The organism is Vibrio sp. MMH1-50, assembly GCF_022347645.1.
In the GTDB taxonomy this organism is placed as follows: Bacteria; Pseudomonadota; Gammaproteobacteria; order Enterobacterales; family Vibrionaceae; genus Vibrio; species Vibrio harveyi.
This window is the reverse complement of the sequence record NZ_JAKRGG010000024.1, coordinates 1-57,671: the sequence shown is the minus strand read 5'-3', so window position 1 is coordinate 57,671 and position 57,671 is coordinate 1. Positions and strand designations below refer to the sequence as shown.

Here is a 57,671-nt window from a genome sequence, read left to right as displayed (position 1 = left end):
CCAACTTGAAGAAAGAAGAAATGGTGAAAGATGGTCTATCTGCGCCGCTTCATCCAGGTGCTGAGAAGTACTACAAAGAAGTGGGTTTGATTAAGTAATTTCCACTTAGAACTAATAAAAACGCCATCGTAGTTTGCGATGGCGTTTTTGTTTGTGAGCAATGAGCGCTTGGCTTTGGTTATATCGTGGTATTGAGTTAGGCATAGACATCTACGAAAAAGTAAATGGTAATCGCGATAGAAGAGAGGGCAACGAAGCCTTTTACATGACTAGGATTCAACCGGCGAGATACACGCGCTGCCAAGTAGCCGCCAACCAATGTGCCAACCATTACAACGCTGCCTTTGGTCCAATCGATCGAACCGTTAGCAACAAAGATCACGATGGCAATCAGAGAAACACAGGTCGAAACCAGCAGCTTAAGCCCGTTCATTAAGTTGATGTCTTGGTGTCCTGCAACCACTAAATAACTCAAGACGATCACGCCTAGCCCCGCGTTAAAGAAACCACCGTAAGCAGAAACTCCAACTAAAAGCAGGCTCAAAGCGATTACGCCTAAAATGCCAGCGTGTTTGGTTTCTTTGGTCAGAGACTTAATCAACGCAGTCATGCGAGAGCCAGTTAAAAAGAGTACGGTTGCGAATAACAGTAGCCATGGAATCGCTTCAAGAAAAACAGATTCTGGCGTATTCAGCAGAAGATAAGCACCGACAGCGCCACCAATCAAACTGAAAGAGATAGTGAAAGCCAGCTCTTGCTTGTTCTTCATGATTTCTTCGCGAAAGCCGATTGCACCACTGATGTAACCTGCGCAAGAAGCATAAGTATTCGTCGCGTTCGCCATGATGGGAGGCACGCCAACCGCCATTAATGCAGGGAAGGTAATGAAGCTACCACCACCGGCGACGGAGTTCATGATCCCACCAACGACGCCCGCAGCAAACAAGAGAGCAAATTCCAGCAGCATAAAAAGTCCTTTTTTGTTCTTATAGTTTTTGTTTCTGAACGATTAACACTACGCAACTCACCCAAAGAAATAAAGTAGCGATTAGTCCAAGAAAAAAGCCACCGCAGAGGGTGGCTTGGTTTCAAAGGTCTATCTTGAGGGATAGATAGAATGCTTATTGCTCAACTTTCACTGGTTGCGCTTTAAGCTTTTGAAAGAGTTTTACAAACAGTGGGCTGCCAAGTACCAATACTGCAAGCACTGTGAATGTCAGTGTGATTGGGCGTTCCCATAAGAAGCTCAGTTCACCGTCGGAAATCATCAATGCACGACGCAGGTTCTCTTCCATTAATCCACCAAGGATAAAGCCAAGCAACAGCGGTGCGAGAGGGAAGTTTGCTAACCTTAGTGCGATGGCAGCCATTGCCACAAGTAGCATCACAAACACGTCCATGGTGTTGAAAGAAACCAGATACACACCCGTAATGGAGAAGAACAGAATCATCGGCAACAACACGGTTCTTGGTACTGCTAACAACTTCGAGATGTATGGGATCAGCGGTAGGTTAAGAATCACCAACACAATGTTGCCGAAGTACATGGAGATAATTACCGACCAGAACACATCTGGATGTTCAACAAACAGACGAGGACCTGGTTGAATACCGTAAGCGATTAACGCTCCTAGCATGATTGCGGTTGTACCAGAGCCCGGAATACCAAGGGTCAAAAGAGGAACGAAAGAACCACTTGATGCTGCGTTGTTCGCTGACTCCGGAGCCACCAAACCTCGAATGCTGCCTTTACCAAACTGCTCTTTTTTATCCTTTGGAGCAAGGTTACGTTCCATGCCGTAGCTTAAGAAGGCGGCGATGGTTGCACCTGCGCCCGGAAGAACACCAGTAAAGAATCCAAGGATTGAAGAGCGAATAGAAACAGGCGCTACTTCTTTGATTTCTTCCTTGGTGACTTTCATCGAGCCAATGTTGCTCAGCTTATCTTGTTCCTCATCACGCGTATCTTCAGAAGGCTTCAAAATACCCATCAACGTTTCACCAAGCGCAAAGGTCGCCATCGCCAACAATAGGAAGCTAAAGCCATCCATCAAATCCGTTAGACCAAAGGTGAAGCGTTCGACACCGACGCCTTTATCAATGCCGACTGTAGACAACATCAAGCCTAGAATGGTCATCATCCATGCTTTTATTACTTGTCCTTTGCCAGCGAACGCAGCCACTGCGGATAAGCCAAGAAGCATTAGCGCAAAGTAGTCAGAAGATTGGAAGCTTAACGAGACGTTGGCCAATGCTGGTGCCGCCACAAGTAGCATTATTGCTGAAAGCGTGCCACCAGTGAAAGAAGAGTAAGCCGCCAGTGCAAGTGCTTTACCTGCTTGTCCTTTCTGCGCCATTGGGTAGCCATCAAACGCGGTAACTACGGTTGAAGAACAACCCGGTGCGTTGATAAGAATAGAGGAAGTTGAACCACCAAATACCGCACCATAGTAAACACCTGCCATCAGAATCAGACCCGAAGATGGATCCAAACCATAGGTGATAGGAATCATCAGAGCGATGGCAGAAATAGGACCAAGCCCCGGTAGCATGCCGATAAACGTACCAACAAAACAGCCAACAATCACCATCATGATGTTCATTGGCATCACGGCGGTCGATAAACCTTGTAGAATTCCATCTAACATAATTCAGTCCTTTCTTTTGACTACCAGATGGTGAAAATCAGACCAGGCTCAAGGTAGATATCCAGACCTTGAGTGAGCAACAAGTAAAACGCGATAACGAACGGGAATGAGGCTCCAAACAACACCGATTTACGTCGTTCGCCAAGAAGGTAAAAGCCCGCAAGCAGGAAGAATCCTGTCGCTAATACAAAGCCGATGTAAGTCAAACCCAGACCATAAAGCGCCATCAAAACTAAAAAGGCGATAAGCAATTTCCAGTTGAATGACATCACAGCGCCGCTTTGTTTATCGGGCTGACCACTGACCAATAGCATTAGCGCTAAACCAATCCCGACGTAGGTCAGAATGGTCGGTAAAGTGCGAGCCGTGAAGGGTTCGTATTCATCCCCGGGAAAGAGAGGGATTTGCGTAGTTTGGTAGCCATAGCATAGGCAAAACAACAAAAAGATCATCGCGCCAACACGATCGCGGCACAGCAAATTCTCTTTGGTAAAAATATTGGTTGAATGAGACATATCCAACTCCTAGAACAACAGGAAAAGACCGTATATGGGCGTTAATGAAGAAGGACCAAGTCATTAACAATTAAGCGCATCGCTGCTAGTCGAGTTACTTAGTGTTTACCAATCAATAAACAAAGGAGTTTTTACTTGTCGAATATCGACAATGCCCATATACGGTGAAATTAGAGTGCAAATACAACGGGGCTAGGGATAGCTAACCCCACAAACTCGGATGGGGGTTATTACTTTTTAAGGAAACCTAATTCGCGCATTAGATCGCCCATTTGCTGCTCTTGCTCTTCTAGGAACGCGAAGAACTCTTTATCCGCTTTGTAGTTGTCAATCCAACCATTGCGGTCACGAACAACTTGCCATTCGTCCGTTTTGTACATTTTGGTCAGAGCTGCGTTCCATTCGTCGAGCTTGGCTTGGCTTGTGCCAGGAGCGGCAAAGAAGCCACGCCAGTTCGCGAACACAGTCTCATTGCCATATTCTTTCAGGGTAGGGATGTTTGGTGCAGCGTCTAGACGTTTTGGTGCCGTAATCGCCAGTACTTTTACCTGACCAGATTTCGACATCTCTAATACTTCGCCAAGACCGGTTGAAAGCAATTGTGTTTCGCCAGACAGAAGCGCTGCCATTGCTTTGCCGCCAGCGTCATACGCGATGTAGCGAACTTTACGCGCGTCAAAACCTTCGCCTTTAAATGCAGCTGCGACGACAAGGTGATCCATCGAGCCACGAGCAGAACCGCCGGCGATTTTTACTTTACGTGGGTTAGATTCGAAATCTTTGACCACATCTTCCCATGTGTTGTACTTCGAATCCGCGGAAGTCACGATAGCGCCGTAATCAGCAATCGTCGCAGCTACTGGCGTGAGATCTCGAAAAGATTGCGGGAAGATACCCGTCAGTGAACGAACAACGATTGGGGTTGAGTTCACCATCAACGTATCAGGTTGGCGCTCAGCGGTTTCGATGAGGTGTGCAATGGCTTTACCACCACCGCCACCAGAGAGGTTTTGGAAAGAGACATTTTCAACGATGTCGGATTTAACCAGTACATCACCTGTACCACGAGCCGTCATATCCCAGCCACCACCAGCACCACCAGGGATTAGAAAGTGGATTTTTTCAACATCAGCAGCAAAAGCGTGGAAAGAAAATGAGGCTGCAATGATGGATGCGGCGAGCGTTGGTTTGAGTACCTTTAACATGTTTCACGTTCCTTATGTTGGTGACTCTCTTGTTTTGAAGAGTCTTATTATTTGTTCTCCTAGCAAGGTAGGGTGACTCGCTAGTGATGAGTTAAAGGTTAATAAGGTGTTAACGTGATGTCTCTAATGCGTAGATAAAGAGAATATTGAGCATAAACGACGTTTTGTTCATAAAGTTCACGCAAATATACTCATCAAAGAATGTGGTGAAAGACTAGGTTGGTCACATCAATGGAGTGTCTAAAACCGCCATAATGATGGAGGTTGAATAGGGAGGAATAGAGATGAAAGGAACATGTTTATGTGGCGCTATTGAAGTGACCGCACCTCAACACAATGAAGTGAGCTTTTGTCATTGCGATATGTGTCGAAAGTGGTCAAGTGGACCTCTGCATGCGGTGCATTGTGGTCCCGGTGTGACATTTAACGGTGCTGAGCCTAAACGCTATCAATCATCCCAATGGGCAGTACGAGGTTTTTGTGGTGAATGCGGCACGAATATCTATTACCACTTGTTGGCAACAGATGAATATATTCTTTCTGCGGGATTATTTAATGAGCCAGATTTCAAATTAAGCTTAGAGATCTTCACTGATGAGAAGCCCGCATACTATGATCTGCAACCACACAGCAAGAAAATGACAGCTCAAGAAGTTTTTGACCAATACGCGCCAGAAGAGTAGATAAAATGAAGTTTCTCTGGTTAAAGGTTTTACTGACAGTAGCGGTATTTGCAGGTTTATTTTTGATTGTCTATCAGCAAGTACAAAGTGGTGTAAGTTGATCATTAAAAGCCGAGTATTAACTCGGCTTTTCGCTCTTTGCTCATGTGCTCGTTTGATTACTTAAGCATGTGAACATAGTTATAAAACTCGACATCTCGTACGTAACCGTGTTTCTCATACACGGATTGTGCGGTTTTATTATCAATACCAGTGCTTAACATAACAAAGGCAGAGTCGGTCTCTTTTGCCAGTTGGTCCGCTTGTTCCAATAAGCGTTCACCAATCCCTCGTTTTCTCTGTGATGAATCCACATACAAATCGTACAGAAGCCAAATCTTACGCATTTCTAGCGAACAGAAGAGTGGATAAAGCTGCGCAAAACCGAGCGTCCGCCCACTTTCATCCGTTGCGTAGTACACGACTGATTCTTCATTCTCAATACGAGCTTTGATAAAAGACTCTGGGTCTTTACCTGAAACATCGACTTGATAAAACTCAAGATATTTTAGGTAAAGAGGAGAGACCTTTTTGACATCAGAGACACCTGCTTTTTTCACGACGATCATAATAAAACCTTAAGGGTATATAAGACATTAGCTAGCATACGCCGATTGAAGAATAAGATTTCGTAGTAATCTAATCTCTCTAAAATGGAGCTCTAGCAATAGTCGTAAAACTTTGTGATGGTTAACTTATTCGTAGTTGCAGTTAGACTCGTAGCGCCGTGAGATGGGCGGCTGATACTGAGGAAACAACCTGACTCTTTTATCTGTTCAGGTGACTTTTCCTTGCCTAAGTAAATAAGTAATGACGGTTTCTCGGTCGGTCCGATATTGGCAAGGTTCAACCCTTGCACGCCCATCGCTTTCTCTACATTGAAATCATCCAACGCTAGCGTTCCCAATCTGACATAAATGTTCAGTTCTGACAGTTTTGCTAACGGCATTTCTGCGACACCTTGACTCTTAGCGTGTGTCATCATCTCCTGGTTGATGTCATGAAATTTGTCGATAAAAGATTCCAAGCTGTTGAGTCGATCTTGACGTTGCTTCTGCATGATTTGTGGTGCTGAAAACAAACTTATTATGGCTAAGAGAATAAGCGCTACAGTCACTTCGGTTAAGGAGAATCCTTTTTGCTTCATAGATATTTCTTACAGATAGAGGGGGCATACAAAAGAAGCGTAATGTTAGCGAGCTAGGTGCTTAGGATAAATTTGAGATGACCGATTATTTCAACAGTCGAAACCTATGAAAGAACTGAGACTGTGGTTGCGATAGTGGTACTTGCCGATTAATAACCTTTTGGTCGCTCCTTGTGCAAGTCTATGAAAAATATGTACTAGACTTGATATTAATATGCCTCAAGTTGCCAACATAGGTAGCGAATTTTCTTGTCGTCAATGCCATTGGAGGGCGTTATCGCATGAAAACTAAATCAGGTTCTCCTCGTAAGTTTTCGATTAAGTTCACCGTCGGAAGTCTCTTCATATTTGCTACTGCAGTGACTGCGTTACTCGGGGTTGGTATGCAATACTACTTTGGTAAGCAGATGTCAGAGGAACATATTTTGACGCGCTTAACCATGACGGCTAAAGACGTCAGTAACCATATCCATCAAATTGATGCGAGTGCAACAAGTAGTGCGGGGATACTGCGGAGTGTAGCTGATTACAGTGATACACAATTTAGTGAAGATGAAATTCAGCACGTATTTACCCAAACCTTGATTGATAACCCTGTCTTTTACAGTATTTACTTTGCGAATCAGGAAGAGTTCTTCTTTCAAGTAGTTAACTTGGAATCTTCTTCAATTGTTAGAGGAAAAATAGGAGCGGCACCTGATGAACGTTGGGCGGTTATCAAAATTGTAGGAGAAGGCGAAGAGCGAACAAGATATTCCTTATTTTATTCAGAGTCGCTTGAGCTGGTTCGTACTACAAAACAAAGTAGTAACTTCTATCCATCTCGGAGACCTTGGTTCGACAATGCCTCAAAAAACAGTGTCTACAAGACCGATCCCTACTTATTTCAGCATTTAAAAATCACCGGTCAATCCTATTCTGTTCGCAGTAATAAAGGCGCAGTGATCGGTGTCGATACCGTGCTCTCGTCTCTGAGTGAGAAAATCACAGCGACTGAACTCGGAATGAAAAAAGATGATGGCGTAGAGTCGTTCATTTTTAACAATCGAGGTGAAGTGATCGCTTCAAGCATCAACGTATTTCAAGAGGTTGAAATTCCGACATCGCCACCGTTAACTTTAACAAAAGAACAGCAAGCATTATTGAATGATAAAGAGTTTGTTGTGTCCAACCAGAATGATTGGGGACCATACGATTATACCGAGAGTGGTGAGCCTGGTGGCTATGCTATCGATGTTTTAAAACTCATCGCTGAGAAAACGGGCATGGCAGTGGAGTTCGTAAATGGCTTCAGTTCTGCAGAATTGGTGAAGAAGTATCGCAATGCCGAAATAGATATACTTCAGCCAGTGCTTGGTGCTCCCTCTGAATTTGGTCTCAAGAGCCATCCGATATTTTACGGACAACTGGCTATCGCAGCCAAAATCGATATTCCGATGCCCGTTTCTCTAACTGAACTCACGAACCAAAAAGTGGGCGTCGTCGCTGGCTTTGGAATGAAGGAGTGGTTACTCGAACGTTATCCGACACTCAATATTGTTGAACAACCTAATCTCGATTTAGCAAAACGAGCGCTGCACATGGGGGATATTGAATACCTTGTAGACAGTTACCTAACCATGGTCGAGATGAAGCGACTAGTGAAAATTACCAATATCCATGTGACAAAATTGACGGAATCACCTCTGGAATTTTCTGTGTTCATGCAAGATGAAAACAGTGGATTGATGCAAGTTGTCAATCAGGCAATCGACAGTATTACACCAGAACAACAATCCGCGTTGGAAGAGAAGTGGTTTAAACCCCATCAATGGCGAGGCAGTTTTGCGCCTTATCCAGAAGTCTATGAGCTAGCAACCCAAAAAGACAAACACGACACGATGAACAAAGTGACCATTGAGGGAGAGCATCGATTTCTCTATATCACTAAGTTGCAATCTACTCGTGGAACAAGTGACTACTTTGCGGTGTTAGTTTCCGAGCAAGTCGTTACTGATGCTGTCACCAGTCGATTATCCAAGGCTATTGCGTTTACCTCTATCGTGATGGTTATCTTGTTTCCATTAGCATGGAAGGTTGGATCACCTATTGTGCATCCGATTCTGGCGCTTCGAAAAGAAACCATCAAAATCAAAAATCGTGAATTTGACCAATTAGCTCCGGTAGAAACGCGTATCAAAGAAGTTTCTGACTTGTCTGACTCAGTTACCGAAATGACGCAAGAGATTCAGCATCACGAGCAACAGCAAGAAGAGTTTGTTGAAGCCTTTATTCGCCTTATCGCGCAAGCGATCGATGATAAGTCTCCTTATACTGCGGGGCACTGTAATCGTGTTCCGGAAATTGGCTTGATGTTGGCAGAGGCTGTAGAGAAGTGCGACACCGGTAAGTTCAAAGACTTTAAGTTCAACAATGACGATGAACGACGTGAATTCCGTATCGCGGCTTGGTTACATGACTGTGGCAAGATCACCACGCCAGAACATATCGTTGATAAAGGCACTAAGTTAGAAGCCAACTATAACCGCATCAATGAAATTCGCACTCGTTTCGAAGTACTAAGGCGAGACGCTGAAGTGGAAATGTGGAAGTCGATATCTACTGGTGAGCTTTCAAAAGAAGAGGCGCAAGCCAAGTTCGACCAACGAGTTGCTCAGTTGGACGAAGACTTCCGGTTTGTTGCCAACGCCAACGTGGGTGGCGAGTTTATGAGCGACGATAAGATTGAGCGCATTAAACAAATCGCCAAACAAACTTGGTTGCGTCACTATGATGATCATCTTGGTCTTTCTCCGTTTGAAGAAATGATTAAGCCAAAATCCGACGTGACGCTACCCGTGGTTGAAAACCTTTTAGCGGATAAGCCTGACCATATTATTGAACGTGTTCGCCCGTTAGAATTTGATCCTGAGTATGGCATTAAAGTGCAAGTACCAGAGCATCAATACAACTTGGGTGAAGTGTACAACCTGACCATTTCCCGCGGGACGTTAACACCAGAAGACCGCTTCAAAATTAACGAGCACATGATCAGTGGCATCAAAATGCTGGGGGCACTGCCATTCCCTCCGGAGTTAAGTAACGTGCCGCGTTACGCTTCGACTCACCATGAGACCTTGAAAGGCACAGGCTATCCGCGTCGGTTGAGTGCAGAAGATTTATCAACCCCAGAACGCATCTTGGTGATTGCGGATATCTTTGAGGCGCTAACCGCAGGTGATCGACCTTACAAGAAAGCCAAGCCAGTGAGTGTTGCGGTCGACATCATGTACAAGATGGCACTTGATGAGCATTTGGATATGGACTTGTTCTTATTGTTCTTAGAAAGCGGGGTTTACCGTGACTATGCCAACAAGTTTATGCCAGCCGAACAGGTTGATGAGGTGGATATTGAGAAGTATCTGAAGTCGAAATCATCAGACGCGTAAGCCAGAGAGCTTAGAGCGTTTAAACCCTACAACTTCAGAGAGTGGCGCATTCGTTGCCACTCTTTTTGTATCAGAACTTGGTAGCGCGTTGGTAGCTCAACGTTATTAGGAGGAGGTAGCAGTTCTGCCGCTTCTTGTAACGAGAGACCTGCAAAGGGATGTTGATCTCGACAGCTGAGTATGGTCATTGCCAAGGCATAGAAATCATCGTTCTTGCTTGCCTGACCGATACGAAGAGAAGGGCGTGTCGAACTATAGGCTCGGCTAACGGTTGTATGTGAATGCTCTCGGTATTTAGCATCAACTCGAATCACACTGCCAAAGTCGATAAGCCGAACTTGGTTCTTTGGCGTCACGATGACGTTATGTGGCTTGATATCGCCATGCAGATAACCCGTTTTGTGCAGGTTTAGCAAAGCGAACTCAAGCTTGGATATTAAATCTTGAGGTAATAAATCAGGTTCTATTGCGTTAAGTGTTTTACCTTCCAGGTATTGGCTCATTAACCAGTCGGCGTGGTTTTGCGAGCCGTAACCATGAAAGTTCGCCCAGTAATCCGACGCGTATTTGGATAGAAAGTCCGCTTCCGCCATCAAAGCCCGTTTCTCAGCCAAGCTGCGCGCTACTTTGATGACCACAGTGCCATAAAGCTTGTGCTCGCACTGAAACACGTTTTCGCTCAAAGGCGCTACATAAGTAACGCCACAGGCTCTAAACAGGGTTTGATTGGCGAACGTATTCATCACTAAATGCTCGCAGGTAACACAAAGCCCGCAAAGAAATTTGGCACGAACGGATTGTTCTGACCTTGAGTTTTAATCGTTAAGCGAACCTTGTCGCCATTGTAATCAAACTCAAGTTGAGTACTTTGCGAAGAAGTTGAAGTGACGCGCGGCTCAATCAAGCGGAACCATGCCCAACTGCCTTTAAATTGCTCATTGGCAATCGGCGTTGCTTGTTTTTGTAGACGCACTGTAAGTGCATCTTGCGCGACAGAATCACCTTTCCAGCTTTGTTGTGTCCACAGCATCGGACCGTGTTGATAGGTGAAAATCGGTTTTTCAGCCCGAATGGAAAACTCAGTCAGTGCCGAGCTCATCTCTGTTGGTTTCATCTGGAATTGAATCGCGACGTTTTTCGGGTCAGCTAAAAACAGGGCAGAGCGAATGTCTTTGGCTTTATCAAACATCAGCCAAATCGCAGGATCTAACGCAAAGCCGGTATTTGGCAGTAAGCCGGACATAAACGGCGCACGTTGCTCTGTCGAGAAGCCTTTCAACATCGTTTGATAGAAGGTGTCCAATGTGCCATCAGTTTTAAAGAAGGCAGCAACATCCGCGGTGCTAGCATCGCTGTTGGCACTTTTCTTAAATGGGTAGAAAGCCGCGATGGTGTTTTCATAAGGCTGGTAGACTTCGCTGTTCCACATACTATTAAGATATTGGTGAGCTAAGTTCATCACCAACTCATTGGTTTGCACTGTCACGTAGTCAATCACTTCACCGGATAGTGGTGGCTGGGAATCGGTCAATGACGCCAACTGTGCGACCGGATTTTGCGCTTTTAAACCTGCAGATAACGTTTCGTAAGCCACTTTGTCTGGCGTGTTGGATTTGTAAAACTGATCGAGCCATTTGGCCGTGTTCGCAAAACCTTCCAGAACGGAATCTATTGGTTTCTTACCCTGATCGTCTGGCGTCACTTGTTTGTGGAAATCATTAAACGTCAGCGTGATTTGTCGAGCGGACTCTTTCTTCTCGTTGTCTTGCGCAGCATCGGCAATCTCCTCATCGGTTTTCTTCTTCGCATCTTTTGGCTCAGGTAGAAGAACCGAAGTGTAGTTGCTGATGGTGGTAAACAGCTTAGACATTGGATTGTTTGAGGCATTGTTGAGCACGTTCAAGCTGGCATTCAATTGCTCAGAACCGGAAATAGTTTTCACCTCGATGCTGTTAATAAAATCTCGCCAGTAATTGATGTAATCGTTCTGATACATGCGCTTCAAGTCGTGGCTGATTCGGTGCATTTCTAGTGCACTTGGGGCTTGTCCTGCGATGCCTTCATAAGCGGATAACGCTTCGATAAGAAGAGGAGATTCCACCGAAAGATCCAGCTCGTTAAAGCCAGTCGGTGTGTACAAGTAAGGCACGAAGTAACCCACGTAACCAGGTTTGAATTGGTATATTTGGCTGAAGTTGGAGCCAAGTTCTTTACGCACGTCGATGCGTTTCTCGTACGCATGATCGTTCAAAATGTGTTGGTAGAGTAGCGTCTCGATATTGGATTGATTGATGACTTGCTTCGCCAACCCCTCAAGCTCTTGATTGGCAGTTGTCGCCACTAAGTGCTGGTTAAACACATCGTCGAGCAGCACTTTAAGCTGAGCAACGTTGGTTTTGTCCGCTTCGCCTTGGTGCTCCAAGTTTGCTAGGAAGTAGCTTTTGAGCTCTTCAATGTTGGTACGATTTTTATCAAACAACAGTCGATAGTCATTCAACAATTCGAGCGTTCTGGCTTGATCTTCCAAGTTCACATACACATAAAGGTCATTCTCAATGGTGTGTGCCATAGAAGGGAGCAAAACTTGTTGTAGCTCTTTGGTATAAGCCGCTTCAACTTCTGGTTTGATGGTCGCATTCGGTAGGAATGGCAATGTATACCAAGGTTCGGGGTCTTGATACAGCGCGTAAATGCGATGCATGGTGTACAAGTTTGGAATGTTGCCCACCAAATCTTCTTTGCTGTATGGCTGTGCTGCGATCGCTTCTTTGTAACGTTCTAACATGCCATCGGCTTTGGCTTCACGATTGGTTTGATAATCGAAGTCGAGCTTGAGAATCGTCAGTGTACCAATCAATAAACCGAGCCAAACTAGGGTGTAGGCGGTTTGGCTGAACCACAACCAATTCTCTTTGTGGCGGTTAACCCCAACTAAAGTGTTTTCATTTAACACAACATGAGACATCAAATGCTGAGCAAACAAGGTTTGTTGAACGGGCATTTGTTGGTGTTGCTGATATTGCTCATTGCCGAGGGATTGATTGACCACGTTCGCCAGTAAATCATGCTGTGCGAAATCACTGCCACTGTGGGTAAAGTAGAAGCCGCGGAAGTTGAGCCCATCTGTGTATTGGTCACCTCGATGTAAACGCTGTAAGAAGTGCCACAAATTCTGTTTGAGCAGACCAAATTGGTAAGGAGCACCACAAATGGCATTGCGGAAATCTTGGTTAAGCTGTGCTCCCAACGCGTTACTCATGTTCGAAATCAACTGACCGATGAGATGGTCGTATTCGTCATTGAACCAATCGGCATCAATGCCACCATGTTTTTGCACTGGGCTGGTGGCGCCGAACACTTCATTGCGTCTCGCTTCATCAAACGCAGAAAAGAACTGACAGAAATCGCTCACTTGACCCATGTTGGTTAGGACATTGTAGACAGGTAAGTTCAAACCAAATGAACGATTGAATGCTTTGATTTGCGATTTCAATTGGTCGGCTTTTTGTGAAAGGGTTTCACTATTACCTACTAACTGTTCAATTTCTGTGGTGAGCAACAAGCCGTTAATCGCTTGTCTCGGACGCAATTTATTGAGGCACTGGCACAGTGTTTTTAAGTAAAGCGGTTGTTGATCGTCGCCCATGCTGACGGAAATGAGAATTGAGTGTTCACTAAGCCAAAATAGAATTGGAAACTCAATGTCGTTGCCAAAATCATCCACCTTATAAGCTTCGTAACCCATCTGCGTGATGATGCTTTTGTCTTTGCCTGGGTTATCACTGAGTAACAGGTAAATCGGCTGATCGTAACGGCTGGTTAAGCGCTTTTTACGTTTTTGTACGCCGAGCATTTTCTTGAAGTGGAAGGCGAGTAACTTGGAACGTTTGATGATTAGTGCACGTTCTTGGTCTTGCTCAAGACTCTTTTTCACCTTGCGGTTGATTAACCAAAAGCACAGCCCAGCAGAGAGCAGCGCCACAATGGTCGTCGTGATGACGCCTGCCCATAAGAAATCAGGATACGCAACAAACCAAGTCAGTAAGCCGCCTAAGATTGCCAGAAGCAGAAGGGTAACAAGGCTCCAAATGATTGCCTTTTTTCTTGTTGGTGTGTTTGGGTTGTCTTGCGTCATCGTGACTCAACCTCGCTTTGTTTGTTTTTGTTATGCACCACTAAGCCGTTGACGTTGGCATTCTCTCGATACCAGTTATTGATGGTTTTCGCTTGTTCTGAGTTGTCACATCGAACAATGACGCGAACGTATGAATTGATATTATCCGCGACAGGTTGATAGTTGGATGTCGGCAGTTGGGCGATAAACTTCTCGGCGTTTTTAAGGTTAGAGAAGGTCGCAAGTTGCACCAACCAATGAGTGTCCGCTGCAGGGGGCGTCGTTGGATTGCTCGTCGTTTCTGGCGCCGAAGTTATCGCTTGTGGCGTCACGGCTTTTGGTTGGCTCGGCACTGGACGAGGTGGTTGAGTGGTATTTACCGCGACTTTATTGCCTTTTAAATCGTCGTCAGTGCTGACATAAACGATGTCTTCTGCACGACCAGATTCAATATAGCGTTGGCTGTACTCACCAAGCTGGACAAAATCTCGTGCCCGCTGTGGTTTGGTTTTGTTGTACCAGAAATAGGTCAGAGCAACGCTCAAACCAATGATAGTTAGGAAAAATAATGTGGTGACAAGGTAACGTTTCTTGCGCGTTGGTTTACGTGTTTTAGGCACCGAAACCTTAGTATGACAATAGATTCCACTGGCTTGTCGGTACTGACTTAAAATCTGCTCTAAGCGGTAGGTAAAACTCTTTAGCTGTTCGCTGCCCGTTTCGCGGTACTGACCTTTAAACCCGATATTGAGAAACAGATACACCACTTCTAATAAGTCGATCAGCTTGTGCGGTTGGCGCGCTGCTTTCTCTGCCACAGTAAAGAAAAGCTCACCACCGTTGCGCATACCAAACAGTTCACTGAGTAAGGTTTTGTTCTCCCATCCGCGTTTTTCACCCCAATCGGTGTAGACAATCAACTCATCCAAAACCACGGCATACAGGAAGCACAGCTTGTCGATCACGGCGACTGGGTAGGTCAGCTCTGCGCCTTTGGTTTTGATTTCATTGATGGAAGCCACCAGTTGATGCCTGAGCGTGGTGATGTCTTCGGGCTCCGGCAAGGTGTTGATCTTGAGCGTGACAGCCAGTAACTCAGAACTGATGTTGATCAGCTGATTCTCGGCTTTATCGAAATGATGTAAGAACCCAATATTGGCTTGCGCAGCGTTGACCGGATGCCATTTGACGTCAGGCATGTCGGTATCTTTACTCACAAAGTCATTTTCGCTGCTATCCCAAACTAAGGTATCTTCATCCAAATAGTTCATAACTTACTACCTCAGTGCGTACAGCATCACTTCTAGGTCGCCAACACGTGTATCGACGTGCAGCGCCAGTGCATCGCGGTTTTCAATCATTTCTAACCAATTGCGGTCTGACGTATTCACTTCAAAATACGCTGTGCCTTGCATCGGTTTGAGTTCGCTTGGTGCAACAGGAAGCGGCGTCAGTTGAACGCCAGAAAGGGCATTACGCACGATCTCGACAATCTTGTTATTGCTGCTGAGTTTGGCTGCTGCAGGGAACAACTCGTTGAGCTCGGTGCTGCTGATATTAGAACGGACACTGAGAACGAATCGGCGATCGGACAGGTTGTGACCATCTTTTACCAAGGTGCGCAGCAAGCGGCGTCGCTCAAACAATGAAGTGTCGAAGGCGAACTCAATCACAGAGTCTTGCTGAACCAGCGTGAGCATATTGCGCAGATTCGAAAAAAGCGGATTAAAGCAATCGTACAGACGATGGAAATCCAACGGTTGACATGGTTCTGGAATTGCGGGTGTAGATGCCATGACTTGCGCTTCAAACTTGCGTAGCTCCAAATAAAGCTGATGGGTTTGAAACTTTGGATTCGACAAAGACAAATCAAACCACGGAAGCCAAGTGTTGAGTGTTTGCAGCCACAGGTAATCCTGCATCATCGACTGCGGACTCTTTTGTCCTTGTCCCGCTTGAATACGTTTGAGCAAGCTGGTGGCACGGTTGGACGTGAGGGCATGAATCTCTTTCAAACGTTCAACCAATAGCTGTGATGCACCATAGTGCAAACACGCTGGAATAAAGGAACGGTCTAGTATCACTTCGCCCGTTTCGCTGCATTCCAACACCTTGGCGAAAGGTATGAGGGTAAAGCCTGAAGTGTCTTCGCCTTCTAGTTTAATCGCTATATTGAGCTGCGCGACGTCCACCTCAACGCTGGCGTTTTCAGAGGTTGAAGTATCAAACACATTGATGGTGCGTGTAAGATAGCGGCTTTGTTCCGATTCATCGTTGGCGTAATCATTATTGCCTTGTAGAGAGACCGGCAGTGCTAAGTAAGCCATTCTCTCAATCGTACCGTGCGGCACATCTCTGGCGACTTCGCGTTTCAGCTCAAAATGCGTGCCATCTGGGAACAACCCTGCGCTAGAAGAGACGGAAAGCTTGCCAATTTTAAGAAGATCATGATTGATTACCAAGTCGGTCACGCCATAGTAAGGGGCATAACCAGCAAGCGTTTCGACGTTTTGTCTGACGTAGTTTTGTGTGTATCTGTCTTGTTGTTGAAAGTGTTGTGGGGCAATGAACATGCCTTCTTGCCAAACGACTTTTTTATATGCGTCCACGAGATTTCCCTATCTACTGAATCGAGTTAAAAAACATCCCACCAAGGCGAATCTGGTGTCACGGTTTGCAATGCTGCTTTGTTACCGCTGATCTTTAACTGGATATATTGTTCTTCTTCCTGAGGCGTGGTTGTTACTACCGTCGCCGTGCTTGCATCATATTCGGCAAATTCCACCAATACGCCGATGTATTGAGTGGTCTTGTTGATGTCTAAGGTTTGTTTGCTATTGCTGTCTGGCATTACCACAGGCAAAACTTGTTTCGACACCAAGTTTGCGCCCAAAAGGCTCACGTCATCGTTGTACAAATCGATAAACGGCAATTGCTTAAACTGTTGGGCATCGGTCAGTTGATACAAGCGCACTACCACGGGATTGGTACTGTTGTTGGAACTTGGGTTAATCGTCTTCTCTGCGCTTACCGCCAATTGATATTGCGTCACAACCGGTGTTGGGTCGGATGAACACCCCACCAAAGCGAAAGCGAGTAAACTTAGCCAAATCTTCATCAGCTTTCCTCGCTTTGCTTTTGCATGTTTTCCATAAACATCGCTTTGAACTGGCGACGAAAATCACCGTTGTCTTGTCGATGTTGGAAATGTTTGCGGTAAATTTTCCAATACTTCTTGTCTTTGCTGCTGAACAGTCCGCCAGACACAAATTCACTAAATTGATTCTCTAGTTGGTTCGGTGCGAACTCATTGAGGAACTGATCGAGCGTTTTGTCTAACGCATCAAACAAAGCATCATGTGCAAGCGGTGGGTTACGAAGGTATTGTTGATTCTTTTCGGAAATCGTAATTAGCTTTTCGATGGAGGCTTCCAGCTCTGATGTTGGATGATGATCGCCCGGAAGATACTCAATCTCCGTAGAACGCTCCATTGCTTGCTGCTGTTTCGACACTTCATCCACTTCAAAGTGGTCCACCAGTTCGTCATCGTCGATGTCTTCAAACGGGTCGGAGGAGAAGGGGTCATCGCTCATTACATTCTGGTGGGAGTAATGAACTTCCGATTTCACGGGTTCGACGATGTCTCCTTCATCGAGAAAATCGACATTGTCTTCCAGTTGCAGGTCGAACTTGGTCGCAAAGAGGTCATCGGATTGCTCTTCGACAGGCGCTTTGCTCGACGTGAGTGTTGATACCAACATTGAATAGCTTTCGATCTTTAAAATGTCGCCATCGTTGAGTGGGTAATCTTTATCTCTCACCATGGCTTTATCGTTAAGGCGAGCCGGGTTCTTGCCGGTACTCTTCACCAAATAACCTGTGTCAGTGAGACGAATTTGTCCGTGGATACGCGAGATGCGTTTTGATTGATCGGGCAATGCCACTTCACAAGAAGCAGAACGCCCAAACTGCCCGCCAGACTCGGGCAGATAGATGACTCTTGAAGTCACCACCTCTTCAGAGGGTACAGAAATCAAATGTATGCTGATCGCCACTTGTTATCCCTCGCATTTAGCCAACGCTGTGTTGAAAGCGGTTAAGAAACCAGAATATTTGTCCAAAAAGCGGTTAGAGAAATACACGCCCATGGGCTTGGTTTCGAATACTTGAGAATAGAAGTAATCGCTTGGAAGAGAGGCTTGGCTTATTTCCGTGTGGAACACTCTTTCATCTTCCAGTGCGACGTCAATTTCTCTTTGTTTTAAAAGCCTTAGTAAAACCTTAGCATCTCGTGGCTGCTTAACGACGTTGTATCCATTACGTTTCAGCCAAAACCATGTGCTTGAGCCAAATTCTGCCGAGAACTTAAGGTTCAACTTTGACAAATCATCAAGCTTAGGCTCTACACCGGGACCAAAATACCAACGCAACTTTTGCTCGGTAATAGGAGCAGACAACGTTGCGTAGCTATCGTGTTCTCTGGTTTTCGGCGAGACGAAAAAACCATGTTGTTGACCACTGTGCACGTGGAGCTGTGCGTCAGACCATTCCGTCATGGTCAGTTGGTAAGGTTGTCCCATTTCGCCTAGCGCGCATTTGACGCGATTGAGCGCAAACCCATCCATGTTTTGATTCTGGTGAGTTTGGTACGGTGCCCATTTGTGAGTCGCAAGTAGCAATCGGTCGGGACCAATCCAAACTTGCGCCCAAGCTTCAAACGAGAATAGGGCACAAAGCAAAATAAACAGCGATGAAACCAGCTTGGTTATTTTGCGGAAAAAGCTCACCCCACAGCTGACCGCCGCCTCTTGAACAAGTATCGAGGTGGTGACGAGATGGGGTGAATGTACGCTTCTAAACATCATGATTCGTTACTACTGAATATCCAGTTCAAAGCCCTGTGGCGTAGACGCTGCGGTGACCGTCACTTGGCTAATCGGTTGCTGTGTACTTAGGCGCGCGATGCATTCTTCTGCGAGCTTCGGCATCAAAGAGCGGTTAATGATTTGCTCAACCGCGCGACCACCTGTCGTAGGGTCGGTGTTTTTGCTGACAACCAAATCCACAAAACCTGCATCCCACGTAAAGCTCGCTTGATACTGTTCTGCCAGCTTTTTGCGAATGCGATTTAGCGCGATTTCGGTGATCTTCGCCAACTCATCATCGTTGAGTGGGTAATAAGGCACGATGGTAGTACGTCCAAGGAACGCAGGTTTGAAGTAGCGTTGTAGATCGGGACGAATCGCTTCAAGCAGTTCATCGTTGCTGATCCGTTCGGCGTTTTCATCACACACATCGCAAATCGCTTGGTCAGCGGCGTTAGAAGTCATGATGATTAAGGTGTTTTTGAAATCTACCGTGCGACCTTCACTGTCTTTGATGTGTCCTTTATCGAAGATTTGATAGAAGAGGTCATGGACGCCCGGATGCGCTTTTTCCATCTCATCCAAAAGCAAGACAGAGTAGGGATTGCGGCGAATCGCCTCGGTTAACACGCCACCTTCACCAAAGCCAACATAGCCGGCAGGCGAGCCAAGTAACATTGAGATTTTGTGTTCTTCTTTAAACTCGGTCATGTTGATAACCGTGAGATCATTGCTGCCTCCGTAAAGTTGCTCGGCGAGCGCCATGGCGGTTTCCGTTTTACCGACACCACTTGGACCGCACATCAAGAACACACCGATGGGCTTGCGATTATCTGTTAAGCCAGCGCGTGAGATTCGAATCGCTTTTGCCAGTTCTTGCTTCGCCACGTTTTGACCGATAACGCGTTTATCCAGCTCTGATTCTAGTGACAATAGGCGAGCTATTTCATCACTCATCATGCTGCCGACAGGAATGCCTGTCCAACCGGAAATGACTTGAGCGATGGTCGCGTCATCCACCATCGCATTAACTAACGGTTCTTCACCTTGAAGCTCGTGCAATTGGTCGAGAAGGGCATTCAACTGGCTTTGCTGAGTATCGTCCGGCGTTTCACTTTCTGTGATGCTTTGTTGAAGCGCTTTAATCTCATCAACCAATGTAATCTCTTGTTCCCAACGCGTTTGGTAGTCCGCTAATTGAGATTGATTGGTGGTGATTTCTTGCTTCAATTCGGCGATCTCTTCTGCGCCTGTGCCAAACAAATCAAACTCTTTCTCTAAGGCAGATTGCTCGTTCTGTTGATAACGAATGGTTTGCTCCAATGCTTCAATCACTTCTGGTTTTGCACCTTGGGTTAATGCAATACGCGCACTAGCGGTATCGAGCAAGCTGATCGCTTTATCTGGCAATTGGCGAGAAGGTAAGTAGCGAATAGATAGGTTAACCGCGGCATCAATCGCGGATTCTGTAATAAACGCGCCGTGGTGCTTTTGCAATGAAGCTGCAATGCCTCGCAGCATTTGTTTGGCATCTTCTGCATTTGGCTCTTCTACCGTGACGACTTGGAAACGGCGGGTCAAAGCAGGATCTTTCTCGAAGTACTTTTTGTATTCTGCCCATGTTGTTGCGGCAATGGTTTTGAACTCACCACGTGCAAGGGCGGGTTTCAATAAGTTGGCAGCATCATTTTGTCCTGCTGCACCGCCAGCGCCGATCAGCGTATGTGCTTCATCAATAAATACAATGATTGGCACATCGCTGTTTTTAACTTCATTGATGACGTCTTTAAGGCGGTTTTCAAATTCGCCTTTGACGCTTGCGCCTGCTTGTAAAAGCCCCAAATCAAGCGAATGGAGTTGAACACCTTGCAGAGCACTTGGCACTTCATCTGCTGCGATTCTCAGCGCTAAGCCTTCAACGACAGCGGTTTTACCCACGCCTGGCTCACCAACGAAAATAGGGTTGTTTTGGCGTTTACGACAAAGAATGTCGATGGCTTTTCTCACTTCAGAATTACGCCCAGAAATCGGGTCGATATTGCCTTCAATTGCTTGTTGAGTCAGGTTGATGGTGTACTTGCTTAATGCGTCGTTCGCGCTTGCGGTGTTTGCGGCTGAACTTGCTTCACCTGTGCTTTGTTGCGTTGCTCGCTTCACTGGCGTTTTGTTGATTAAACCTTGCAGGGACTCGGTCGACACGTTCTGTAGTGATTCGAGATTGTTGCTCGATACGCCCATGATGTTCTGCTGCAACAGCGCTTGAACGAGATGCAAGCTGATGATTTCACCATGTCCATAGTTAACGGAGGCAATCATCCAAGCGTCTTTTAGAAGTTCAGTCAGTGCATGGCTGAGCGTTGGTTGGCTGTCTTGCACTTTTGGTAAGCGCTCGATGCGATTCGCCAGTTCACTCGCAAGTTGATCTTGGTTGATCTTCTGAGTTTCAATCAGAGTTTTTAAGTGCGTGTCTTGCTGATTCAAGAGCGTGAGCAGCCAATGTTCCGGCTCAATGGCTGCAACGCCTTGGTTCATAGCTGCACCCGCAGAAGCTTCCAATGCGCGTTTTAGCTCTGGCGATAACTTGGCGACTAAATTTGTCAGCGTTACTTGTGTCATAACCTTATCCTTGTCTTTTGCGCGATAACCTTCTTTGTCGTCGCGGTGTCTACCTAGCTATTTCAGAAGAATTCGAATCCGTTCTGTAGGTTTACGTTCTGGGGCGAGGCAGTCCACTTCACCCAATTTCGCGGCTTGATCTGGTTGAGCAGACAGCCTTGGTTTTTCGAGATACGCACGCTTAACGTTGAGATAAATAGAAATCGGCGTGGCGTCTCGTAAATAATGTTGAATGAGTTGGCGCATGTGGCTCGCCAACTGAGTATCTCTATGAATTTGATGCAGCTCTTTGCGGTTGGCAGGCTGGATACTAACCACCAAATGTTGGTTGTAAGTCATGCATGTTTTGCCAATGAGGAAGCCTTGCCCGATCCCGCTGTTATAGTCATCTCTCTGTCCTAAACGGGTAAGAGAACTCGCGGGTAACTGACGACGTTCATGGCTTTTAGTCGACACATCGATTTGGTAAGGGAAGTAGTCGTTAAGGATGTGCTCCAACGTTTCTAAGTTACGATGCCCTTGAGCGAACAACAGCGAATACTGGAACAGCGCGCCGTGTTCGTGTTTCAGGTTCGCCAGTTGTTTGAGTAGGTCGGTTTTTTCTTTTGCTAGCTCTTTCTGCACCAAGAGGTGAGGAGCGAGTTCTAGCTGCGCGGCAAGTTCAAAATGGCGTTGATTGAATACGTCTAAAAAGTCCTTGAGTGCGTGATCGTCGTTATGCAGTGCAAACAACAATTCCTCATAGATGTAGTTTGGGATAACCCCTTGTGCGCCAGATAGTGCTTGCTGAGCAATGCGAACCTTGGCGCTGTGGTCACTGAACGAGAAGTATTGAATATCGTCGGCATCACCATGAGGCATGGCTTCCGCTTTAAGCTCTAACTTCAGCTTGTGCCCAGACTGTTTTGCCATTTGCATCAGCAATCGCATTGCTTGAGCAAAGTCATACTCATGTGGGTTCGCTTTTAAATCGTTAATCAGTGACATCGACATCATCTATCTTCCACGCTACATCGAGCGTTGGCTCCCGTGGATTTTTGGGTAACGCCTCGCAATGCCATCTTTGCCATAAAGACGAATTGTGAGCTGAATGTAGCGATCAAAACTACAGAACTGTTGGAAGAAGCGATTCAATACATCGGTGAAAGTCAGATAGTTGCCAGACGTATCGAGAGTGATTTCAATCTCTGTGCCCGGAGAGAAGACGTTCTTGCCTAGAATACGCATTGATGAAACTTGTGAGCGCACTTTTACTGACTGAATCATCTGAATTTCATCGCTTACTAACTGATTGCGGCTACACAATTGCAGCATTTGCTTAAGCTGCTGAGTCGGATCTTCAGAGTGCAGCAAAGACGAGAAGTTACTGTTCAGTAGCCCGATAAATTGCCAGTGCATATTGGCATCAGATTCGCGTTCTATCGGAGCTGAAGGCGGGTAGAGCGAATGAAAATCGCCGGGTAAATCGATCGGCTCTAAACATGTCATCTCACCATTGATGGTGCATGCTTGTTTGCTATTGGTACAAAGAAGGCGAGTGCCATAGAGTTTGTTGAATTCGAGTTCTTGGTTGGCGTTCAGGCTGATCGCCAATCGCAGTTCACCTGTGGAATCTTTTCGGCTTTGCCAGTAATCACAATGTGGGTCGCTTTGGTAACTGTCTTTAAACAGTGGTGTCAGCAGTTTTTGACCGCTCGATGTAATCTCAAACACATCCAAAATGTCGACCACTTGAATTTCATTATCGGTATGGGCATCGGCATTAACGGGAATGGTCAGGCTGCGTTGGTCATAGCTGGTTGGTTCGCCTGTTTGTTCGAATAAGTTCACCGCAGGCACCACATTGAGCTTAAAAACTTGGTTATCGAAAAGACGGATAAACTCCATCGGCAAAGAGTGCATGAACAGGTTTAATACCACAGTGGAGCAATCATGTTGCTGACACGCTTCACCAAAGCCTTTAAGACGGAAGAACTGACGTTTCTCTTTGAAGAAGAAAAATTCGTTCATCAAATGGTAGCCAGAAAATTGATTGCCTTTTTGTGGCAGAAACTGAAACTGCTTATCGCTGATTCGGCTCTTTAACTGGCTCGCCGCCAAGACAGCGTGATTCTCACCATTGATGTCCGAAATCGATATCGCTCGCGCTTCACTGAGCAGCAGTTCAACCAAGGAATCCGCATTGTTCTCGAAACCTTGAACGAAGAAGTCGAGATCTTCTAACGCTAATTGATTTAAATGCACATCATCATCGCCAGTAGACAGGGTGAGTTGAATAACGGCGGTAGCTTGTTCACTGCCTTGAGGGCGATTGAAGTCAAAGGGCGCGCTGCTTGCCTTGGTGTCAATCAGTGCAAATGGTGTAGTTTTGAGTTCATCCGTTGTGGTGAACAAACATGTTTTGCCTTGCGATTCGGAAGAAAAGCGTGTGCCTTTTGGAAGGGTCGTGCTGTCAGTGGAAGGCGCATCTGTGCTCATTTCTAGATACGCCACACTTGGTACCGTTTGAATGTAACTTGGGTAGAGTACGCCAAGTAATCCTTCGACAACTTCAGGGATTTGCTCAGATAGACGTTTTTCAACGTTGGCATTCAGTAGTGCCACGCCATCCAATAAGCGAGCCAAACTTGGGTCTTCGATTTGTCCCTGATGAATATTGAGGCGTTGTGCGTGTTCTGGATGTTCAGAACCAAATTGACCGAGGGCACGGCGAACAAAAGTCAGTTCTTGCTCGTAATAACGCAGTAGAGGATCACTCATACAAATCCTCCTTCATATCGGTGGTCATGTCGCTTAATGAAATCTTGGAATCAAAAATCAGCTCTTTTTCGCCCTGTGCCGTTTTGGCTTTGGCGACGATATTGAAAGCGATGGTGTTTTCTCCCGCTTTACGTTCAACAAGTTCAACCATGACTTGGCTAAGACGAGGCTCGAAATGTCGAATGTAGTTTTCTAGTTTGAGGGCTAATTGCTGGTGGTCGAGACTGGCACTCAACAGGTGCACATCCTCGATGCCAAAACGGTAGTTAGAGCGCTGCACTTCGGTTAACCGATCGTCAATGCTCATCAGTGACGCCTCCGAATCGAACAGACGAGTCAGGTGATACTTGATGTCCTCGATATCATCTCGACGAGTCGTAGGGGCTGTTTGCACAAAGGTACGCCAAAAACTCATTACGCCACCTCATCCAATTCTGTTGTCAGCACCACTTCGCCACTGAAATGGTCGTATTGATACTGCGGGACGATACGCAATGTACAGACGAAATTGCCCGGATGATGGTCAGAGTCGCACACGCTGATCTTTGCAAAACTCAATGGGTATTTTGATAGGGTTTCTTCATTGGCGTACGCAACGTTACTAGAGAATTTTTCAACCCATTGGGAGAGGAACAACTCACACTCAGCAGCTGTTTTGAAGCTACCGATCATTTCGCGTACTTGTACTTTGAGATAATGTGCAATACGGCAAGACATCAACGAGGTTTGGATTTGAGTGAGGACTTTCTCGTTATCAGACTCGCTGTTGTGCCAAATCGAATTGTTACCATTGAAGTAAAACTTATCGCTCAAAGGGCTCTTAGTAAGAGGGATAAAACCACTTCGACTGTAGAAGGTCGACAGTTGCCCAAACAAGGTCACTTTGGTTTGTGGTTGAATCAGAAAATGGCTATCGCTTTGGCTTTGATTGACCACGGCACCTTGGTTGTTGTCGTTCCAACGAGATTTCAAGAAGCCAAACCAACTCACCCGTTGATGCTCTCGCATAATGGTGGATACAAACGCAAAGCCCGCATTGCCCCAAAGTCCGTTTTGTTTCTCATTGTAGATGAATCCCACTTTGGCGTTTTGATAACGTGTACGCATACACATTTCTGGCATCACTAAACCGACAAAACGCGCAGAGGACTTACTGCGTAAAGACTGCCACGATTGGTAATCAGGGCTGGCAAGGATCTTTTCGATTCGGTTGATATCAGACAGCCAATCAGCACCAGATTCGACAAAGAAATCGCGATTAGGAGCAAATAGCATTGGGCATAACGTGGCTTCTCCCAAGCGGCTTAACAGTTCGACGGTGAACAGATCATCGTAGTCAGATTCGAAATTCATATCTGCTGCTACTGGCTGTGTGAATAACAAGCAACCGAATGGATGTCCGCCCAAGGTGTTTAACTCTTGGTTGCCGATCTTGTTGTATAACTCGGACGTTTTGGTGCTGTAGGCTTGATTGACGTCGGAAGACACTTCTTCCCAACTCATATTGAGTAGCTTGAGTTGAGTGCGTTGGTAGTTTACGGGTAGGGTGGCTAAGCCTTGAAGCCCTAGCCAATTGGTTTGCAGTGCCTCAAATTCTGGATGATGCAGTAATGTATCCATCTGTTTCGAGAGCTTATTGTCAATCTCTGCAATTAGGCGCGAAATATGAGTAATAAGCGCATCGGGATGGTCTAGCGCGGAGCGAGACACTTGAGACAGTAAAGAGAGCGCCTCTTGTAAAAAGTCGCTGTCTTTATCGTCTAGCTGTGTAAATTGGGTCTGCCAACCTGAGTGATAAATCTTACTCATACTATCCTTGTGACCTAAATCGAATTGGCTTGGTCGAAGCATCCTACTTCGACCAAGCTTTATCATGCGTATACCAATCGTAGTAAATAACTGGTCATTCTAGCTGGTTATAACACTCGATAACTTCGTTTAAAATTTTGGCTGTAGAATAACTACTTACCGAAAATTTTAGCCTTGTTCTCAAGCGTTATTCCTGCGCTAACTCTGACCACTTACTTACTGTGATCGGTATTAACCTGGGATCTTCGCTACCATGCGAACCGACGTAGTCAGTTCTTCAAGTTGTAGCCAAGGTCTTAGGTGAGCAACGGCTGAATACGCGCCCGGTTTACCCGGTTGTTCAACCACTTCAATGCGAGACTCCGCCAATGGTGTTTTCGCTCGTTGATCATTACCAATTGCACCTGCGTTGGTGTATTGATCGATCCACAGTTGAAGTTCACGTTGAATGTCTGGCGCTTCTAGGTTTGAACCTAGCTTGTCGCGACCCATGACTTTCAAGTAGTGAGCGATGCGACCACTTGCCATGATGTAAGGAAGACGCGCGGAAATTGCAGCGTTTGCTGTTGCATCTGGATCTGTGTACGTCTTCGGTTGCTGTGTTGTTTGACCGCCAATGAACACGCCGTAGTTTGAGTTCTTGTAGTGAACCAGTGGTAAGAAGCCTAGGTCACTTAACTCTTTCTCGCGTTCGTCGGTTAGGTTCACTTCTGTTGGACATTGCTGAACCAAGTCGCCAGCTTCGGTCTTGTAAGTTAGATTTGGTAGGTTTTCTACTTTACCACCGTTATCCAGACCGCGAATCGCTGTACACCAACCGTACGCAGTGAACGCTTGCGTCATTTTCAGACCTAACTCGTAAGCGGCATTTGACCAAACCAGCTCATCATTGCTTGACGGATTCGGGTTGCCATCTTGGTCAGTGTTTAACTCTTCGTAGCTAAACAGTTTGGTGCCAAGACCTTTCTCACCGTAAGGAAGGCGAGCTAGTGTGCGAGGTAGTGTTAGAGTTACGTAGCGCGCGTCGTCACTTTCACGGAACGAGTTCCATGCTGCATAAGCTGGAGAATCAAAACCAGCCGCGACAGGTTTGCCTTCTTCGAAGGTAGTGAAGTCATTGAACTCAAACATTTCTGCGTTTGCTGCGGCAATGAACGGAGCGTGACACGCAGCGGCTACTTCACCCATGTAGCGTAGTAGGGCGACGTCTTCATCTTTTGCGCTGAACTCGTAATCACCGATGAAGGTGCCGTATGGTTCACCACCTGCTGTGCCGTATTCGCCTTGGTATACCGCGTTAAACAGTGGGCTACGGTCGATGGCAGGCGCATCTTCAAACTGATCAAGCAGCTCGTCTTTGGTGTAGTCGACCATTTTGATTTTCAGTGAACGTCCTAGGTCGCTCTCTTTAACCAGTTTTTGCAGACCACGCCATGAACCTTCTAGCTTTTGGAAGTCATTTTCTTGCATGACTTTCGATAGCTGTTTAGAAAGCTTTTTGTCGATCTCTACGATGGCGTTTTCAATCGTTTTAGTGACGTTCTTGTCCCAGGTTACTGTGCCGCTTAGCGCTTGCTCTGCCAACACTGAGAACAGTTCTTTCGTCGTGTCCGCTGGCGTTTGTGTGGTCGCTTCGATTGCACGATCCAGAAAGCTCAACGAAGCTTCAGCCGCTTCTGCTTGTGGTTGGTTTTCAACTTCCGTCGTCATTATTCTGCTCCTTCTTTCTGGATGCCTAGCTCATCGGAAAGGGCGTTGATAGTGTCTGCACTTTGCAGAACTTCCTTGAGTAGCTTCTCTAGATCACGAGAACGGTCCGCTTTTGAAAGCAGTACTTTTAGTTGGTTACGAGTCTCAACAAGCTTCTTGAGCGGTTCAACTTGCTCAACGATGGCTTCAGGCTCGAAATCTTTCATTGATGAAAACTTCAGACTCGCTTCGATTTGGCTGTTGTCATTAACTAAAACGTTGTCCACTTTGAGTGATAATTCAGGACCAACGCGTTTCATGACAGTGTCGAAGTTGTCTTTATCGACGTTATAGAAGGTGCGATCTTCCACGTCTTCTTTGTCTTGCTTGTGACCGGAGTAATCACCGACAACTCCCACCACAAAAGGGAGTTCTTTGGTTTCTACTGCGCCATTCGTCTCGACATCGTAAGTAATACTTACACGGTTTTTGCTCACTCGCTTGTGTTGGGAGTTCAGTGCCATAATGGTATCTCCTTATTCCATTAAGAAGCTGTCGAAGTAACTTTCGCTGTCGTCGCATCAAAGCCCACTTCAGGACCTTTCTCGATTTTGCCGCCTTCGCCTTCGATGTAGTACGCTTTCGAAATCTCGGTGTAAGTGAGGCTGAATGATTCATTTGGTAGGTGACCATCCGACGCGCCCATGTTGTAGCTCGACATACGCGCAGCACTTAGTGTCAGGATTAGGTATGGATCTGCACCAGAACCTTCACGGTTTGGCTTAGTCATCACGATTTCGATGGTTTTGCCTTCACCACCTGGCGCGTAAAGGAAAGTCGTTAAGTATGGCGTTGCACCATCACAGCCCCGAGAGATGTTCACTTCACCTAGCGCGACCATGCCTTGGTCTGCGTTGTTCGCGTTACCGACGTCAATGCCAACGCCACGAACGGCACTCCAGTTCACTGTATCAATAGCAAAAAATCCATCCTTGCCACCGATCTTTTCTACCGTTGCAGCACCTTTTGGTGTGGTGCCATCAATTCTCATGTAAATAGAAGCCATTGGGTTCTCCTTTGCTTTTTAGCATTTTTTGCTTCACCACTCGAAATCGGTAATACCGCTCGACGATTGAGTAGTTTTTACTTCTGGTTGGTTGGTTGTATTTGGAGTGTCGCTTTGCTCTGACGTTGTTGTTTCAATTGACGTTGCACTTTGAGACTCCTCATTAGAGGCAGTTTGAACCTCAGTCGCAGGTGGTACGGTCGGAACCGACTCTGGCACTGATTGTGGTTCAGGAATTCTCTTCAGAATGGTTTGTTCTAAATTGTCCATTCCTGTGAGTTGATTGATATGGTCGAGCACTTGGTTGTTGCCACCAGTCATTTCTTGGAGTAGTTCTGGTAAGCTCAGATAACCCCAACGAATTGCGCGCTCTAGCAAGAACGGAACAGGGCTGTGTGGCTCGGTTTGTTTGAAGTAGTCGGCGAGCTTTCTAAGTTCATGAAAGGCGTGGTCGCGATTTTGTACTTGAGCATCGATGCTAACGGAAGGCGTTTGGATAAGGGGTTGAGTCTGTGTGGTCGAAGTGGGGGGCAAAGAATCGATTTGCTGAGTAGAAGACGTCTGGCTTGTTTCTTTACTCGCTTGACCCGTTGTTTGAGCAACTGATTCCAATATATTATCAGTCGGCTCTACAGCGCTTACGTTTGGTAGTTCTAATTCAGCGGCTTGTTGTTCATCTTTTAACAGCCTAAATTTTTCGTCTAACGGCCACTTGGAAAAATTATCTTCGGTGAGGTAACGAATCGCATTTATCAGTTCAGCGATGTTTTCTTTGATGAATTTGAAACTTACTGGCGTAGCGTTAATTGGTTGGCAATGCTTCGCGATGGCTTGTTCTATAGCATCAAGATTCTGATACGTTTGTGCCAGATCCATTAAGATGTCTTGCGTGTCTGCGCTGAAAAGGTTTTGCGCTTTAGTTTTGATTTCGCCAAGCGAACCGTTGCGCTCTGCACGTAGGTAATCGGCAAAAGTGATGTCATCAATCAAGCCGATTAACTGCAAAGGCATATACAGGGCAGTGGTATCATGAGTTTCGCCAACAAGCTGTAGCAAAGGCTTCATACGGAACTCAGCACGTTCTCTCGCTATGCCAGACTCTTCAGCGCTTTTTAGTTTGTCTTCAGGAAGGAATGGATTGAGCGAGTCCCAAAACTGCTCCACGGTGCTTAGAAGAACTTGCGTTGCGTCGGCAAGATTTCGATAGGGTGCGTCGGTGAACAACTGACTGGTGATATACCAACCTAGTAACTCCAAGTCTTTGCTTGACTGGGTGAGAGCGTGAAATGTCGCGGTACGCAGTTGCGTCCAGTTTTCATCATTACTCTCAAGTAAGGATTCATCACTGGATGCTTCGGGCGTTTCCACCAACTGGCGAAATGACGATTGCGCCGCATTGTAACTGTTTCTCAGTGCTCGATAGGCACTTCTATCGAGTTTTAGATAGACGCCACTCGGCGATCCATCTGTGATCGGTGCCAAAAGACTATCAATATCAACCATATTCAATCCATGAATTATTGTTTTATTAAGCCAGAGATAATTCCGTTCCTCTGGTTTCATAGTTTGTAAACTTCAGTCTAGTGAGGATTTTCCTAAATAGCCGATAAAAATTAACTATTTAATAAAAACTAAGATGTCGATCCAAAAAATTGGTCGGAGGAATACACCTATCAATATAATGTCCTGATTTATAAAGAGGTTTTATCCCCCTATAAGCACTGTGGGCATACCGGCAACAATACTGCCACCATGAGAAGTGGTGTCTCCCATTCGGGCGGCAGGCTTATTGCTTAATAGCACGGTCGTGCTTCCCATCGCGATAGAATCCGGGGTTCCAACGCACACGCAAACGTCACTTACTGTCGCGGCCGGTAAGCTACCGATCAACACAGTAGGTGCCCCGGGACCGGTGACCGGACCTCCCACATGGGGGATCGGTGGCGTTGCAGGTGTCTGCATTGGGCAAACATGCATGTCAGTGATACGAGCAGCAGGTAATGTCATCGTACTTCTCCTTGTACTGCAGTTTGTGATTGGCTATCTGAAGTGCCTTGACCGCCTGCAGCGATATCCAAAGCCATGGCGATTGCGGCTTGATAGTAAGGTTTCGTCTTGTCCCATTCAGGAAGGGCGGCTGCGTGATTGATCGCTCCCGCAGTCGCTTTGGCATACAAAAATGGATCAGGCATGACGGGTGGAATATCTGGTGCAACGATGCTGCCCGAACCATTCCAAAATACCGCTTGAGCAAGCCAAGATGGGCCGCAATTCAGTTCCAATCGATGAGAGAGATGTTCGGCTTTGCGGCGCAATTCTTCGGAGGGTGAACGCACCCAAGCCATACACGTTTCGACACTTTGTTTTTGAAGGGGTGACCATTCCTCATTGCGTTGATTTAAACACAACGCTCCCCACCAGATTGCCTCCCGGACGGGTAGAGCGTGCGTCAAAAACTGAACGAGATCGTTGTAGAGCTCTTTGTCTGTGAGTGATTGAATTGCATCGTTGATGCTGGTTTCTTCGTTGAGTAGCGCTTTAGCCTCGTCACTGGCTTTGAATCTCGGTAGTATTTGCTCTGCCGTTTGGTATGGAATCTTCTTATATTTCATTAGTTAACCTTTACAATTGCGCCTTTTACTTCACCCATTACACCGCCATCAAATGTCGCTTTGAGACCCGATTTGAACTCGGCACTCAAAGAGCCTTCAGCAGAAAGCGTGGTGTCCGCTTTGATGGAAATACTCAAGCCAGAAATATTGTTTGAACTGGTTGCTTCAAGAGCGGTCGTGGTGCCAGAAACTTTGTTGGCCGAAGTGGCTTTGCTGGTGACATTGGTCCCTTCCAAATTCAGTGCGCTGCTCGCTTTGATGTCGATATTGGTTGCTTCAATGGCAATGGATGATGAGGACAGGGTTATTTTGCTTGAGCCAACTTTGAGCTCGATAGAATCGTCAGCTTCAATCGAAATCGACTTGGCTTTTTCGCTAAGTGCTTTGGTTACGTTCAGCGAGTAGTTGTCTTCTGTCGACACTGATACCGCTTTGGTGACCGTCTGGCTAAATTCGCCCTTGATGGTTTCGGTTTGGTTGTTTTCAACTTCTTGCGTCAGGTCTTTGGCTGCATGAAGGTACAGCAGTTCATTGTCTTTTTTATCATCGAAGTAGAGCTCGTTACTCTGTCCAGAAAGTTGAGTTTTGATGCCAGACTTTGTTGTATTGGCTTCGGCATAAGGCGGGGCATTTTTGCTGTTGTAAACGCTGCCCGTGATGATAGGTCTATCTGGATCGCCATCGATGAAAGAGACCAGCACTTCTTGTCCGGCACGCGGCACAAATTGAGCACCGTAACCACTTCCCGCAAGCATCTGTGCAACACGAACATAGCAACTGGTTTTGTCACCGCTTGCGTCTGTATCCCATTGGAACTGAATACGCACACGACCTTGTTCGTCCTGATTAATATCACCCGCGGTTGAGCCGGCAACGACTGCGCTTTGTAAGCCCTGAACCACTTGTTTTGAGCGAGGTTGAGGGTAGTGAGGAGTATCTTTTGGGATCACTTTCAGTCTGGTGCTGCTCTGTGCATTTTCAGTGTATTCCACTTCCATGCTAATGACCGAAAAGTCACCAAGTTGATCTTTGTCTAGATGGCTTGAGAGCGAGAAGTAAGTACCGAGCTCGAAGAGATCATGTTTTGCGCTGGCAATGACACTTTGGTAATCCTGCTCAACATACTCGATTCGACGTTTGGCAAGATTGCTTGAGAGATCCGTCATATCACCGCTGATGCCTAAAGTTGGGTAACGCGTGTTGGCGAGTTTAGTGTTGTTGGCAATGGTATTACTGGAGGTTTTACTGCCGCTGGAGATGAGTTTTGTCTGCGAATAATCGTAGCTTGATAGCTTGACACTCGCGCCATGAAAAGCAACGGTAGGGCACCAATCTTCAAGCAAAGGAAGTGAGCCTGTCGGCGTTTCCTTCATATCAAATTTTGCAGTGCTGGCTTTATCAAATGGAGTTTGAGCATCTTGCAAAATCATAGTGTGTGAACCACTCGCATGCTCAAAATAATAATGGACGCCTTCTTCAGCGAGCAGGCGAGAAACGAAGTCAAAATCCGATTCGTTATATTGCAAACAATATTCACGCTTGGTCGAAGGCATGCTGGATATTTTATAGTTACCTTTGAAACCTGCGTTATCGAAAATATCACTGACAATTTCTTGTGTGGATTGATTTTGATAAACCCGGAACGAATGTGTGTGTTTTAATAACCAAAACCAAGGTTTAAGCGTTATTTCGTATTGGTGATTCTGCAAATTAGAATCCATTCCTAAATGTTGGATCAATGTCACAACTCCATTGTAGGAACGATTGAGTGTATTGCTGCCAGATTCGTTGAAATAACGGTTTATAGTAAGGAACTGACCTAGTTGATCTTGCATGTCAAAGCCACTGGATACCAGCATCGCTTTGATTTCAAAGGGCTCTGACAAGGCTTGCTTTATTGTTGCATTACTTATGATATGTTCTTGATTACTTGAGTCTTTTGCAGACATCAAACTAGCCGAACTGCTGTATTTATCAGCCATTGCATATCCTTATGCTTGAACTTTTCAATAATAAAAATTTGAAATATAAATACTATTATTAATCAAATTACTCAAAAAATAGCAGTATTAGATCTTATTCGCTATTCGATTTATTAAAAGAAAAGGAGTTCTTTATGGCGAGTCAAAATGCAAAAAAGATGGCGAAAGAATTTTTGCAAAATGTAGAAAAGGACAGTAAGTCATATCACAAAAGTTGGGCGAGAAAGTTCGGTAATAAATACCAATCTGCCAAGAACTGGGTAAAACGTGACAAGAAAATGGTCGCGATGGATATTGCGCAAAAAGGGGTAAGGACTGGTATCGGGATGATTCCATTTCCCGGCTCGAAAGAGGGGGCAGCTCTGTTGGAAGTCGCAGGTGGCGCAGCGTTAAAAGCCGCTTCTCGCAAAGCGTGGGAAGAGGGTTCAAAGAAAGGCGTTAAATCTCTTCTTAACAAAAAAATTGAATCTGCTCGCAAGCAACTTAAAACCAACTCGGTAGGAAAAGTCGATCACGAGTTCTTGGCGCTTTCTGCGCGTAAGCGTGATGAACACATTCATGCGATTCGTAAACTCGTGAAGTACGAGGTGAAGCTGTTACCAAAGCGTTCTGATGAGCTCAGTTTGCGTTTATTTAAGCTTAAAGAGGCGATCAATGAATCCCGTGTGAAACTCAACAAAACCACCATGTCTTCCACATCGGCTATCGATAACATGCAAGCTTGGACGGAGTTCTTTTCTGCTATCAAAGAGGTGGAGCACTACCAAGCGAAATTGCGTGAAAGCCTGATTCAAGTGCAAGAAATCACCAAGGATGTGGAGTGGTTCTTGGCGGCTTCTGAAGCGACTACTGATCAGATGAATGCACAAAACTTACCGCAGCTGGAAGAGGCGTTTGACCAGATCCGCCGCAGTTACGGCAACATCAATTCGCTGAAACAACTGCAAGATATGATGTTGGAGAGAAACCTCGTTGAATCCGGTTTGTTGGATGAAAAAGACTTAACCTACAAGCTGGTCAACTAGGCAAATCTGACCGTTCGTTAGCAAATTAAACCCAAGTAGGGAGCTGTTGTGCTCCCTAATTCTTTTTACTTGCTGAATTTAATGAGTTTTTATTGTCGACAATCACGATCTAATCTTATTAATTAACCTATTTATCCGTTCAAAAATCACTCAATAACACTATACCTTAGTCTAAATTGTCGACAATTTGCTTGATTGTCGACAATCTGATCGTCTATTTTATATTCAAGTTAACAAATTGTTGACACTTTGATTTCTAAATACGAGTGCCTTAAATATGAATACAGAATTGAAAACTCGTCATAAAGTGATTGTCTCTGAAAAAGAGCACACTAAATCTGAATCGCTGACCGAATCGTTAGTGGAAGCGATTGTGAGTGGTGAAATTGAACCGGGTAGTAAAATCTCAGAGCCTGAATTAGCCAAGAAATATCAAGTGAGTAGAGGTCCTTTACGTGAAGCCATGATGCGCCTTGAAGGACTTGGTTTGATTGAGCGCATTCCGCATGTTGGTGCTCGTGTTATCACTTTCTCTCCAGAAAAACTCATCGAATTGTATTCCGTCCGCGAAGCATTAGAGGGCATGGCGGCAAGGCTAGCGGCTCGCTATATCACTCAAGAAGAGTTGCTCAGTTTGGAAATGCTATTGTCGACACATTCCAAACATATCGACGAAGTTGAAGGATCGTCTTACTTCCACCAGCATGGTGACTTCGACTTCCACTATCGAATCATTCAAGCGAGCCGAAACAGCAAGCTTATCTCTTTGCTTTGCGATGAGCTGTATCACTTGTTGCGCATGTATCGTTACCAATCACCACGTGCGCAATCCCGCCCTAACGAAGCACTCAACGAACACAAATTCATTCTGCAAGCGATTCGCAACCGTGATGAAGAGCTGGCAGAAATGCTGATGAGAAGGCACATCTCAGGCAGCCGAAAACTTATCGAATTACAGATTTCAGATTCCAAAACTTTACCCAAAATAATTGGAGTTGCGGCGCGGCAACAAGACAATTCAGCCCTATGAGCATAGGTGCGCTATGTAATTTTGGCGGCCGGCGATCCGGTGAATTGGCGCAGTTAACAAAGCTGCAGCTTCAAGTATGAAGGGTAAAACAAGACTAGAAGGAAATTGTCATGAGCTTATCTCCGGGGGCGAAGTTCAGACTCGCCATTGAGCAAAACAATCCGCTGCAGATCGTCGGCACCATTAACCCATACTGCGCCATGATGGCGAAAAACTTGGGTCACCAAGCTATCTATTTGTCGGGTGGCGGCATCGCCAATGCATCTTACGGTTTACCAGATCTTGGCATTACGACATTGAACGATGTTTTGGTGGATGTGGACCGCATCACCAACGCGTGTGATTTGCCGTTATTGGTTGATATCGATACCGGTTTTGGGGGGGCTTTTAACATTGCACGCACTATCAAAGCGATGGAAAAAGCGGGTGCGGCGGCAGTGCACATGGAAGACCAAGTGGCGCAGAAGCGTTGTGGTCATCGCCCAAACAAAGCGATTGTTAGCCAACAAGAAATGGTCGACCGAGTGAAAGCGGCGGTGGATGCACGTACTGACGAGAGCTTTGTCATTATGGCTCGCACTGATGCGTTGGCGGTGGAAGGCATGGACAGTGCGATTGAACGTGCGATTGCATGTGTGGAAGCTGGCGCAGACATGATCTTCCCAGAAGCCATGAATCAGCTAGACCAATATCAGCAGTTCTCGGCAGCGCTTGAAGACGCGACAGGGAAGCACGTTCCAATTCTTGCCAACATTACTGAATTTGGACAAACGCCGTTATACGGCTGTGAAGAGCTAGCCCAATCCAAAGTGGACATGGTTTTGTACCCATTGAGTGCATTCCGTGCGATGAACAAAGCGGCTGAGATGGTTTACAAACACTTGCTTGAAGTTGGCAACCAAGAAGCGTTGCTTGATTCAATGCAGACACGAAAAGAGCTGTATGAGCACCTTAATTACCACGACTACGAGAATAAGTTAGACAAGCTGTTTTCGGAGGGTAAATAAGGTCAACAAAGAAACAAACGGAAGCCCAAGAAAAAGATAGATAAACGGAATCTCTAATCCAATAACGTGAAAATTGTCTGATTCAAAAGAGCCCATTAAGAGAGCCAAGTCAGACAGAAAAGGAGTTCAACAATGCCTCATTCTGTAGAAAAGAAAGCTGAGATAGGTGGCGCAGGTCTACGCGGTCAAAGCGCTGGAAGCACAGCTTTATGCACTGTCGGTAAAACGGGGACGGGTCTAACGTATCGTGGTTACGATATTACGGACTTGGCAAATCATGCTCAATTTGAAGAAGTCGCGCATTTGCTGTTACGCGGTCACTTACCTAATCAACAAGAGCTAGACGCCTACAAGACACATCTATTGAGCTTGCGTGGCTTACCAGCGGAGCTTAAGCAAGCGTTAGAGCTGATTCCTGCTGATGCTCATCCGATGGATGTCATGCGCACAGGTTGCTCTATGCTGGGTAACTTAGAGCAAGAAATGGACTTTGAGCAACAGCTCCATGCTACTGAGCGAATGCTGGCGCTTTTCCCTGCGATCATCTGTTACTGGTATCGCTTCAGCCACGATGGCGTACGAATCAAAACACACGATAACAGCGAAGACTGCATCGGCGGCTACTTCCTGAAACTGCTTACTGATAAAGCACCAAGCGAAACGCACAAAAAGGTGATGCACTGTTCTTTGATTCTTTATGCAGAGCATGAGTTTAATGCCTCAACATTTGCGGCGCGCGTGTGTGCTTCTACGCTTTCTGATCTTCATTCTTGTATTACGGCTGCTATCGGTACGTTGCGTGGTCCACTTCATGGCGGTGCAAACGAAGCGGCGATGGAGATGATTCAAGATTGGCAAACGCCAGATGAAGCAGAAGCCAACATTCTGCAGATGCTAGAGAACAAAGACAAAATCATGGGCTTTGGTCATGCGATCTATCGTGAAAGTGACCCTCGTAATGCACTGATCAAGCGTTGGTCAGAAGCGTTATCGAATGAGGTGGGTGACACACATCTTTACGCGGTTTCTGAGCGTGTGGAATCCGTAATGAAGCGCGAGAAAGGTCTGTTCTGTAATGCTGACTTCTTCCATGCTTCGGCTTACCACTTCATGGATATTCCAACCAAATTGTTTACGCCAATCTTTGTGATGAGCCGACTGACAGGTTGGGCGGCGCACGTGTATGAACAACGTGCGAACAACCGAATCATTCGCCCAAGTGCGGATTATACCGGACCGGATCATCAAGACTGGGTGCCAATCGAACAACGCTAGCGCGTGACGCCTCTTTGTGAGCTTTGCCTTGATGGCATTCACAAGGGGCGTCTTTTTCACCGCGAATCCATTTCAAAAACAGTATCGCGGTGCGTTCTGGCACAAGATGTACACTAAAGCGGAAGCAAGCCCATGAGCATCACCACAAATATAAATACTCAATATCGTAAGCCGCTCCCGGGAACCCAACTCGATTATTTTGATACCCGAGAAGCTGTTAACGACATTTCTCCAGGAGCCTATGAAAAGCTCCCATACACCTCACGCGTTTTAGCAGAGCAGTTGGTTCGTCGCTGTGACCCAAATACGCTCACTGATAGCTTAAAACAGTTGATTGAACGCAAGCGTGACCTCGATTTTCCTTGGTATCCGGCGCGTGTGGTTTGTCATGACATCCTTGGACAAACCGCATTAGTCGACCTCGCTGGTCTACGTGATGCGATTGCCGAACAAGGCGGTGACCCAGCGAAAGTAAACCCTGTGGTTGAAACGCAATTGATCGTTGACCATTCACTGGCAGTTGAACATGCAGGCTTTGACCCAGAGGCGTTTGAGAAAAACCGCGCTATAGAAGAGCGCAGAAACGAAGACCGATTCCACTTTATCGAGTGGTGTAAAACGGCGTTCGAGAACGTTAGCGTTATTCCTGCAGGTAATGGCATCATGCACCAAATCAACTTGGAGAAGATGTCTCCGGTTGTGCAAGCCAAGCAAGGCATTGCTTACCCAGATACCTGTGTCGGCACAGACAGTCATACACCTCACGTTGATTCTCTTGGCGTGATTGCGATTGGTGTCGGCGGTTTAGAGGCGGAGACGGTTATGCTTGGTCGCCCGTCGATGATGCGTCTACCAGACATTGTTGGCGTAAAGCTTACTGGTAAGCGTCAACCGGGTATTACCGCTACCGATATCGTGTTGGCGATTACCGAGTTCCTGCGCAATGAACGTGTGGTTTCATCCTATCTCGAGTTCTTTGGCGAAGGGGCGCGAGACCTAACCATCGGCGACCGCGCGACCATCTCAAACATGACGCCAGAATACGGCGCAACCGCTGGGATGTTCTACATTGATGAGCAGACCATTAATTACCTCAAACTGACAGGGCGCGATGATCAACAGGTCGACTTGGTTGAGAAGTACGCCAAGCAAACCGGTCTGTGGGCAGATGATTTAGACACTGCCGTTTACGAACGCGTACTTGAGTTTGATTTGTCCCAAGTCGGGCGTAATTTGGCAGGTCCATCTAATCCTCATCGTCGTTTACCTACCTCAGAGCTTGCTGAGCGTGGTGTTTCTGGAGAGTGGCAAGAGAAAGAAGGCGAGCTTCCAGATGGCGCGGTGATCATCGCGGCGATTACTTCTTGTACCAATACCAGTAACCCAAGAAACGTTGTGGCAGCAGGTCTGGTCGCTAAGAAAGCGAATGAGCTTGGATTGGTGCGCAAACCTTGGGTGAAGTCTTCATTTGCTCCGGGTTCTAAAGTTGCTCGACTCTACCTTGAAGAATCTGGCTTACTCCCTGAACTAGAGAAACTTGGTTTTGGTATCGTGGCTTATGCGTGTACAACCTGTAACGGTATGAGTGGTGCACTTGACCCGAAAATCCAACAAGAGATCATCGACCGAGATCTGTATTCAACGGCAGTACTTTCTGGGAATCGCAACTTTGATGGTCGAATTCATCCTTACGCAAAACAAGCATTCTTAGCATCGCCACCTTTGGTCGTTGCTTACGCGTTAGCTGGTACGATTCGTTTTGATATCGAACGTGATTCTTTGGGTACAGATAAAGACGGCAAGCCGGTTTACCTCAATGACTTGTGGCCAACGGATGAAGAAATTGATGCTGTGGTGGGTGAGTACGTTAAGCCAGAGCAATTTAATCAAGTCTACATTCAAATGTTTAAACTGAATGATGAGGCTCGTAACCCGAATCCGCTCTACGATTGGCGTCCGATGAGTACGTATATACGAAGACCTCCCTACTGGCAAAAAGAGGGGGAGGGAGCACTGGCTGGTGAGCGAACTCTGTCTTCAATGCGTCCTCTTGCCGTTTTAGGCGATAACATTACGACCGACCATTTGTCGCCATCAAACGCGATTTTGGCAAGCAGCGCCGCAGGCGAATACCTCGCGAAGATGGGCGTGCCAGAAGAAGACTTTAACTCATACGCGACTCACCGAGGCGATCACTTAACCGCGCAGCGCGCCACTTTCGCTAATCCAAAACTGTTCAACGAAATGGTCAAGGAAAATGGCGAAGTCGTGCAAGGATCGTTAGCGAGAGTCGAACCTGAAGGCAAAGTGACACGTATGTGGGAAGCGATAGAGACTTACATGAATCGCAAGCAGCCGCTTATCGTGGTCGCAGGTGCGGATTATGGTCAAGGATCGTCGCGAGATTGGGCGGCGAAAGGCGTTCGGTTGGCGGGTGTAGAAGCTATTGTCGCTGAAGGGTTTGAGCGTATTCACCGTACCAACTTAGTTGGAATGGGCGTACTTCCTCTGCAATTTAAAGATGGCGTGAACCGAAAGACGCTCGAATTAGATGGCACTGAACTTTATGACGTTATCGGCGATATCACTCCAGGTGCGGATTTGGCGTTGGTGATTACCCGAACTAATGGCGACAAGGTTGATGTGCCGGTGACTTGTCGACTAGATACCGAAGATGAAGTTCACGTGTACAAAGCGGGTGGTGTGTTACAGCGCTTTGCTCAAGATTTCCTCTCGCAATAGATAGCGCAATAACGGAGCAAGATATGGATAGCAAGATGCAAAGCCAAATCAAAGTCCCGGCGACTTACATGCGCGGCGGTACGAGCAAAGGAGTGTTCTTCAACCTTGAAGACTTGCCACAGCCAGCGCAAGTCGCAGGTAAGGCAAGAGACAATCTGCTACTTCGTGTGATTGGTAGCCCTGACCCGTACGCCAAACAAATTGATGGCATGGGTGGCGCCACTTCCAGCACCAGTAAAACTGTGATTGTGTCGCGTAGTCAGCGAGTCGATCACGACGTTGATTACCTGTTCGGACAAGTATCGATAGATAAGCCGTTTGTCGATTGGAGTGGTAACTGTGGCAACCTTTCTGCAGCAGTCGGACCTTTCGCCATTCATGCAGGGTTGATCGATGAAGATCGTATTCCCGAAAACGGCATCGTTACTGTTCGCGTATGGCAGGTAAATATTGGAAAAACCATTTTGATTCATGTACCAATCGTTAATGGTTTCGTTCAAGAAACAGGGAAATTTGAGCTTGATGGCGTGACGTTCCCTGCGGCAGAAATCCAAGTTGATTTTGTCGACCCTGCTGATGGCGAAGGCAGCATGTTTCCAACCGGCAATCTAGTCGACGATTTGGTCGTGCCGGATGTTGGGACTTTCAACGCCACCTTCATTAATGCAGGCATACCGACAATCTTCGTAGACGCAGAAGCGCTCGGTTACCAAGGCACTGAGCTTCAAGATGACATCAATAACGATGAATCAGCCCTTGCGAGGTTCGAGTCCATTCGTGCTCATGGCGCGTTAAAAATGGGGCTGATTGATTCGCTCGAAGAGGCTAAAACACGTCAACACACGCCTAAGGTTGCGTTTGTTTCCCAGCCTAAATCTTATTTATCGTCGAGCGGTAAAACCGTAGAGGCAGGTGAGGTCGATATTCTCGTTCGAGCTTTATCTATGGGCAAGCTTCACCACGCCATGATGGGAACCGCAGCGGTCGCCATTGCCTCCGCGGCATGCGTCCCGGGTACGTTGGTGAACCTAGCGGCTGGTGGCGGAGAGAAAGAATCTGTGACGTTTGGGCATCCATCAGGAATGCTTAAGGTGGGGGCAAAAGCCAAACAAACAGAACAAGGTTGGGTGGTTGAGAAAGCCATTATGAGCCGCAGCGCGAGAATACTGATGGAGGGCTGTGTGCGTGTTCCCTCCAATGTCTTTGAATAACACAATTGCATGGTAGTGATACTTATACCAACCACATCAATTATTTGATGATTCTTGCTTGTTAAAACCGCTGATAACTTCGTTAAAGATCTTGTAGGTAGAGCAACTAGCTAGCTGCAATCTTTGCCTTGTTCTAAGCAGTTTTACCTACGCAATCTTCTGAACATCTAATTAATGCGATTGGTATTAAAAAGCAATGTCAGGACATACTGGAGGAAGCAATATGTCTGCATATCAAAAAGAATACCTTTGGGCACAAAATGAACCGGAAAACTTTTGGCGTGCTCAAGCTGAAAACATCGATTGGTTTGAAGCGCCAAATACCATCTTGCAAGCTGACGAACATGGGATTGAACGTTGGTTTCCTGATGGCGTATTGAACACATCATGGCTCGCCTTGGATTATCATTGCGAGCAAGGAAGGGGGGATAAAACCGCACTGATTTATGATTCGCCAGTGATGGGTCAAAAACAAACTTACAGCTATCAAGCTCTGCGCGACCAAGTGGCAAAAATCGCGGGCATGCTTTCTAATCAAGGCGTAACCAAAGGCGATCGTGTGGTCGTCTACATGCCGATGATCCCAGAAGCGGCGATGGCGATGCTGGCTTGTGCTCGATTGGGTGCGATTCACTCGGTGGTGTTTGGCGGTTTTGCCCCGAATGAGCTTGCCGTTCGAATTGAAGATGCGAAACCCAAAGTCATCATGACGGCGTCTTGTGGCATCGAAATTAACAAGGTGATCCCGTACAAACCAATGGTTGATAAAGCCATTATGGACAGCCGTTGGAAGCCTGAGAAAGTCTTTGTTCTTCAACGCCCGCAGTGCGAAGCCGAACTTAACCTTGAACGTGATTTAGATTGGCAGCAAGAATACGCGCAAGCTTTGCCTCATGCGTGTGTCCCTGTGCTAGCGACAGATCCTCTTTATATTCTGTATACCTCTGGCACAACAGGGAAACCAAAAGGCGTGGTGCGTGACAATGGTGGTCATGCCGTGGCGATGAAATATTCGATGACGTCGATTTATAACATCCCCCAAGATGGCGTGTTCTGGGCTGCATCGGATGTAGGATGGGTCGTTGGTCACTCTTATATTGTGTACGCACCGTTGATTCATGGCTGTACAACTATTCTATTTGAAGGCAAACCAGTGAGAACACCGGATCCGGGTGCATTCTGGCGTGTTTGTGACGAATACAAAGTGGATGTGCTTTTTTCCGCGCCAACCGCTTTTCGTGCAATTAAGAAAGAAGACCCAGAAGGCGAGTTCATTAAGCAATACGACTTGTCCAATCTCGACTCTATCTTTATGGCAGGCGAACGCCTTGATCCACCAACGCTAGAATGGGTCGAAAGCAAAGCAGATAAGCCGGTCATTGACCACTGGTGGCAAACGGAGACCGGATGGGCGATCGCGGGCAATCCGACCGGTATCGAGATGATGTCGGTAAAAGCAGGCTCCGCTACCAAGCCGATTCCTGGCTATCAGGTCGAGATTCTGAACGAAATGGGCATGCCAGTGGGCGCAAATCAACAAGGTTTTGTGGCTTTGAAGCGCCCATTACCACCAAGCTGTTTACCAACTGTCTGGCGCAACCACGACCGCTTTGAAACTGGTTATCTAAGTCAATTTCCGGGTTACTACGTATCGGGAGATGGCGGTTACCTAGATGAAGATGGCTACCTGTTTATCATGGGACGAATTGATGACGTAATTAACGTTGCAGGTCACCGTCTATCTACTGGCGAAATGGAAGAAATCGTGGGCGGTCACCCAGCGATTGCGGAATGCGCGGTAGTCGGTATCCATGATGAGTTAAAAGGACAGCTACCACTTGGCTTCGTGGTTCTTAAAGATGGTGTGAAGATTGATGATCTAACGCTAGAGGGTGAGTTGGTGGGTAAAGTGCGCAACGAGATTGGTGCTGTGGCTTGCTTTAAACATGCGCTGGTTGTCGATCGTTTACCAAAGACACGCTCAGGCAAAATTTTGCGAAGAACCATTCGTCAAATAGCCGATGGTGAGCAATACGTGGTGCCATCAACCATTGATGATCCATCCAGTTTAGGCGAAATCGAACGAGTGCTTAAACGTGGCTAGTTAAGTACGATTTTAATTAAGCACGATCTTAGATTAGCTGCGACCAATCGTAAATATCGAAGCCTCTTGCTTTGTCGGCAAGAGGCTTTTGCATTCCTGCTTGCCTAATCTCGTGTTTAAACACACACTATATGGATTCCTGTTTTTGGCTTCTTTTCCTATGTCTACTTTTGTAATCAAACCAGCGCTTTTTGACGATCTTGAACAACTCAATGATTTGATGTTCGAGCTGCATGATGAGCACCACATCCAATCTCCAGAGCTGTTTAAAACCGCAGAAGAAATCGAACAAGAAAAGAGTATTGCTCGCTATCTCGATAATCCTGAATGTTTGGTGTATGTCGCTAGAGTAGAGGGTGAGATCGTCGGCTTTGTATCTGGGCATTTCTGCGAGCTTATTTCTACGGTTAGTAAACCTGTCATGATGGGAAGCGTTGATGAGCTATACGTCTTACCCGAATATCGTAAGCAAGGTACCGCGAAAGCTTTGATTGAAAAGATAGAGGCGACATTTGTTGATTATGGAGTGAAACAGATGTTTGTTGAGGTTTGGGACTTTAACCAGACAGCGATTTCTCTCTATGAGAACCAAGGTTTTGGGCATCATATTCATTGGTTAAGAAAGTCGTTATCTGAACGTTAATTAATGCGTAGCTAAGACGGTAACTTAGTGACTTATGTAATCTGATGGTGCAATAGTTGAGTCTACTAGTCAGTATTTGCTATTAGTCTCGTCGCAATGTACGGCGACTCATTCTCATGCGAATTGGTGATGTTGTTTTTGTTTGCTTGTTTTGTAAGTGGCACATGAATAGTGCCTCATAAAACAAGAGGAAAATAACATTGAATCTATCAAAAACCTTACTTGTAACGGCGTTATTGCCAATGTTGGCAAGTGCAGATCAAGTCACGCAAACACAAAACAATGAAATTCAGCCGGATATTGTTGGTGGCATTACCGCAACCCCAAATGACTGGAAGTTTTACACACAAATCGTCAGCCGTAATAGTAACCGCTCTTTCTGTGGAGCAAGCTATATTGGGGATGGCTATGTTCTCACGGCTGCTCACTGTGTTGATGGCGATGCTCCTAATCAAATTGCCGTCAAAATTGGTGGTGTGATTTATAATGGTACTGATGGTGTTCGCTCTAATGTCAGCCAAATCTACGTACATCCTTCCTATAATCGTTCTACTTTGTCTCATGATATCGCTCTGTTAAAACTCTCTTCAAAGCCTCAAGGTGTTACGAAAGTGGATATCGCATCAGGCAGTGTCTCGCAATATGCAGGCGTCGGTGATTGGTTAACTGTCGCTGGACTAGGCCGAACTTCGGAGGGGGGCAGTTCACCAGCCGCTCTACAAGAAGTGGATGTGCCTCTGGTGTCTGATGAAATGTGCCGTCAAGCTGGTGGGAACTACACAACAGTTGGGGCTGTTTCGTTTTGTGCGGGAGTACCTCAAGGTGGCATTGATTCTTGTCAGGGAGACAGTGGTGGTCCCATCGTTGTGAATAATAACGGCGTTGTGACTCAACTTGGTATCGTAAGTTGGGGCATAGGTTGTGCCCGACCGGGTAAGTACGGTGTGTATAGTGACATTGCGGCGTTGCGCAGTTTTGTTGATGGCGTTTTAGGTACGACAATGCCTCCGACAGATAATGTTTCTGTTGGTTACACCGCAAATCAGACTTTGAGTTCTTTTAAAGTGGGCGAGCTGAAGCAACACAGTTTCAGTATTCAAAATATCGGTAATGTTGCGTTTACTGTCGAAAGTGTGGAACTGCAAAGTTCTGGTGTCACGAAATCTGCGATGATCACCAGAGACCAATGTGCACAATCGACGCTTAGTGCAAGAAGCTCATGTGCTGTTGACGTTGAGTTTGGCGCTTCTCAAGCAGGTGACGCGAGCGTTACGCTGAACTTTGGTATTGATAAAACCAGCACCTCATATCAAGCAGTCGTAATAGCATCGGCAGTGAGTTCAACAACACCGCCATCTGGTAGTTGTGAAAATGAATGGCAAGTTAGTGCGGTTTACAACACTGGAGAAACCGTGTCGTGGGCTGGTCAAATATGGCAAGCCCAATGGTGGACGCAAGGTGATAACCCTTCAGAATCTGGTCTTTGGGGAGTGTGGCAGGCAGTAGGGGCGTCAGATTGTACAGGAACAACACCTCCGGCAGAGCCGCCGACAGACCCGACGCCCCCGACTAAACCAACACCTCCGTCTTCTGGTGGTGCCTATCAAGCTGGGACTAATTACACAGCGGGTGATGTGGTGACAAATCGTGGTGCAAGTTACCAATGTCAGCCATGGCCAAACAGTTTATGGTGTGGCTCAACTCCAAGTGCTTATGAGCCTGGAATAGGCTATGCATGGACAGATGCATGGTTGAAGCTGTAATCGTTTAAGAGAGTTTATTTCTCACTGAGAATAAACTCTCTTCTATTGTTTCAATTCTGAGAACGCGTAAAATCCATATAAATTACCCTGACGTTAAATTAATATAACTGGCAAAATTGCAGCCAATGTTTCGAGTTATGTCTGATTTCTGTCAGAATTATTTTGAGAAGTATCATTAAGTCTTTTTTGACATGTTCGCCAAATGTACAACTGGTTACTTAATTTATGTCGAAAAATATTGGCAACCCTGCCATCATGACGGTGTGATTCTTCTCTCTTTTAAAGGTTGTATTTTGTGCTGAGACAGTTGTTTTTTCTCATCCTGTATTCCATTTCACTGTTTGTTTCTCCTTTGTCTGCCGCGAATCCTCTTCCAGAAGATGTGAAAGGGGCGCTTTGTGTTGTTCGCGCAGATAACAAATTAGTATTAATCCACGAGATATTAACGAATAAAATTTCCCTTCCTGGTGGCACCATTATTCAAGGTGAATCGCCTAAACTTGCTGCGCAGAGAGAAACGTGGGAAGAAACCGGTTTAGTTGTTACTGTTGGTGAAGAGTTAGGTAGAACAGATACTGCTGTTTTCTTTGATTGTGTATCGGATTCAGACGTAATTGCGTTTTCGATGACCAATAAAATTGATGGTAATGAGTTACCTATCTGGTTTGCTCCTCATTATGGCGTTGAAGTCGCTTCTGCGATGCTAGTGAGCCCGAGTAACATGTCAGCCTCTTTGTACCGTTATCCTGAGCAGTGGAAAGATGTAGGCGAGTTCTACACTAGAGCGACTGAACAACCTGTCGTTTATGTTGAACAGTTAATTGAGTCAGCGCCCAATTTCCGTCAACTGGAGTTGTCTTGGATGATGGATCTACAGAGTTGGGTAGGTTCGTTTTCATCGAGTAGCCGTAATACGGCGTGTGAAATCGCAGACCTAATTACGAGTTTGAGCAATCCAACATTTTTGTTGTTCTTGTTTCCATTCGTGATGATGCGTTTCGATAGTCGTTTTGTATATCGGCTGTTCTTTGCTGTTACCGCAACTTCGTTGATGACTCTCGTGGCTCAACAGGGGTTCTCACTACCAAGACCGCATGTATATGTACCAATGGCAGAGTTAACTCAAAGCTTTGGCTTTAGTTTTCCAAGTTTGCCGGTAGCGGTGTGGTTTTGTGTGATGACGTTTATGTTCCAAAGAACAAATACCTTTGGTCTAAACCGAATCACATTGCTTGTTGCCCTTGTGACTTTGACCGTACTGGCTTGTAAGTTCTTCCTTGGTACTGCATTTATCCTAGATATGTTGATTGGTGCTTTGTTGGGTTCTTTGGTTGCATGGCATGTGCTCCGACTCGAAGGCAACCCCGATGTGGACGTAGACAAGTTACTGAGTTCAAAAAGTGTTTGGTTTACGATGACTGCGATTACCGCAGTGATTTCTGTCATTTGGCCGTTGCCCGTATTTACTAGCTGGTTAGCGATTCTGATTACTGCGTCAGCGCTGGTGATGACCTTCAAAGAGTCAGAAATACGTTTTGACCGTCAACAGATGTTGTTTGTGATTCTGGCGTTATTGCTGGTTGAGCAATTGTATCTTTACTTGAGCACAACGGTTTCATTTAGCGGATTTTGGTCTTTGGTGTTTAGCACCTTCCATTATCCTCTATTGATGCTGACATTTATTGTGTTAGCGAGAAAACTAACGTGTAAAAACAAGCACGCAGAGTAATAAAAAACCTCGCTTAATAGCGAGGTTTTTTAATTGGCGTTTACTTCAGATTTGTTAAGCGTTCAAAACGAATTTCTCAATAGACTTTGCTACGCCGTGTTCATCGTTGCTCTCAGCGATGTAGTCTGCGATTTCTTTTGTCTCTTCCATCGCGTTTGCCATTGCAATACCAAGACCCGCATATTGAAGCATGTGATGGTCGTTCTCGGCATCGCCCATACAAATCACTTCTTCAGCTTTGATGCCTAAGTATTCTGCGATTGCTGAAACACCGATGCCTTTATTACTTGATGGATTCAAAAACTCTAAGAAGAACGGTGCGCTTTGTACTACGGTGAATTCTTTTCTTAGATCTGACGGCAGTGCTGCTATCACTTCGGTAAGTTTGCTTGGCTCTGCAACCATCATCGCTTTGATGATGGCGTGATCATCAGAAAGTGACTCGAAGTTCATTTCAGTGACATCAAGACCATTAATTTTTGCCTCGATATCAGTGTATGGGTTGTTTTCTTCAGTAATTAAACCGTGTTCTTGACTGAATGCATGAACGTACGCCCCAAGTTCTTTTGCTTTGCGAGCGATTTTCTTTGCTGCTTTACCATCGATGATTTGCTGGTGGATGATTTCATTGGTGCCAATGTTCTTCACCATAGAACCGTTGTAATACAGTACAAAGTCTTTATCAGAGTTGATGTTCAACTCATCCAATTTGTCTTGCATACCCTCAAGAGGGCGACCTGATGCAAGTACAACGGTCACACCTGCTTCACGAGCCTTAGTGATGGCTTGCTTGTTCTCTTCTGAAATTACTTTGTCGCTGTTTAGCAACGTACCGTCCATATCTAGGGCGATCAGTTTGTACATCTTTACTTACCTTAAAAATTGGGAACTCGTGTATGAAACTACAAAAAGACCTATTTTAACAATTTATTTTTGGTTTAAATTGACCTGAGTGCGCCTCTCCATTAAGGTCTTCGCCTCGAAGTATTATGAGTTGAGTGAGTTCTACGTTGTATAAGCTAAATGAGATGTTTGAAACCATCCAAGGGGAAGGGGTTTTCACTGGTGTACCAGCAGTTTTCGTGCGTTTGCAAGAATGTCCGGTAGGATGCTCTTGGTGCGATACAAAGCAAACTTGGTACGCAGAAGAGAAAGACCAACGCCAGATTGGCGATATCTTGGTGAAAACAGAGGACTCCCCAACATGGTGTTTCGCATCAGCACAAGACATCGTAGCAGAATACAAAAAGCAAGGCTTCAATGCTCAGCACATTGTGATCACTGGCGGTGAACCCTGCATTTATGATTTGCGTGATTTAACCGCAGCATTTGAAGATATGGGTTGCCAGTGCCAAATTGAAACCAGCGGCACTTCAGAAGTCGTTACTTCAGAAAATACTTGGGTGACCGTGTCACCTAAAGTCGCGATGAAAGGTAAATTGCCTGTACTTAAAAGTGCGTTGGAGCGCGCAAATGAAATTAAGCATCCTGTTGGCACACAAAAAGATATCGATCATCTTGATGACTTACTTACGATGGCCGATATAGACTCAAAAACCATCATCGCTCTGCAACCAATTAGCCAAAAGCCAAGAGCAACACAGCTTTGTATTGATACTTGCGTGGCACGTAACTGGCGCTTGTCAGTTCAAACTCATAAATACTTAAGTATTGCTTAAGCTCGGAGAAAAAGATGAAAAAAGCAGTTGTTGTTTTCAGTGGTGGACAGGACTCTACAACATGTCTGGTTCAAGCGTTAAAAGAGTTTGATGAAGTACATGCAATCACATTTGATTATGGTCAACGTCATAAGTTAGAGATCGAAGTTGCGGAAAAAGTAGCAAAAGATCTTGGTGTTGCTGCTCATAAAGTCATGGATGTAGGTCTTCTGAACGAACTAGCAATCAGCTCTTTGACTCGCGATGACATTCCAGTTTCTCATGAACTTCAAGAGAACGGTTTGCCGAATTCATTCGTTCCGGGTCGTAATATTTTGTTCCTAACGCTAGCTGGCATTTATGCATACCAAATTGGTGCTGAAACCGTTATTACTGGCGTGTGTGAAACCGACTTTAGTGGTTACCCTGATTGCCGTGATGACTTTGTGAAAGCGATGAACAGTGCTTTAGTAAAAGGCATGGACCGTCAGTTCGACATCAAAACACCGCTGATGTGGCTAAATAAAGCGGAAACATGGGCGTTGGCAGATCAGTACGATGCGTTGCAACTGATCCGTGAAAGTACTCTAACTTGCTACAACGGCATCATTGGTGATGGCTGTGGTGATTGCCCGTCTTGCGATCTGCGCAAAGCGGGCTTAGATGATTACCTTAATAACAAAGACACTGTTATGCAGTCGTTGATTCAAAAGCAGAAAGCGGAAGATCAATAGGCTCGTTATAAGCATCAATCACGGCATCATGCCCATTTCTTTTTGATTGATACAAAGCTTGGTCTAATATCGAATACAGCTCATCAAAATTACTAAGTGGTTTTGATGTAGAGAGATAGGCCAAGCTTGCTGTGACATTGACCGAATGACCGTCGTCTGTTTTTATCTGCTTTTCTGAGATAGTTTTGTGAAGGCTTTGAACACGAAATGGCACATCAATTTCATCCACATTCTTTAGTAACAAGATAAACTCTTCTCCTCCAATACGTCCCAAATATTCTCCTTTATTTAGTTTAGATTGAAGTGACTTACAGACTTGAGTTAGGACTAAGTCGCCTACTGGATGCCCGTATTTATCGTTAATCAGTTTAAAGTTGTCTAGGTCGAATAGTGCAAGTACGTAGCGCATATCATCTGGCGCGCTGATCGATTGAGAACGGATTTTCTCGATGATTGAACTCCGATTCAGGGAGCCTGTTAACTTGTCTAAACGAGATTCCATCTTTATTTTTCGTAGAGCAAAGAGTGCGACCAACAAAACAGCGAGTAACACAAATACTACAAAGTTGTACGCTCGCTGTTGCTCGGCAAGCTTTTTAAGCTCAAGCAGTTTTAAGTTACGTTCGTTGTCAATTTTTACGAGTTGCAACTCATATTCATATTCACTTTTCGTTAGGTCTAGCGCTTCGATTGCTTTTACATTGTTGGCATCTCGGTTTGCTAACTCCAATGTTGCGTACTCGCGGTAGTGGGATAGAGCTGTTTCATACTCGTTCTGTTCTTGGAAGATTTGCGAGAGTAACAATTGAGATTTTGATTGCAACGCGGTCGTTGAGTTCTTGTTTGCTAACTCTAACGCGGCATTCGCGTGTTCCAGTGCTTCTTTCAACATGCGGTGTTTTAGGTAAGCGAAGCCTGCCGCCAAGTGACTTTCAGTTTGTAAGCGTTCGTTTTCGTACTCTTTGCCCAACTCTAAAGCGTTTTTAATATGGGGAACGGCGCTTTTTAAGTCACCAGAATCGACGTAGGCAGAACCAAGCCCAAGATAAGTTAGTCCCTTGCCGTATGGGTAATTCAGTTCTTCGAGTAGTGTTAGCGCATTCTTATAGTGACTGATGGACTTCTCGTAATCTTTAGATTTGTAATACATGGATGCCAAGCTATGTTCCACTTGAGCTACTTCAAGAGGTGTGGCTTCTAATTGTCGAGCAAGTAGTGCTTGAATTAGGTACTGTTCAGATTGTTCGAATTGACCTAGTTCACTCAGCAAATTACCTACATCGTTATAAACACCTGTGGGGTCGCTTTGCGCTGGCATTTCATTAATGAGTCGGCGGTACAAGCTAAGTGCAATATCGTATTCGCCACGGAAGTCGAAGTTGTTTGCGATTACACGCAGCGCAAGATCTGCAGGAATACTCTCTTTGTGGTCGTTAGTTAAGTGGTTATTAAGCGATGAGCAGAAAAAGTTAGCCTTGTGGTACTGACCCTGTTGATTGAGGGTGTAGCAAAGCTGGTAGTTCATTAACGCTTTTGTTTCTAGATCTGCGCGCTGTTTAGCACTTTGCAGTAATGAGGTGAACAAGTTTACTGCAGCGTCGTAGTCACCCTGTTTGCGTTCTAACAGTGCTTGAATGTACTTTGATTCCAACTTTGCAAAGTGATTTTCCAGAAACTGACTGCTACCAAAGTAAGGCTGGTTGATATTCGACATGTATTCGTAAATCAAACCACTGACGTAAAGCTTCTCACTATTAGAGTCGGCAGTGTGGTATCTGTCTTGAAGCATGTGGAGCGCAGATTTGGAATTTGTTTTCATTGTAGCTAGATAAACAGAATGCCATTGAGTGATGCTTTGAGTGTCACTTGCGTTTGCTTGACTGCCTAATAGGAGAGACGCAAGCAAAGTAAGCAGCGTACGCATAGTGATGTAACCTTATGTTATTGCTATATTGTTTGTTCAGTATGATATACCAATTGGAAGTGAGTCATTGTGACAAAAGCCAAAGGGTATAGATAGTGGGGTGATGAAAACTATGCGCTCGGTCGAGCTTTACATCGAAAAGGTAAGTAATAGAAAAGAAGACCCCAGCGCGGTGCTGAGGTCCTAGGGAATTAGCCTACGTATAGTTTCGCTAGATCTTGAGGTTCAACCTCTTTACCTTCTAGCTGTGCATTCCAGTTTGTGCCAACAAGAACGCCGTCTTCTGCAAGAGTTAGTAGCCAATCTTCAACAAAGATATCTAGTGGGATTTCTAGTACTTCGAAATCTGCCCATTCTTCAACGTTGTGTGCCTGCGCATCTTCTTTAGATGACCAGAAAGGCATGACTTCGCTGTTTTCGAATTCAGTTGAATCGCAAGATAGCCAACCTTCTTCATTGCGTAAACCCCAAACTAGTTGGTTTTCTTTAGTTTCAGCAACGAAAAGGTCAAGGTTTGCTTGGATATCTGATGTAAGTTTGCTCATTTCAAAACTCTCATTGTTATGACGCGAGTAGGTTAACACTAAAGTGCCGATTCCAAAAGCATAATACGGTTTAACAAGGTTGAAAAACAAAAGGAGCCGAAGCTCCTTAAAGTGTGTTCTCTGGAAGGGTGGTAAATATTGTCCACTCTTTTTTAATTTCACCTTTGTAGCCTACAACAGAGGCCGTTACACGACGGTTAAGTGCGTGGCTCACTTCGTCTGTTCCTTGTTGAGCAAGGTGAGTATCGCCATAGCCAACAATTCGAACGCGATCTGGTTTGATACCGTAACCTAATAACGCAGAGCGCACTTTATTTGCTCGACGTTTTGATAGGTCTAAGTTATGAGAAGCGCCGCCTACCTTACTCGCATAGCCATGTAGCTCGATAGAGGTTGTCGGGTATTCTTTGAGAAACTCAGACAATTGGCGAATTTGGCGATGGAATACAGGGTTAATTTCATCAGAGTCGTTGGCGAACAATACACGGACTTGCATTTGTTCAGACGACTTTATGTACTCACCGCAACCATCATTGTCGATCTCTGACGTTGCCGGCGTATCAGGGCAAAGGTCCCTTGCGTTAATCACACCATCATCATCGTCATCTTGTAGGTCTGCAATTTGCTGAGCATTTGGTGTTTGCATGTATTCATACTCGTCTTCCGCAAATGCTTGGTTTGCTGCGACGATAAGACCCAACGAGAAAAGAATCTTTACTGCTTGCATAATTAGTACTCCACCTTCTGATTCCACTCAGTCGGAACATCAACGCGAAGCGCATTCAATAGTTGACCAGTCGCATTCATCACACGGTATTTGGCGTATTGTTCTGCGTACTTCGCATCCAAGTAGTCTTTGCGAGCTTCAAACAATTCGTTTTCTGTGTTCAATAAGTCAAGTAGGGTACGTTTACCAATACGGTATTGTTTTTCGTACGCAATAACTGTCTCAGAAGCTGAATCTACGTGATCGGACAAAAATTGTTTCTGTTGTTGTGTCAGATCCAGTGCGCTCCAAGAAAGGCGTAAACCTTCTTCTACATTTCGATATGCGCGTTCACGTAAGTCTTTTGCTTTGTTCAACTGGTAGGCGAAACTTTCGGCATTTGCAGAGTCACTGCCACCATTGTATAGGTTGTAACGCATACGCAGCATCGCTGTTGTTTCATCACTGTTTCCTTCGACACCAGCTGCGTCATCACGCCACGTTTGCGAAGCTTCTACGGAAACTGTTGGGTAGTAGTTACCTTTAGACTGTTTGTACTGGAACTTAGCCGAATCAACATCCGCTTTTGAAATCTTAATCACTGGGTGAGAATTAAATGCCAAATCAATCGCATCATCTACTGTGTAAGGAATGAAGTTTTGATCTGCGCGAGGGAAGATAAGTCCTTGCGGAGCTTGACCTACAAGACGTGTGAAGATCGTGTGCGTATCAAACAAGTTGTTCTGAGCAGCTACCAAGTTACCGTGTGCTTTAGCTAAACGAGCTTCTACTTGCGTTAAGTCCGCTGTTGAACCAATACCTGAATCTACACGTTTCTTGATATCTTGATAGATTTTCTTATGCACTTTCAGGTTATTTTCAGAAAGCGTCAGTACTTCATAGGCTTTAACGGCATCCAGGTAGACTTTAGCCACCTCTAATGCTTTATCTTGAGCATCTGCTAATAATTGGTAACGAACGGATTCAGCATCCGCTGCAGTACGGTCAATGTCGTTAAGCGTCGCTGAACCATCCCAAATAAGCTGGGTTAGCGTAATTGTCGCTTCTTTTCGCGTTAAATCAGTAGATTTACGATTACTCTCTGCTGGGTTTATCCCTTCATATCCGACGCCTGCATCTAGGTCGACAGAAGGAAGATAAGCACCGCTCGAGGCTTCATTCACATACCGCTTACTTACGAATTCATTAAACGCACTTTTGATGTCTGGGTTGCTAATAAGTGTATTTTCAACCGCTTGCTCAAGTGTTTGTCCGAAAGCAGGGCTAACGGCAAGCACACCAAAGCATATGGCGTTGGCACGAGTCCACTTCACTTTGTTTCTCCTAGATTTAGTCATGTCTGAAGGCGAGAAATTGTTCTTATAAATAGGGACAACTCTATAGGCGTCAATAATCTAACGCACAATGCTATTAACAATCAACTATGTGACTGGTTGCTATAATTAATGTTGGATAATTAGTTTTACACTTTATGAGCTGTTGTTCTAATTATTTTCTGGATAAAGATCATGTTTTCAATGGTTTAAACAGAATTGGTGCCTGTATGTTTGTGATCTAGTCCCAAACAGGTCCTATATACACTTTTATAAGTAATATGTGACTCAAAAGTTGAAATTAAGTGTTAATGCGCTGTTATTGCGGAATATATTCGGGCAATATATAGCTAATAAGTATCATTGGTCAAAATGTTGACAGTATTTTTATGTCAGAGGTTTATATGGATCGTACTTCCTTAGTTCCAGTTGGTGAGCAGTTAGTCGTAATAGATTTGAATGGGCAATTGAAGGTTCTTGCCGAGAATGAGCGACCATTACCGGGCGAACTGATTGTTGCAGTCATCGAAGATGAACCACAAAAACTTCAAGTTAAAGTTGCAACAGAAGAAGACGAGCAAGACATCACTCAAGATGTTGCTCAAATTATTGACGCTCTTAGAGACGGGCAAGACCCGACATTACTGAATGAAGAGTTTGCCCCAGCTGCGGGTGAGAATGCCGGCTCCAGTTTGCAAGAAAGTGGGACTGTTGAGCGTACAGGGGCAGAAATACTTGCTAGCACTTTGTTTGAAACGACGGGTATCGCAGCACTAGGTTTGTCTGAAACTCAAAACCTATCGCTCGCGGATCTTATTTTGAACGCAGCAAATTCAGATAATACATCGCCAGCAATCAACCCTCGTCCTCCGGTTGCTGAAGATGACAGCGTTTTGACCGATGAAGACGCTTCGGTTTCTATCGATGTATTGGCTAACGACCAAGACGCAGATAGTGATTCACTAAGTATTGAATCGGCAACTGTTCCGGCAGAACAAGGCACAGTAGAGATTATTGATGGTAAGTTGATATTCACACCTGCAGAAGACTTTAACGGTGAAGCGACGGTTACTTATGTAGTAACGGATGGCGCACTAACTGATGAAGCCACGGTTACTGTAACGGTAAACCCGATCAACGACTCACCAGTGGCAGTGAATGATGCGGTCTCTGCCGATGAAGATACCGCGGTTACTATCGATGTATTGGCGAATGACAGCGATCCAGAAAACGATACGCTGACTATCACAGCGGCGTCAGTACCTGCAGAGCAGGGTACGGTGGCGATTGTTGACGGCAAGTTGGTCTTTACACCTGCTGAAAACTTCAATGGCGACGCAACGATTAGCTACACCATCTCAGATGGTCAGCTCACAGACGATGCAACAGTTGCGGTCACGGTTAATCCTGTGAATGACGCGCCAGTGGCAGTAAACGACACTGTTGCAACAGATGAAGATACTGCGGTTACTATCGATGTATTGACGAACGACAGCGATCTAGAGAATGACCAATTAACCATTACCAATGCGTCAGTACCTGCAGAGCAGGGTACGGTGACGATTGTTGACGGCAAGTTGGTGTTTACACCTGCTGAAAACTTCAATGGCGACGCAACGATTAGCTACACCATTTCAGATGGTCAGCTAACTGACGATGCAACGGTTGCGGTGACGGTTAATCCTGTGAATGACGCGCCAGTGGCAGTAAACGACACTGTTGCAACAGATGAAGATACCACGGTTACTATCGATGTATTGGCGAACGACAGCGATCCAGAGAATGACCAATTAACCATTACCAATGCGTCAGTACCTGCAGAGCAAGGTACCGTTGCGATCGTAGATGGTAAGTTGGTGTTCACGCCTGCCGAAAACTTCAATGGCGACGCAACGATTAGCTACACCATCTCAGATGGTCAGCTAACAGACGATGCAACGGTTGCGGTGACGGTTAATCCAGTTAACGACGCACCAGTGGCAGTAAACGACACTGTGTCAACAGATGAAGATACCGCGGTTACTATTGATGTGCTTGCAAACGACAGCGATCCAGAAAACGATACGCTGACTATCACAGCGGCATCGGTACCAGCAGAGCAAGGCACCGTTACCATCGTAGATGGTAAGTTGGTGTTTACGCCTGCTGAAAACTTCAATGGTGACGCAACGATTAGCTACACCATCTTAGACGGTCAGTTAACTGACGATGCAACAGCTGCGGTGATGGTTAACCCAGTCAACGATGCGCCAGTAGCGGTGAATGATGCGGTCTCTACCGATGAAGATACCGCGGTTACTATCGATGTATTGGCGAATGACAGCGATCCAGAGAATGACCAATTAACTATTACCAATGCGTCAGTACCTGCAGAGCAAGGTACGGTGACGATTGTTGACGGCAAGTTGGTCTTCACGCCTGCTGAAAACTTCAATGGTGACGCAACCATCAGCTACACCATCTCAGATGGTCAGCTAACAGACGATGCAACGGTTGCGGTGACGGTTAACCCAGTCAACGACGCACCAGTGGCAGTGGATGACACTGTTACAACAGATGAAGATACCGCGGTTACTATCGATGTATTGGCGAACGACAGCGATCCAGAGAATGACCAATTAACCATTACCAATGCTTCGGTACCTGCAGAGCAAGGTACGGTGGCGATTGTTGACGGCAAACTGGTCTTCACGCCTGCCGAAAACTTCAATGGTGACGCAACCATCAGCTACACCATCTCAGACGGTCAGCTCACAGACGATACGACAGTTGCGGTGACGGTTAACCCAGTCAACGACGCACCAACCATCGACGTTACCGCGGTTGATAGCGTAACTGAAGATGCGGTGAGCACCGACACAGTAGTGGCAACACTCGTTGTTGCTGATACAGATACACCTGCGGATCAATTGACGGTTCAGCTAGAAAACAACGCTGACGGTTACTTCGTGCTCGATGGTGACCAAGTTAAGTTGACCGACAAAGGTGTCGAAGCGGTTAATAATGACCAGCTAGATTTGAATAGCCTGAGTGTCACAGCGTCGGTATCTGACGGTGTGAAT

General features: G+C 45.8%; 46 protein-coding genes (1 of these 46 running past the window's edge). 16 read left to right on the top strand and 30 right to left on the bottom strand.

What is annotated here, in order from left to right:
- On the top strand, positions 1-98 hold the 3' end of the coding sequence (locus tag MHO32_RS16920; protein WP_114092833.1) for a TAXI family TRAP transporter solute-binding subunit. It extends 874 nt beyond the left edge of the window; the window shows 98 of its 972 coding nt (coding positions 875-972); its start codon lies beyond the left edge, outside the window; the stop codon is at positions 96-98.
- Positions 99-196: 98 nt separating this feature from the next.
- Here the strand turns inward: MHO32_RS16920 and MHO32_RS16915 are convergent, their stop codons facing one another.
- The 4 genes from MHO32_RS16915 to MHO32_RS16900 all read right to left on the bottom strand — a co-directional run bounded on the left by MHO32_RS16915 (position 197) and on the right by MHO32_RS16900 (position 4,368).
- The gene (locus tag MHO32_RS16915) at positions 197-967 is read right to left on the bottom strand and encodes a sulfite exporter TauE/SafE family protein (RefSeq protein WP_239213091.1); all 771 of its coding nucleotides are present in this window, start codon (positions 965-967) and stop codon (positions 197-199) included.
- Between the two features lie 154 nt (positions 968-1,121).
- Positions 1,122-2,648 (bottom strand): tripartite tricarboxylate transporter permease, encoded by a 1,527-nt coding sequence (locus tag MHO32_RS16910; RefSeq protein WP_005451899.1) that lies wholly within the window; start codon positions 2,646-2,648, stop codon positions 1,122-1,124.
- Positions 2,649-2,668: 20 nt separating this feature from the next.
- Entirely contained in the window at positions 2,669-3,163 is a 495-nt protein-coding gene (locus tag MHO32_RS16905; RefSeq protein ID WP_239213089.1) for a tripartite tricarboxylate transporter TctB family protein, read from the bottom strand.
- A 230-nt stretch (positions 3,164-3,393) separates the two neighbouring features.
- A complete protein-coding gene (locus MHO32_RS16900; RefSeq protein WP_009696966.1) occupies positions 3,394-4,368 on the bottom strand; it encodes a tripartite tricarboxylate transporter substrate binding protein in 975 nt (324 codons plus the stop codon).
- A gap of 284 nt (positions 4,369-4,652) precedes the next feature.
- Here MHO32_RS16900 and MHO32_RS16895 point away from each other — a divergent pair, with 284 nt between their 5' ends.
- Positions 4,653-5,051, top strand: a complete 399-nt coding sequence (locus MHO32_RS16895; RefSeq protein ID WP_005451902.1) for a GFA family protein — start codon at positions 4,653-4,655, stop codon at positions 5,049-5,051.
- A gap of 158 nt (positions 5,052-5,209) precedes the next feature.
- Here MHO32_RS16895 and MHO32_RS16890 read toward each other — a convergent pair whose 3' ends face one another.
- Both MHO32_RS16890 and MHO32_RS16885 read right to left on the bottom strand, forming a co-directional pair.
- The gene (locus MHO32_RS16890) at positions 5,210-5,659 is read right to left on the bottom strand and encodes a GNAT family N-acetyltransferase (protein WP_005451904.1); all 450 of its coding nucleotides are present in this window, start codon (positions 5,657-5,659) and stop codon (positions 5,210-5,212) included.
- 92 nt (positions 5,660-5,751) lie between these two features.
- Positions 5,752-6,237, bottom strand: a complete 486-nt coding sequence (locus MHO32_RS16885; protein WP_009696964.1) for a type II secretion system protein — start codon at positions 6,235-6,237, stop codon at positions 5,752-5,754.
- A gap of 281 nt (positions 6,238-6,518) precedes the next feature.
- Here MHO32_RS16885 and MHO32_RS16880 point away from each other — a divergent pair, with 281 nt between their 5' ends.
- On the top strand, positions 6,519-9,665 hold the full coding sequence (locus tag MHO32_RS16880; protein WP_069687091.1) for an HD domain-containing phosphohydrolase: 3,147 nt from the start codon (positions 6,519-6,521) through the stop codon (positions 9,663-9,665).
- Between the two features lie 26 nt (positions 9,666-9,691).
- On the opposite strand, the gene MHO32_RS16875 is transcribed toward MHO32_RS16880, so the two are convergent.
- The 19 genes from MHO32_RS16875 to MHO32_RS16785 form a co-directional block, all read right to left on the bottom strand.
- Complete coding sequence (locus tag MHO32_RS16875; RefSeq protein ID WP_069687092.1) at positions 9,692-10,408, bottom strand: protein kinase domain-containing protein; 717 nt, start codon at positions 10,406-10,408, stop codon at positions 9,692-9,694.
- Positions 10,409-10,410: 2 nt separating this feature from the next.
- A complete protein-coding gene (tssM, locus tag MHO32_RS16870; protein ID WP_069687093.1) occupies positions 10,411-13,800 on the bottom strand; it encodes a type VI secretion system membrane subunit TssM in 3,390 nt (1,129 codons plus the stop codon).
- Positions 13,797-15,050 (bottom strand): type IVB secretion system protein IcmH/DotU, encoded by a 1,254-nt coding sequence (gene icmH / locus MHO32_RS16865; protein WP_239213087.1) that lies wholly within the window; start codon positions 15,048-15,050, stop codon positions 13,797-13,799. Before icmH ends, tssM begins: the two co-directional genes overlap by 4 nt.
- 6 nt (positions 15,051-15,056) lie before the next feature.
- Positions 15,057-16,388 carry a type VI secretion system baseplate subunit TssK gene (gene tssK / locus MHO32_RS16860; protein ID WP_239213085.1) on the bottom strand — a complete coding sequence of 444 codons (1,332 nt, stop codon included), beginning with the start codon at positions 16,386-16,388 and terminating at the stop codon, positions 15,057-15,059.
- A gap of 26 nt (positions 16,389-16,414) precedes the next feature.
- Positions 16,415-16,897 (bottom strand): type VI secretion system lipoprotein TssJ, encoded by a 483-nt coding sequence (gene tssJ, locus MHO32_RS16855; protein WP_239213083.1) that lies wholly within the window; start codon positions 16,895-16,897, stop codon positions 16,415-16,417.
- Positions 16,897-17,835, bottom strand: coding sequence for a type VI secretion system-associated FHA domain protein (locus MHO32_RS16850; RefSeq protein WP_239213081.1), 939 nt, complete (start codon positions 17,833-17,835; stop codon positions 16,897-16,899). Before MHO32_RS16850 ends, tssJ begins: the two co-directional genes overlap by 1 nt.
- 3 nt (positions 17,836-17,838) lie before the next feature.
- Positions 17,839-18,642, bottom strand: coding sequence for an ABC transporter substrate-binding protein (locus tag MHO32_RS16845; protein WP_239213115.1), 804 nt, complete (start codon positions 18,640-18,642; stop codon positions 17,839-17,841).
- Between the two features lie 12 nt (positions 18,643-18,654).
- Positions 18,655-21,261 carry a type VI secretion system ATPase TssH gene (gene tssH, locus MHO32_RS16840; RefSeq protein ID WP_239213079.1) on the bottom strand — a complete coding sequence of 869 codons (2,607 nt, stop codon included), beginning with the start codon at positions 21,259-21,261 and terminating at the stop codon, positions 18,655-18,657.
- 57 nt (positions 21,262-21,318) lie between these two features.
- Positions 21,319-22,257: a type VI secretion system baseplate subunit TssG gene (locus MHO32_RS16835; protein WP_239213077.1), complete on the bottom strand. Its 939-nt coding sequence runs from the start codon at positions 22,255-22,257 to the stop codon at positions 21,319-21,321.
- 12 nt (positions 22,258-22,269) lie between these two features.
- Positions 22,270-24,021: a type VI secretion system baseplate subunit TssF gene (tssF, locus tag MHO32_RS16830; protein ID WP_239213075.1), complete on the bottom strand. Its 1,752-nt coding sequence runs from the start codon at positions 24,019-24,021 to the stop codon at positions 22,270-22,272.
- The gene (tssE, locus tag MHO32_RS16825) at positions 24,014-24,436 is read right to left on the bottom strand and encodes a type VI secretion system baseplate subunit TssE (RefSeq protein WP_005451929.1); all 423 of its coding nucleotides are present in this window, start codon (positions 24,434-24,436) and stop codon (positions 24,014-24,016) included. The genes tssF and tssE overlap by 8 nt, the downstream gene beginning before the upstream one ends.
- Entirely contained in the window at positions 24,436-25,830 is a 1,395-nt protein-coding gene (locus tag MHO32_RS16820; protein ID WP_239213073.1) for a type VI secretion system contractile sheath domain-containing protein, read from the bottom strand. The genes tssE and MHO32_RS16820 overlap by 1 nt, the downstream gene beginning before the upstream one ends.
- Before the next feature lie 231 nt (positions 25,831-26,061).
- Positions 26,062-27,540, bottom strand: coding sequence for a type VI secretion system contractile sheath large subunit (gene tssC, locus MHO32_RS16815; protein WP_005426542.1), 1,479 nt, complete (start codon positions 27,538-27,540; stop codon positions 26,062-26,064).
- Positions 27,540-28,043 carry a type VI secretion system contractile sheath small subunit gene (tssB, locus tag MHO32_RS16810; RefSeq protein ID WP_239213071.1) on the bottom strand — a complete coding sequence of 168 codons (504 nt, stop codon included), beginning with the start codon at positions 28,041-28,043 and terminating at the stop codon, positions 27,540-27,542. Before tssB ends, tssC begins: the two co-directional genes overlap by 1 nt.
- 20 nt (positions 28,044-28,063) lie before the next feature.
- Entirely contained in the window at positions 28,064-28,585 is a 522-nt protein-coding gene (locus MHO32_RS16805) for a type VI secretion system tube protein Hcp (protein ID WP_005426582.1), read from the bottom strand.
- Positions 28,586-28,618: 33 nt separating this feature from the next.
- The gene (locus tag MHO32_RS16800; protein WP_239213068.1) at positions 28,619-30,088 is read right to left on the bottom strand and encodes a type VI secretion system protein TssA; all 1,470 of its coding nucleotides are present in this window, start codon (positions 30,086-30,088) and stop codon (positions 28,619-28,621) included.
- Between the two features lie 201 nt (positions 30,089-30,289).
- Positions 30,290-30,592, bottom strand: coding sequence for a PAAR domain-containing protein (locus tag MHO32_RS16795; protein ID WP_005426629.1), 303 nt, complete (start codon positions 30,590-30,592; stop codon positions 30,290-30,292).
- Positions 30,589-31,197, bottom strand: a complete 609-nt coding sequence (locus tag MHO32_RS16790; RefSeq protein WP_239213066.1) for a DUF6931 family protein — start codon at positions 31,195-31,197, stop codon at positions 30,589-30,591. The genes MHO32_RS16795 and MHO32_RS16790 overlap by 4 nt, the downstream gene beginning before the upstream one ends.
- Complete coding sequence (locus MHO32_RS16785) at positions 31,197-33,179, bottom strand: type VI secretion system Vgr family protein (protein ID WP_239213064.1); 1,983 nt, start codon at positions 33,177-33,179, stop codon at positions 31,197-31,199. The genes MHO32_RS16790 and MHO32_RS16785 overlap by 1 nt, the downstream gene beginning before the upstream one ends.
- A gap of 134 nt (positions 33,180-33,313) precedes the next feature.
- Here MHO32_RS16785 and MHO32_RS16780 point away from each other — a divergent pair, with 134 nt between their 5' ends.
- The 10 genes from MHO32_RS16780 (at position 33,314) to MHO32_RS16735 (ending at position 47,708) form a co-directional block, all read left to right on the top strand.
- Positions 33,314-34,204 carry a hypothetical protein gene (locus MHO32_RS16780; protein WP_005426534.1) on the top strand — a complete coding sequence of 297 codons (891 nt, stop codon included), beginning with the start codon at positions 33,314-33,316 and terminating at the stop codon, positions 34,202-34,204.
- 277 nt (positions 34,205-34,481) lie between these two features.
- Positions 34,482-35,234 carry a GntR family transcriptional regulator gene (locus MHO32_RS16775; protein ID WP_049536121.1) on the top strand — a complete coding sequence of 251 codons (753 nt, stop codon included), beginning with the start codon at positions 34,482-34,484 and terminating at the stop codon, positions 35,232-35,234.
- Positions 35,235-35,344: 110 nt separating this feature from the next.
- Positions 35,345-36,241: a methylisocitrate lyase gene (gene prpB / locus MHO32_RS16770; protein WP_138942354.1), complete on the top strand. Its 897-nt coding sequence runs from the start codon at positions 35,345-35,347 to the stop codon at positions 36,239-36,241.
- 132 nt (positions 36,242-36,373) lie between these two features.
- Entirely contained in the window at positions 36,374-37,516 is a 1,143-nt protein-coding gene (gene prpC, locus MHO32_RS16765; RefSeq protein WP_009702301.1) for a bifunctional 2-methylcitrate synthase/citrate synthase, read from the top strand.
- A 132-nt stretch (positions 37,517-37,648) separates the two neighbouring features.
- Positions 37,649-40,258, top strand: a complete 2,610-nt coding sequence (gene acnD / locus MHO32_RS16760) for a Fe/S-dependent 2-methylisocitrate dehydratase AcnD (RefSeq protein WP_239213062.1) — start codon at positions 37,649-37,651, stop codon at positions 40,256-40,258.
- Between the two features lie 23 nt (positions 40,259-40,281).
- Positions 40,282-41,469, top strand: coding sequence for a 2-methylaconitate cis-trans isomerase PrpF (prpF, locus tag MHO32_RS16755; RefSeq protein ID WP_239213060.1), 1,188 nt, complete (start codon positions 40,282-40,284; stop codon positions 41,467-41,469).
- 223 nt (positions 41,470-41,692) lie between these two features.
- Positions 41,693-43,573 (top strand): propionyl-CoA synthetase, encoded by a 1,881-nt coding sequence (locus MHO32_RS16750; RefSeq protein ID WP_239213058.1) that lies wholly within the window; start codon positions 41,693-41,695, stop codon positions 43,571-43,573.
- 160 nt (positions 43,574-43,733) lie between these two features.
- Complete coding sequence (locus MHO32_RS16745) at positions 43,734-44,216, top strand: GNAT family N-acetyltransferase (protein WP_050936495.1); 483 nt, start codon at positions 43,734-43,736, stop codon at positions 44,214-44,216.
- A gap of 200 nt (positions 44,217-44,416) precedes the next feature.
- Positions 44,417-45,979 carry a trypsin-like serine protease gene (locus MHO32_RS16740; protein WP_239213056.1) on the top strand — a complete coding sequence of 521 codons (1,563 nt, stop codon included), beginning with the start codon at positions 44,417-44,419 and terminating at the stop codon, positions 45,977-45,979.
- Between the two features lie 295 nt (positions 45,980-46,274).
- Positions 46,275-47,708, top strand: a complete 1,434-nt coding sequence (locus MHO32_RS16735; protein ID WP_050937475.1) for a bifunctional NUDIX hydrolase/phosphatase PAP2 family protein — start codon at positions 46,275-46,277, stop codon at positions 47,706-47,708.
- A gap of 54 nt (positions 47,709-47,762) precedes the next feature.
- On the opposite strand, the gene MHO32_RS16730 is transcribed toward MHO32_RS16735, so the two are convergent.
- Positions 47,763-48,572 carry a Cof-type HAD-IIB family hydrolase gene (locus MHO32_RS16730; protein WP_239213054.1) on the bottom strand — a complete coding sequence of 270 codons (810 nt, stop codon included), beginning with the start codon at positions 48,570-48,572 and terminating at the stop codon, positions 47,763-47,765.
- 164 nt (positions 48,573-48,736) lie between these two features.
- On the opposite strand from MHO32_RS16730, the gene queE reads away from it, so the two are divergent.
- Positions 48,737-49,387, top strand: coding sequence for a 7-carboxy-7-deazaguanine synthase QueE (queE, locus tag MHO32_RS16725; protein ID WP_029789727.1), 651 nt, complete (start codon positions 48,737-48,739; stop codon positions 49,385-49,387).
- A gap of 14 nt (positions 49,388-49,401) precedes the next feature.
- Positions 49,402-50,100 carry a 7-cyano-7-deazaguanine synthase QueC gene (queC, locus tag MHO32_RS16720; RefSeq protein ID WP_239213052.1) on the top strand — a complete coding sequence of 233 codons (699 nt, stop codon included), beginning with the start codon at positions 49,402-49,404 and terminating at the stop codon, positions 50,098-50,100.
- Here the strand turns inward: queC and MHO32_RS16715 are convergent.
- The 4 genes from MHO32_RS16715 to MHO32_RS16700 all read right to left on the bottom strand — a co-directional run bounded on the left by MHO32_RS16715 (position 50,057) and on the right by MHO32_RS16700 (position 54,609).
- Positions 50,057-52,024: a tetratricopeptide repeat-containing diguanylate cyclase gene (locus MHO32_RS16715; protein WP_239213050.1), complete on the bottom strand. Its 1,968-nt coding sequence runs from the start codon at positions 52,022-52,024 to the stop codon at positions 50,057-50,059. The genes queC and MHO32_RS16715 overlap by 44 nt on opposite strands.
- A 191-nt stretch (positions 52,025-52,215) precedes the next feature.
- Positions 52,216-52,569 carry a DUF2750 domain-containing protein gene (locus MHO32_RS16710; protein WP_005451971.1) on the bottom strand — a complete coding sequence of 118 codons (354 nt, stop codon included), beginning with the start codon at positions 52,567-52,569 and terminating at the stop codon, positions 52,216-52,218.
- A gap of 106 nt (positions 52,570-52,675) precedes the next feature.
- Positions 52,676-53,296 (bottom strand): OmpA family protein, encoded by a 621-nt coding sequence (locus MHO32_RS16705; RefSeq protein WP_005451972.1) that lies wholly within the window; start codon positions 53,294-53,296, stop codon positions 52,676-52,678.
- Between the two features lie 2 nt (positions 53,297-53,298).
- Complete coding sequence (locus MHO32_RS16700; RefSeq protein WP_009696936.1) at positions 53,299-54,609, bottom strand: TolC family outer membrane protein; 1,311 nt, start codon at positions 54,607-54,609, stop codon at positions 53,299-53,301.
- A 404-nt stretch (positions 54,610-55,013) separates the two neighbouring features.
- Here MHO32_RS16700 and MHO32_RS16695 point away from each other — a divergent pair.
- The coding region (locus MHO32_RS16695) for a tandem-95 repeat protein (RefSeq protein ID WP_239213048.1) at positions 55,014-57,671 on the top strand (2,658 nt) is incomplete at its 3' end.

Excerpts from the sequence above, each read along its gene's own strand:
- MHO32_RS16730 (WP_239213054.1), bottom strand. The coding sequence starts at position 48,572 with ATGTACAAACTGATCGCCCTAGATATGGACGGTACGTTGCTAAACAGC.
- MHO32_RS16875 (WP_069687092.1), bottom strand. The coding sequence starts at position 10,408 with ATGAATACGTTCGCCAATCAAACCCTGTTTAGAGCCTGTGGCGTTACT.
- MHO32_RS16890 (WP_005451904.1), bottom strand. The coding sequence starts at position 5,659 with ATGATCGTCGTGAAAAAAGCAGGTGTCTCTGATGTCAAAAAGGTCTCT.
- tssM (WP_069687093.1), bottom strand. The coding sequence starts at position 13,800 with ATGACGCAAGACAACCCAAACACACCAACAAGAAAAAAGGCAATCATT.
- queC (WP_239213052.1), top strand. The coding sequence starts at position 49,402 with ATGAAAAAAGCAGTTGTTGTTTTCAGTGGTGGACAGGACTCTACAACA.
- MHO32_RS16880 (WP_069687091.1), top strand. The coding sequence starts at position 6,519 with ATGAAAACTAAATCAGGTTCTCCTCGTAAGTTTTCGATTAAGTTCACC.
- MHO32_RS16710 (WP_005451971.1), bottom strand. The coding sequence starts at position 52,569 with ATGAGCAAACTTACATCAGATATCCAAGCAAACCTTGACCTTTTCGTT.
- MHO32_RS16835 (WP_239213077.1), bottom strand. The coding sequence starts at position 22,257 with ATGATGTCGATGTCACTGATTAACGATTTAAAAGCGAACCCACATGAG.
- MHO32_RS16715 (WP_239213050.1), bottom strand. The coding sequence starts at position 52,024 with ATGCGTACGCTGCTTACTTTGCTTGCGTCTCTCCTATTAGGCAGTCAA.
- MHO32_RS16775 (WP_049536121.1), top strand. The coding sequence starts at position 34,482 with ATGAATACAGAATTGAAAACTCGTCATAAAGTGATTGTCTCTGAAAAA.
- MHO32_RS16915 (WP_239213091.1), bottom strand. The coding sequence starts at position 967 with ATGCTGCTGGAATTTGCTCTCTTGTTTGCTGCGGGCGTCGTTGGTGGG.
- MHO32_RS16820 (WP_239213073.1), bottom strand. The coding sequence starts at position 25,830 with ATGAGTAAGATTTATCACTCAGGTTGGCAGACCCAATTTACACAGCTA.
- tssJ (WP_239213083.1), bottom strand. The coding sequence starts at position 16,897 with ATGAAGATTTGGCTAAGTTTACTCGCTTTCGCTTTGGTGGGGTGTTCA.
- MHO32_RS16790 (WP_239213066.1), bottom strand. The coding sequence starts at position 31,197 with ATGAAATATAAGAAGATTCCATACCAAACGGCAGAGCAAATACTACCG.
- MHO32_RS16805 (WP_005426582.1), bottom strand. The coding sequence starts at position 28,585 with ATGGCTTCTATTTACATGAGAATTGATGGCACCACACCAAAAGGTGCT.
- MHO32_RS16795 (WP_005426629.1), bottom strand. The coding sequence starts at position 30,592 with ATGACATTACCTGCTGCTCGTATCACTGACATGCATGTTTGCCCAATG.
- tssF (WP_239213075.1), bottom strand. The coding sequence starts at position 24,021 with ATGAGTGATCCTCTACTGCGTTATTACGAGCAAGAACTGACTTTTGTT.
- MHO32_RS16780 (WP_005426534.1), top strand. The coding sequence starts at position 33,314 with ATGGCGAGTCAAAATGCAAAAAAGATGGCGAAAGAATTTTTGCAAAAT.
- MHO32_RS16745 (WP_050936495.1), top strand. The coding sequence starts at position 43,734 with ATGTCTACTTTTGTAATCAAACCAGCGCTTTTTGACGATCTTGAACAA.
- tssC (WP_005426542.1), bottom strand. The coding sequence starts at position 27,540 with ATGACGACGGAAGTTGAAAACCAACCACAAGCAGAAGCGGCTGAAGCT.
- prpB (WP_138942354.1), top strand. The coding sequence starts at position 35,345 with ATGAGCTTATCTCCGGGGGCGAAGTTCAGACTCGCCATTGAGCAAAAC.
- tssH (WP_239213079.1), bottom strand. The coding sequence starts at position 21,261 with ATGACACAAGTAACGCTGACAAATTTAGTCGCCAAGTTATCGCCAGAG.
- MHO32_RS16885 (WP_009696964.1), bottom strand. The coding sequence starts at position 6,237 with ATGAAGCAAAAAGGATTCTCCTTAACCGAAGTGACTGTAGCGCTTATT.
- MHO32_RS16905 (WP_239213089.1), bottom strand. The coding sequence starts at position 3,163 with ATGTCTCATTCAACCAATATTTTTACCAAAGAGAATTTGCTGTGCCGC.
- tssE (WP_005451929.1), bottom strand. The coding sequence starts at position 24,436 with ATGAGTTTTTGGCGTACCTTTGTGCAAACAGCCCCTACGACTCGTCGA.
- MHO32_RS16900 (WP_009696966.1), bottom strand. The coding sequence starts at position 4,368 with ATGTTAAAGGTACTCAAACCAACGCTCGCCGCATCCATCATTGCAGCC.
- MHO32_RS16705 (WP_005451972.1), bottom strand. The coding sequence starts at position 53,296 with ATGCAAGCAGTAAAGATTCTTTTCTCGTTGGGTCTTATCGTCGCAGCA.
- MHO32_RS16800 (WP_239213068.1), bottom strand. The coding sequence starts at position 30,088 with ATGGTTGATATTGATAGTCTTTTGGCACCGATCACAGATGGATCGCCG.
- acnD (WP_239213062.1), top strand. The coding sequence starts at position 37,649 with ATGAGCATCACCACAAATATAAATACTCAATATCGTAAGCCGCTCCCG.
- MHO32_RS16750 (WP_239213058.1), top strand. The coding sequence starts at position 41,693 with ATGTCTGCATATCAAAAAGAATACCTTTGGGCACAAAATGAACCGGAA.
- MHO32_RS16895 (WP_005451902.1), top strand. The coding sequence starts at position 4,653 with ATGAAAGGAACATGTTTATGTGGCGCTATTGAAGTGACCGCACCTCAA.
- MHO32_RS16845 (WP_239213115.1), bottom strand. The coding sequence starts at position 18,642 with ATGTTTAGAAGCGTACATTCACCCCATCTCGTCACCACCTCGATACTT.
- tssB (WP_239213071.1), bottom strand. The coding sequence starts at position 28,043 with ATGGCACTGAACTCCCAACACAAGCGAGTGAGCAAAAACCGTGTAAGT.
- prpF (WP_239213060.1), top strand. The coding sequence starts at position 40,282 with ATGGATAGCAAGATGCAAAGCCAAATCAAAGTCCCGGCGACTTACATG.
- prpC (WP_009702301.1), top strand. The coding sequence starts at position 36,374 with ATGCCTCATTCTGTAGAAAAGAAAGCTGAGATAGGTGGCGCAGGTCTA.
- MHO32_RS16785 (WP_239213064.1), bottom strand. The coding sequence starts at position 33,179 with ATGGCTGATAAATACAGCAGTTCGGCTAGTTTGATGTCTGCAAAAGAC.
- MHO32_RS16910 (WP_005451899.1), bottom strand. The coding sequence starts at position 2,648 with ATGTTAGATGGAATTCTACAAGGTTTATCGACCGCCGTGATGCCAATG.
- queE (WP_029789727.1), top strand. The coding sequence starts at position 48,737 with ATGTTTGAAACCATCCAAGGGGAAGGGGTTTTCACTGGTGTACCAGCA.
- icmH (WP_239213087.1), bottom strand. The coding sequence starts at position 15,050 with ATGAACTATTTGGATGAAGATACCTTAGTTTGGGATAGCAGCGAAAAT.